The sequence below is a fragment of the Flavobacterium sp. N2038 genome, from assembly GCF_025947185.1.
GTDB lineage: Bacteria > Bacteroidota > Bacteroidia > Flavobacteriales > Flavobacteriaceae > Flavobacterium.
Genome location: NZ_CP110001.1, coordinates 2,479,870 through 2,537,540 on the forward strand (window position 1 = coordinate 2,479,870; position 57,671 = coordinate 2,537,540).

At 33.9% G+C, this 57,671-nt stretch carries 46 protein-coding genes (1 of these 46 running past the window's edge); 19 read left to right on the forward strand and 27 right to left on the reverse strand.

The window, feature by feature from the left end; translation table 11 throughout:
- Positions 1-10 precede the first annotated feature (10 nt).
- The 16 genes from OLM51_RS11155 to OLM51_RS11230 all read right to left on the reverse strand — a co-directional run bounded on the left by OLM51_RS11155 (position 11) and on the right by OLM51_RS11230 (position 17,233).
- Positions 11-391 (reverse strand): DoxX family protein, encoded by a 381-nt coding sequence (locus OLM51_RS11155; protein ID WP_264550696.1) that lies wholly within the window; start codon positions 389-391, stop codon positions 11-13.
- A gap of 374 nt (positions 392-765) precedes the next feature.
- On the reverse strand, positions 766-1,497 hold the full coding sequence (locus OLM51_RS11160) for a GNAT family N-acetyltransferase (RefSeq protein ID WP_264550697.1): 732 nt from the start codon (positions 1,495-1,497) through the stop codon (positions 766-768).
- 72 nt (positions 1,498-1,569) lie between these two features.
- Entirely contained in the window at positions 1,570-2,175 is a 606-nt protein-coding gene (locus OLM51_RS11165; protein ID WP_264550698.1) for a Crp/Fnr family transcriptional regulator, read from the reverse strand.
- A 146-nt stretch (positions 2,176-2,321) separates the two neighbouring features.
- On the reverse strand, positions 2,322-2,777 hold the full coding sequence (locus tag OLM51_RS11170) for a hypothetical protein (protein WP_264550699.1): 456 nt from the start codon (positions 2,775-2,777) through the stop codon (positions 2,322-2,324).
- Positions 2,778-3,006: 229 nt separating this feature from the next.
- Positions 3,007-4,362: a hypothetical protein gene (locus OLM51_RS11175; protein ID WP_264550700.1), complete on the reverse strand. Its 1,356-nt coding sequence runs from the start codon at positions 4,360-4,362 to the stop codon at positions 3,007-3,009.
- A gap of 229 nt (positions 4,363-4,591) precedes the next feature.
- Complete coding sequence (locus OLM51_RS11180; protein WP_264550701.1) at positions 4,592-5,443, reverse strand: alpha/beta hydrolase; 852 nt, start codon at positions 5,441-5,443, stop codon at positions 4,592-4,594.
- Between the two features lie 25 nt (positions 5,444-5,468).
- Positions 5,469-6,512 carry an LLM class flavin-dependent oxidoreductase gene (locus tag OLM51_RS11185; protein ID WP_264550702.1) on the reverse strand — a complete coding sequence of 348 codons (1,044 nt, stop codon included), beginning with the start codon at positions 6,510-6,512 and terminating at the stop codon, positions 5,469-5,471.
- Positions 6,513-6,564: 52 nt separating this feature from the next.
- Positions 6,565-6,873 (reverse strand): hypothetical protein, encoded by a 309-nt coding sequence (locus OLM51_RS11190; RefSeq protein ID WP_264550703.1) that lies wholly within the window; start codon positions 6,871-6,873, stop codon positions 6,565-6,567.
- A 540-nt stretch (positions 6,874-7,413) separates the two neighbouring features.
- On the reverse strand, positions 7,414-8,832 hold the full coding sequence (locus OLM51_RS11195) for a TolC family protein (RefSeq protein WP_264550704.1): 1,419 nt from the start codon (positions 8,830-8,832) through the stop codon (positions 7,414-7,416).
- Between the two features lie 126 nt (positions 8,833-8,958).
- On the reverse strand, positions 8,959-12,123 hold the full coding sequence (locus OLM51_RS11200; RefSeq protein ID WP_264550705.1) for an efflux RND transporter permease subunit: 3,165 nt from the start codon (positions 12,121-12,123) through the stop codon (positions 8,959-8,961).
- 10 nt (positions 12,124-12,133) lie between these two features.
- On the reverse strand, positions 12,134-13,351 hold the full coding sequence (locus OLM51_RS11205; protein WP_264550706.1) for an efflux RND transporter periplasmic adaptor subunit: 1,218 nt from the start codon (positions 13,349-13,351) through the stop codon (positions 12,134-12,136).
- A 245-nt stretch (positions 13,352-13,596) separates the two neighbouring features.
- On the reverse strand, positions 13,597-14,190 hold the full coding sequence (locus tag OLM51_RS11210) for a TetR/AcrR family transcriptional regulator (RefSeq protein ID WP_264550707.1): 594 nt from the start codon (positions 14,188-14,190) through the stop codon (positions 13,597-13,599).
- Positions 14,191-14,965: 775 nt separating this feature from the next.
- Positions 14,966-15,193 (reverse strand): DUF2683 family protein, encoded by a 228-nt coding sequence (locus tag OLM51_RS11215; protein WP_264550708.1) that lies wholly within the window; start codon positions 15,191-15,193, stop codon positions 14,966-14,968.
- Positions 15,194-15,390: 197 nt separating this feature from the next.
- Positions 15,391-15,735 carry a dimethylsulfonioproprionate lyase family protein gene (locus OLM51_RS11220; protein WP_264550709.1) on the reverse strand — a complete coding sequence of 115 codons (345 nt, stop codon included), beginning with the start codon at positions 15,733-15,735 and terminating at the stop codon, positions 15,391-15,393.
- Between the two features lie 16 nt (positions 15,736-15,751).
- The gene (locus OLM51_RS11225; RefSeq protein WP_264550710.1) at positions 15,752-16,177 is read right to left on the reverse strand and encodes a DoxX family protein; all 426 of its coding nucleotides are present in this window, start codon (positions 16,175-16,177) and stop codon (positions 15,752-15,754) included.
- 261 nt (positions 16,178-16,438) lie between these two features.
- Entirely contained in the window at positions 16,439-17,233 is a 795-nt protein-coding gene (locus tag OLM51_RS11230) for a helix-turn-helix domain-containing protein (RefSeq protein WP_264550711.1), read from the reverse strand.
- Between the two features lie 627 nt (positions 17,234-17,860).
- On the opposite strand from OLM51_RS11230, the gene OLM51_RS11235 reads away from it, so the two are divergent.
- The 4 genes from OLM51_RS11235 (at position 17,861) to OLM51_RS11250 (ending at position 20,409) form a co-directional block, all read left to right on the forward strand.
- Positions 17,861-18,094 (forward strand): hypothetical protein, encoded by a 234-nt coding sequence (locus OLM51_RS11235; protein WP_264550712.1) that lies wholly within the window; start codon positions 17,861-17,863, stop codon positions 18,092-18,094.
- Positions 18,095-18,252: 158 nt separating this feature from the next.
- A complete protein-coding gene (locus OLM51_RS11240; protein ID WP_264550713.1) occupies positions 18,253-19,017 on the forward strand; it encodes a hypothetical protein in 765 nt (254 codons plus the stop codon).
- Positions 19,018-19,028: 11 nt separating this feature from the next.
- The gene (locus tag OLM51_RS11245) at positions 19,029-19,589 is read left to right on the forward strand and encodes a hypothetical protein (protein WP_264550714.1); all 561 of its coding nucleotides are present in this window, start codon (positions 19,029-19,031) and stop codon (positions 19,587-19,589) included.
- Between the two features lie 328 nt (positions 19,590-19,917).
- Positions 19,918-20,409, forward strand: a complete 492-nt coding sequence (locus OLM51_RS11250; protein ID WP_264550715.1) for a DUF6985 domain-containing protein — start codon at positions 19,918-19,920, stop codon at positions 20,407-20,409.
- A gap of 159 nt (positions 20,410-20,568) precedes the next feature.
- On the opposite strand, the gene OLM51_RS11255 is transcribed toward OLM51_RS11250, so the two are convergent.
- The 4 genes from OLM51_RS11255 to OLM51_RS11270 form a co-directional block, all read right to left on the reverse strand.
- Complete coding sequence (locus tag OLM51_RS11255; protein WP_264550716.1) at positions 20,569-24,375, reverse strand: leucine-rich repeat domain-containing protein; 3,807 nt, start codon at positions 24,373-24,375, stop codon at positions 20,569-20,571.
- Positions 24,376-24,698: 323 nt separating this feature from the next.
- The gene (locus OLM51_RS11260) at positions 24,699-25,784 is read right to left on the reverse strand and encodes an efflux RND transporter periplasmic adaptor subunit (RefSeq protein WP_264554285.1); all 1,086 of its coding nucleotides are present in this window, start codon (positions 25,782-25,784) and stop codon (positions 24,699-24,701) included.
- Between the two features lie 208 nt (positions 25,785-25,992).
- The gene (locus OLM51_RS11265; RefSeq protein WP_264550717.1) at positions 25,993-29,283 is read right to left on the reverse strand and encodes an efflux RND transporter permease subunit; all 3,291 of its coding nucleotides are present in this window, start codon (positions 29,281-29,283) and stop codon (positions 25,993-25,995) included.
- Positions 29,284-29,295: 12 nt separating this feature from the next.
- The gene (locus tag OLM51_RS11270) at positions 29,296-30,681 is read right to left on the reverse strand and encodes a TolC family protein (RefSeq protein WP_264550718.1); all 1,386 of its coding nucleotides are present in this window, start codon (positions 30,679-30,681) and stop codon (positions 29,296-29,298) included.
- Positions 30,682-30,843: 162 nt separating this feature from the next.
- Between OLM51_RS11270 and OLM51_RS11275 the strand changes: the two genes are divergently transcribed.
- The 3 genes from OLM51_RS11275 to OLM51_RS11285 all read left to right on the forward strand — a co-directional run bounded on the left by OLM51_RS11275 (position 30,844) and on the right by OLM51_RS11285 (position 33,165).
- A complete protein-coding gene (locus OLM51_RS11275) occupies positions 30,844-31,881 on the forward strand; it encodes a sensor histidine kinase (RefSeq protein ID WP_264550719.1) in 1,038 nt (345 codons plus the stop codon).
- The gene (locus tag OLM51_RS11280) at positions 31,881-32,588 is read left to right on the forward strand and encodes a LytR/AlgR family response regulator transcription factor (RefSeq protein WP_264550720.1); all 708 of its coding nucleotides are present in this window, start codon (positions 31,881-31,883) and stop codon (positions 32,586-32,588) included. Before OLM51_RS11275 ends, OLM51_RS11280 begins: the two co-directional genes overlap by 1 nt.
- 172 nt (positions 32,589-32,760) lie before the next feature.
- Positions 32,761-33,165 carry a hypothetical protein gene (locus OLM51_RS11285; RefSeq protein ID WP_264550721.1) on the forward strand — a complete coding sequence of 135 codons (405 nt, stop codon included), beginning with the start codon at positions 32,761-32,763 and terminating at the stop codon, positions 33,163-33,165.
- Between the two features lie 171 nt (positions 33,166-33,336).
- On the opposite strand, the gene OLM51_RS11290 is transcribed toward OLM51_RS11285, so the two are convergent.
- From OLM51_RS11290 to OLM51_RS11315, 6 genes are all read right to left on the reverse strand, one after another.
- Entirely contained in the window at positions 33,337-34,101 is a 765-nt protein-coding gene (locus tag OLM51_RS11290) for an SDR family oxidoreductase (protein ID WP_264550722.1), read from the reverse strand.
- Between the two features lie 169 nt (positions 34,102-34,270).
- A complete protein-coding gene (locus OLM51_RS11295; RefSeq protein ID WP_264550723.1) occupies positions 34,271-34,993 on the reverse strand; it encodes an SDR family oxidoreductase in 723 nt (240 codons plus the stop codon).
- A 349-nt stretch (positions 34,994-35,342) separates the two neighbouring features.
- Positions 35,343-36,266 (reverse strand): helix-turn-helix domain-containing protein, encoded by a 924-nt coding sequence (locus OLM51_RS11300; RefSeq protein ID WP_264550724.1) that lies wholly within the window; start codon positions 36,264-36,266, stop codon positions 35,343-35,345.
- Positions 36,267-36,525: 259 nt separating this feature from the next.
- Complete coding sequence (locus tag OLM51_RS11305; RefSeq protein WP_264550725.1) at positions 36,526-37,086, reverse strand: 2'-5' RNA ligase family protein; 561 nt, start codon at positions 37,084-37,086, stop codon at positions 36,526-36,528.
- A gap of 24 nt (positions 37,087-37,110) precedes the next feature.
- The gene (locus OLM51_RS11310) at positions 37,111-37,425 is read right to left on the reverse strand and encodes a hypothetical protein (RefSeq protein ID WP_264550726.1); all 315 of its coding nucleotides are present in this window, start codon (positions 37,423-37,425) and stop codon (positions 37,111-37,113) included.
- 486 nt (positions 37,426-37,911) lie between these two features.
- Positions 37,912-38,775, reverse strand: a complete 864-nt coding sequence (locus tag OLM51_RS11315) for an alpha/beta hydrolase (protein WP_264550727.1) — start codon at positions 38,773-38,775, stop codon at positions 37,912-37,914.
- Positions 38,776-39,264: 489 nt separating this feature from the next.
- On the opposite strand from OLM51_RS11315, the gene OLM51_RS11320 reads away from it, so the two are divergent.
- From OLM51_RS11320 to OLM51_RS11355, 8 genes are all read left to right on the forward strand, one after another.
- Positions 39,265-40,734, forward strand: a complete 1,470-nt coding sequence (locus OLM51_RS11320) for an MFS transporter (protein ID WP_264554286.1) — start codon at positions 39,265-39,267, stop codon at positions 40,732-40,734.
- Positions 40,735-40,965: 231 nt separating this feature from the next.
- A complete protein-coding gene (kduI, locus tag OLM51_RS11325) occupies positions 40,966-41,805 on the forward strand; it encodes a 5-dehydro-4-deoxy-D-glucuronate isomerase (protein WP_264550728.1) in 840 nt (279 codons plus the stop codon).
- Positions 41,806-41,810: 5 nt separating this feature from the next.
- Positions 41,811-42,599: a gluconate 5-dehydrogenase gene (locus tag OLM51_RS11330; RefSeq protein WP_319799956.1), complete on the forward strand. Its 789-nt coding sequence runs from the start codon at positions 41,811-41,813 to the stop codon at positions 42,597-42,599.
- 23 nt (positions 42,600-42,622) lie between these two features.
- Entirely contained in the window at positions 42,623-44,029 is a 1,407-nt protein-coding gene (gene uxaC / locus OLM51_RS11335; RefSeq protein ID WP_264550730.1) for a glucuronate isomerase, read from the forward strand.
- Positions 44,030-44,132: 103 nt separating this feature from the next.
- Positions 44,133-45,155 (forward strand): sugar kinase, encoded by a 1,023-nt coding sequence (locus OLM51_RS11340; protein WP_264550731.1) that lies wholly within the window; start codon positions 44,133-44,135, stop codon positions 45,153-45,155.
- Between the two features lie 10 nt (positions 45,156-45,165).
- A complete protein-coding gene (locus tag OLM51_RS11345; protein WP_264550732.1) occupies positions 45,166-45,834 on the forward strand; it encodes a bifunctional 4-hydroxy-2-oxoglutarate aldolase/2-dehydro-3-deoxy-phosphogluconate aldolase in 669 nt (222 codons plus the stop codon).
- 222 nt (positions 45,835-46,056) lie between these two features.
- Positions 46,057-47,505: a tagaturonate reductase gene (locus OLM51_RS11350; protein ID WP_264550733.1), complete on the forward strand. Its 1,449-nt coding sequence runs from the start codon at positions 46,057-46,059 to the stop codon at positions 47,503-47,505.
- A gap of 20 nt (positions 47,506-47,525) precedes the next feature.
- Entirely contained in the window at positions 47,526-49,145 is a 1,620-nt protein-coding gene (locus tag OLM51_RS11355) for a UxaA family hydrolase (protein WP_264550734.1), read from the forward strand.
- 205 nt (positions 49,146-49,350) lie between these two features.
- Here OLM51_RS11355 and OLM51_RS11360 read toward each other — a convergent pair whose 3' ends face one another.
- Positions 49,351-50,379 carry a LacI family DNA-binding transcriptional regulator gene (locus OLM51_RS11360; protein WP_264550735.1) on the reverse strand — a complete coding sequence of 343 codons (1,029 nt, stop codon included), beginning with the start codon at positions 50,377-50,379 and terminating at the stop codon, positions 49,351-49,353.
- A gap of 286 nt (positions 50,380-50,665) precedes the next feature.
- Between OLM51_RS11360 and OLM51_RS11365 the strand changes: the two genes are divergently transcribed.
- The 4 genes from OLM51_RS11365 to OLM51_RS11380 all read left to right on the forward strand — a co-directional run.
- The gene (locus tag OLM51_RS11365; RefSeq protein ID WP_264550736.1) at positions 50,666-52,105 is read left to right on the forward strand and encodes a glycoside hydrolase family 28 protein; all 1,440 of its coding nucleotides are present in this window, start codon (positions 50,666-50,668) and stop codon (positions 52,103-52,105) included.
- A 41-nt stretch (positions 52,106-52,146) separates the two neighbouring features.
- A complete protein-coding gene (locus tag OLM51_RS11370; protein ID WP_264550737.1) occupies positions 52,147-55,299 on the forward strand; it encodes a SusC/RagA family TonB-linked outer membrane protein in 3,153 nt (1,050 codons plus the stop codon).
- Between the two features lie 10 nt (positions 55,300-55,309).
- Positions 55,310-57,001 carry a RagB/SusD family nutrient uptake outer membrane protein gene (locus OLM51_RS11375; RefSeq protein ID WP_264550738.1) on the forward strand — a complete coding sequence of 564 codons (1,692 nt, stop codon included), beginning with the start codon at positions 55,310-55,312 and terminating at the stop codon, positions 56,999-57,001.
- Positions 57,002-57,118: 117 nt separating this feature from the next.
- Positions 57,119-57,671 carry the 5' portion of an alpha/beta hydrolase gene (locus OLM51_RS11380; RefSeq protein ID WP_264550739.1) on the forward strand. Its footprint extends 383 nt past the window's final position, so the window shows 553 of its 936 coding nt (coding positions 1-553); it begins with the start codon at positions 57,119-57,121; its stop codon lies beyond the right edge, outside the window.

Genomic DNA, 57,671 nt, shown 5'->3' on the forward strand with positions numbered 1-57,671 from the left:
CTTATAATGTTTATAAGGCAATATTTTTATATCGCTCTACTTTATGATAATAGATATAAGAGAGGGCTAAAATCACCAAAAAGATTAAGGGAAAAAAGCTCTGAAAATTAACCCCGTCAATTGCGAAATGGCTAATTGAGGCAAATATAAAATCAAAACCAAATCCTGCATAAGCCCATTCTTTTACATTTTTTGGTATTTGCGGAATTACCAATACCAGAACTCCCAGTATTTTGAACACGACCAATGCGTTTCCAAAATATTCAGGATACCCCAAATGTCTGATTCCTTCTTTAGCAAGTTCTGTTTGCGAAGTTAAGGCTGGCATTACACCTTCAAATAAAAAAATAGTAATCGTAGTAATCCAAAAAATAATTTTTGCTTTTTTCATGTGGTATTTTTTAAAAAGTTATTAGTTAATGTATTACAAATATAATCATCTTATATTTCTGATAAAATACACATTTGCGACTATTTTAGGGGCATTTGCGACAAGATTTCTTTTTTAGGTTCAAAGGGGCAAAGTGACAAAGGGGCAGAGGATTTATGTTTAAGCCAAAGATTAAAAAGATTAAAAGATTTGTTTCTTGTAGATTTGGCAGATTGAACGGATTATTTATTACTTAGAAATCAAATCTGCTCAATCTGCCAAATCCGCGAGAAATAAAAAAAACTTGCGACTTCACGTCTTTGTGAGAGATTTGAGTGGTTGATTAATTGGAATTTGGACTCGGGCGATAGCGAACAGGCGCAGCAATTTAAAATTTATGCCAATTGGTAATTCGTAATAATAAACAAATCCTCAAAACCTAATCTGGCATAAATACCTTTTCCTAAATCTGATGCTTGTAGTTGAGCATATTGACAATTAGCATCAATAGCTTCGTTGATTGCAAATTTCATAATTTCTTCAGCCAAACCTCTTTTACGCATTTCGGGAATTATACCAACTCCGTGAATTCCCATCGTTTTTCCGGTTTGAAAAAGCGTTAGCGTTCCAACTGGTTTTTCTTCAAAATGAACCAAGTAAAACGTTGCATTTTCAAAATTGTGAACTAAAGTTTCTTTACTAATCACATAATTAAAAGAGAGCGGATAAATATCAGACCAGATTTTAGCATCTTCTTCATTTAAAACCCTTTTAAAACTAAGGCTGTTTTGAAGCGTAAATTTTTTATCCAGTTTTAAAGCCATTGCGGTTAATTTATTTCGAACAGAAAAGCCGTTTTTTTCGAAAGTTTCATTTGAATTACTTCCAAAAATATCCCAATACGGAACAACCAAGCCCGGATTTTTTGCAATAGTTTCCAGAATTTGAGGAAAGTTTTCTTCAGTAATATCTTTTCGAAACCATAGACGATTTGGCCAGCCTGAATTTTTGATTTGACTGAATTCTAAAAAATCAGTTGTATGATACGAAAGGAGAGGAGTAGCAACAGTTTTCCAGAGAGTTGTTAGATTGTCAATGTTGTCTTTGATAAGATTAATATGGTTCATTGTAACGACGAGTTTTAATTATACAGACAAAGGTAAATGCACGGTTTTAAGAAAGCCTTTACATATGTTGATTTACAAATCTTTTTCGAGACTTTTTCTAATTCGGCTTAATTGCGTTGGTGTAATGCCCAAATGCGACGCAATATGCAATAACGGAACCCGATCGGCAATACTTGGATGCTTCTCCAGTAGAGTTACATATCTTTCGGTAGCATTCTGCATCACTAAAGCGACTTCTCTTTGTTCTTTTTCGATAATCCAGTTTTTCTCTAAATGGGCGATATAAAAGTTTTTGAGATCTTCATTTTCATTAACCAGCGAAATATATTTTGTATAATTAAGGTTGATGATAACAGAGTCTTCTAATGCTTCAATAGTAAAGTTAGAAGGCGTTTGTAACATCAATGAAACTTTAGAACCAGCAAAATAATTTTCCATAAAAAGGTTTTTGTTATAGAAATTCCCTTGCGGGTCAGTTATAAAAGCCCTTAAAATTCCTTTTGCAATAAAATGCTGATTTTTAGCGATTGCCCCGTTTTGTAGCAATGTTTCTCCTTTTTTGAGTGTTTGGAACTCGGCAATGTTTTCAATCAGTTTCCATGATTTTTCAGAAATTGGATAGTAGCTTTCAATGGTTTGTTTTAATTTTTGCAAGTATTTATCAGGATCGAATACCATTTGGGAATAATTAGATACTATCAAAAGTATTTAATTAGGATGAAATTGCCATTAAAAAAACCGCTAAAAACTTAAAAGCTTTTAGCGGTTTTAGTATAAAGACAGCATACCTTATTTTAGTATACTATCTAATTTCATTTTAGAATTTAATCGGCATAATGATAAATGCTTCTTTTAATCGTATTATTTATTTTTTCCAGTGTTACTTCCGTTACTCCGCCTTCATAATTCATAGAAATAGCTACTTTATCTTTGGTGATTTGATAATCAATTGAGATTAATCCGTTTTTATTTATTTCAACAGATTTATTTTCATTTGGAATTGTACTTAAAAATGATTCCGATTCTTCGACTTCTTTATTTTTAATAATATTTTGATAGACTGTCTCAAGATCTGTATCTTTTAAAATGCATTCTCTTCCGGATCCCATTTCTACCTCAATGTCTTTACAATCTTCTTTTTTATCTGTCTTTTTTTCTTCTTTTACGGCAGCAATTGTATCTGCGGGTTTTGTTACCGACTTTAATTCTTCATTCGTATTGTTTTGTTTGCAGTTTGTAAATAGTAAAGCTAAAAGTGCAAGGCATGTAATTTTTTTCATTGAGTTTGATTTATTGATTAAGATGATTCAAAAGTAGCAAAACTCTTTTGTAGCAAAAAGAAGAAAGTGAGAATAAATTTACTCTTGTAGATTAAGTAGACAAAATCCTAATAGCAATCAGGAGCAGAAAAATAAAATCTGCAGAATCTGCAAAATCTAAAGAGATTAAAAAATAAAAAACGCTGTGAAACTAAAAGTCTCACAGCGTTTAAAAGTTTTTCAGAATGTATTATTCGTAACAGGTATAATCTATTTTAATAGTTTTAGCAGTACCGTCTTTGGTGAAATTGAAAGAATCGACCAAATTGTAGTCATCTAAAAGAAATGTTCCCCACAGTTTGTAATTATCATTTTGATCGTTGCGTTCTGCTTCGGAATAATATTTTTCGAAAGTTGTGTCGTTCATTTTCTCTATTTTCGATTTTCTGAATTGAAGAACTTCCTTATCCTGATAAGAGGTGTAGGTATGAATATACGGAAACTTATTATTTGCACCGCTGCAGTTATGTGACCACACAACATTGTTAATATAATACGAAATGCAATTGTTTTCGAATTTTTCTTCTACAAAAGTATTCATGTATGAAAACTTGTCATCTGCCATAAGGGTATATGATTTTTGTAATAATTGGCCATTTTCAATCCAAAAAACTTTGGTTTCATTGGCATCTCCAACATTCTCCGTTAATATCATTTTACTATCATCATAGTTAATAGAAATGGCTGTCTGATCTTCTTTTACGATTTTTGTAAGCAAGCCATCTTTGTAGATGAGTTCTTTTTTGCTTTTGTACTTTCCTTCACGGTCATAATAGGTTATGGTTGCAGGTTGTCCCTCGTTGTTAAAAGAAATACTTTTTAGAGGGATTCGGACTCCTTTATTTTTAAGAAAATAAGAATCCAGCGTTTTTAATTTTGCGGTACCCTGCTGAAAAACAGGTAAATTGTCTGCTTCAATATCAGGAAAAGGCAATGAGTAACCGCTTAGCAGTTCTTTCATAACTTCTTTGGATTTTGAAGTAATCTTGTTTTTGCCTTGTAAAGATTTTACTTCTTTTTTGTACTTTTTGGTATTAACAACATATGATGATTCTTTTTTAGATTTTAACTGCGCTGCTACAAATTCGGTAGCCATTTTTGTGCCTTCCTTAACTTGTACTTTATCGTCTATTTTTCCGCTCCAATAGGCAAAAGACTGAAAGGAACTCCCGTCTCCTGTAATATCCAGGGTTTGTTTATTTTCGAAGAACATATACGTGTATTTGGTAATGTTTATGATTTCAAGGTTTTCTTTTGGAAAATTACGTTTCAATTCTGCTTTTTCAGAATTATTATCATTGCCTGCATATACAGTATTTCCTTGAGAAGAATATTCGTTTACATCAACTAAAAAAACATACTTTTTTCCTTTTTGTATGTGTAAGGTGTCCGGTATTATTTTTTCAGGTTTTATTTCTATTGTTACTGCTTTTTCCTGAACTGCTGTGGTTTTAGCTTTAGATGCGGGCTTTTTTTTGCCTTTTTTTTGAGAGTATCCCTGAAATGATAGCGAGAGAATAAGAAGGAAGATTGGTAAGTTTTTCATTTTTAACAAGTTACGTGGTTTTTATTTGCAATTTCTTACAAATATAATTATTTCGGATGTTAAAAAATAATGATTTTCTTATAATTTAATCAATATTGGATGATAGTGAGAGTTTTGTCTTTTATGAAATTTGCATGATAAATACTTTTCGTCTTTACATTTTATCGAAAATCAAAAAACGCCATGAAACCCAATGGCTTCAAAGCGTTTTCATCTCAAAAAACAGTAATTATCGGATAGGTTTTAGAGCAGACAACCAATCTTTCAGGATAATTTTTGCTTGATTTATTTGCTCAAATTTTTGCCCAAACATATTTGTACCTTTTATATTCCAAGCATGGTTTCCTGATGGGAAAAGATGTAAAGAAGCCGGAATTTTATTTTCCTGAAGTGCCCTGTAATACAAAATACTGTTGATAGGAGATATCAAGGTATCATCATCAGAACAAAGGATTAAAGTTTGTGGAGTATGATTGCCGGTTAATAAATCGGGAGAGTATTTTTTAAGTTCTTCAGCAGAAGGGTTTGTGCCTAAAAGATTTTCCTTTGATAATTCATGCGTGTAATTTTGCATCGATATTAGGGGATAAAATAGTAAGTTAAATGCCGGATGTAAATAGGAATGTTTTTGCTCTATCTTGCTATTTGCAAACAATGCAGCCAGATGTCCGCCTGCAGAGAAACCACAGACACCAATATCATTTTTGTCAATGTTAAATTTTGCTGCATTTTGATGAAGATATTCGAATGTTTCTTTTAGATCATCCAATGGTATGTTTTTGTTTTGATTAGGTAACCTGTATTTGAGTACAATTCCGGCAATACCAAGTGAACATAACCATTCTGCAAAGTCATATCCTTGCGAATTAATAGCCAAACCTGCATATGCACCGCCTGGGCAAATTACAACAGCTTTTCTTGTATTGATATCTGATGCTGGGAGATAAACATATATTTCTGCGGTGTGCACATTTGTAATTTCTAATGGGGATAACGGATCGTATACTTCTTCACCTGTTAATCCATTTTCTGAAGGAGCATTACCATTCCATAGCTTATAATGTATTTTTGAAATTTTCATTTTATAATGTTTGAGTTTATTTTTATTAATGATTCTGTGTTGTTATAGCTTTACGTACTGCGGGAGCTACAATTTCTCCAAACAATTCAATACTTTTCATGATATGTTTATGCGAAGGAGCACCAACATCTAAATGAAGTATAAAACGTGTGATGCCATAAAGTTCTCTGGCATACAATATTTTATCTGTAATTTCTGAAGGATCACCTACAAACATTGCACCTGCAGGAGAGGTACCAAAATCGTACTGAAATTTTTGAAAATGATTTCTGCCCCGGCTGTCAGCAATTCGATTCATTTGTGAAGCATAGTGATTAAAGTAGTATTCCTTTATTTTTTTACTGTCATTTCCAATAATACCATGCGAAAACATTCCTATTTTGTATTTGTCCTGATCGTAATTGCATGCATTATAGATTGATTTGTATAATTTGTACAGCGGGGCAAAACTTGTAAGAGGGGTACCGGCAATTACAGCCATTATAAGTGGTATCCCATCTTGTGCAGCATTCATTACTGAATTTTGAGACCCCCCGGATGCAACCCATATATCTAAAGGTTTTTCTGCGCGTGGAAATATTTGTTGCGCCTCTAAAGCAGGACGGAATTTCCCTTTCCAGGTAATCAATTCTTCTTGATTAAGTTTAAAAAGAAGATCCAGTTTTTCAATAAAAAGTTCGTTATAATCTTGTAAATTATGACCAAAAAGCGGAAATGATTCTACAAAACTTCCTCTTCCGGCCATAAGTTCTGCTCTACCATCAGATAATGCCTGAAGTAAGGTAAAATCCTGAAAAAGTTTAACAGGATCTGAAGAACTTAGTACACTCACTGCACTTGTTAATTTGATTTTTTTCGTAATTGATGCAGCAAAAGCTAATGCAATTTCAGGACTGGAAACCGCATATTCTTCGCGATGATGTTCTCCTATTCCCAGAATGTCCAAACCAACTTCATCTGCCAGAATTATTTCTTCTTTGAGTTCCTTTAATCGAGATTCAGCTGATTGTATAGTTTTGTTTTCTAAATTGATGTGCATGTCTCCAAAGAGACTAATTCCTAATTCCATAAATGTTTAAATTATATTCAGAACGATCGTTCCTGAAAAAATGAAAAAAATATTATTTATTGTTAAGCCCGAAAATGGGTAAATAATCATAAGACAGATAAGTTTCCGTTTCAAAAGCTCCCCATGCTCTTGTTTCAATAACAAGATTTAGATCGCGAAGTTTATCTGTTTCGCATTCGAGTGTAATAAAATGGCCTTTGCCAACAAGCACTTGCCAATTAATTATCTTGTTTCCCTGAGAAGGAAAATGTTCCCAGAACTGATTTTCTTCTAGTATTGTTTTAATTTGATTGAGATTTTTCTCTTGTCGATGTTTGAGTAAATAAGTAATTCTGACAAGGGAATGATTTGAATTTTGCATAATAATATATTTATAACGGAACGATCGTTCCGTAATTTAAAACGAATTTACCACTTTTTGTTTATTTACATATACTATAAAAGTTAAAAAAATCTCAAAATAAGGAAATGTTGTGGCTGGGTAGCCTGCAACAATCTAAAGCAGAACTTTTATCTTTGAAATTGAAGTTATGGACCATTTGTATAATGATAATCTTCGGTTTTGCTCAGCACGATATAGAATGCAGAATAAAAAAAATCGCATAAATCCATGTTTTAGCAAATCAAATCAGTATCATCCGCGTACGATGATAAGTGTAAGGCGAAAAACATATTTAAAAGTTTTTTCACGCTCCCGATAGCTATCGGGATAAAAAGATTTAAGCAGATATGCGCAGATAATTTTTTGTCCCTTTTTTAAAATTAAATCTTCTAAAATCTGCATGAAACAAAATAGTTCGACTTAGTGCCTTTGTGGCAAATCAAACTAAAAAACGCCATGAAACCCAAAGGTCTCACAGCGTTTTCATCTCAAAAAATAAATAATTAACGGGTACGGGTATTATCTCCAGCCACCGCCAAGAGCGCGATACAACTCGGTGTTGGCTGTTAATTGTTGTCTTTTGATATCTGCAAGTTCAAGTTCACTTTGCAATAAATTTGCCTGTGCGGTTAAAACTTCAAGATATTCTGCCATTCCATTTTTGAAAAGCAAATTGGCATTTTTAATTGCTTGTTGCAGTGTTTTTACTTTTTCCTGTAGAAAATATTCCTGTTGTTGTAATTTCTCAGTCACTACCAAAGCATCAGAAACCTCGCTTACAGCAATTAAAACTGACTGTCTGAAATTTAAAACTGCTTTTTCTCTTTCGGCAACAGCGATATTATATTGTGTTCTTACTTTTTTATTGTTCAGTAAAGGTTGTGTTAAGCCTCCTGCTACGGTACCAAAAAGAGAAGCAGGAATATTAAACCACGTACTGGTTTCAAAAGAGTTCACGCCACCTTGTGCCGTAATTCTCAATGCCGGATACAAATCGGCTTTTGTGATTCCGACATTTGCATTGGCAATCTTTAATTCAAGTTCGGCACTTTTAACATCGGGTCTTCGGCTTACTAATGAAGACGGAATTCCTATTGTATTATCGTTTCTAATTGCGATTGCGTTTAAAAGTGTTGTTCTTTGTTTTGCAGTCGGGAAAGAACCAGTCAAAACGCTTAATGCATTTTCCTGAATGGCAATGTTTTGTTCCAACAACGGAATCAATTGCGCAGAGTTTAATTTCTGCGCTTCAGATTGCTGAATTGCCAATGAAGTTGCTTGTCCGGCGTCATATTTCAGTTTGATAATATTTGTTGTACTATCATTTAGCTGAAGGTTTTGTTTGGCGATATCCAATTGGGCATCCAGCATCAAAAGATTGTAGTATCCTCTTGAAACGTTGGCTACGATATTGGTTTGTAAAGCCTTTTTAACTTCGGCAGACTGAAGATATTCTGCGTAAGCGCCTTTTTTCTGATTTTTGATTTTCCCCCAAATATCAGCTTCCCATGAAAGTGTTGCTCCGGCTGAATAATCATCAATGTGTTTTTGACCCAAAGCCTGATTTAGATTCATTCCCGTAAAACTATTGTCTGACGGATTACTGCTGCTTGCATTAACAAATAGATTAACCTGTGGTACATTTCCCCATTTAGACTGAGTAAATCTGTACTGTGCAATTTCGATATTTTTGGCAGCAATCTGTAAATCATTATTGCGGGCAATGGCACTGTCTATTAACTGTACAACATCTTTTTCGGTATAGTAATTTTTCCATTCCAGATCGCCAATACTGGTTGTGTCTTTTGAAACAGCTGCATTCCTGAAATTTTCAGGAAATGCATCTTTTGGTGTTTCAATATCCTTTGATACCTTACAGGATATTAAGGTCGTGATCAAAATGGCGATCATCACGATTTTGGTTATATAATTTTTCATTGTCTTTTTATTAGATTTCTGTACAAGTATCTTTTCTGTTTTCAAGATCTTTCGAGATTCTGTATGATATATAGGCGATACCGAATATTACGGCTACCAAAACTGTCGTTATATAGTTTTCCATTTTTATTTTTCTTCGTTATGAATTACGGCAACTGGTTTTCCAGAAACTCGTTCTTGTAAATGCTGGAAGATGATGAATAAAACAGGAATGATAAACAATCCTAGAATTACTCCTGAAATCATACCTCCGGCGGCACCAATACTTATAGAGTGGTTACCTTGAGCAGATGGTCCTTTGGCACTCATCATGGGTACTAAACCAACAATAAAGGCAAGTGACGTCATGATAATTGGTCGTAAACGTAATTTTGCAGCATCGATTGAAGCTCTGATTAACGCTTGTCCCGATTTTCTTTTCTGCACGGCAAATTCGACGATCAGGATGGCATTTTTGGCAAGAAGTCCAATCAGCATGACCAGGGCAACTTGCACATAAATATTGTTTTCAATACCAGTTAAACCAATAGCTACGAATACTCCAAAAATACCTGCAGGGATTGATAAGATCACCGCCAAAGGAAGGATATAACTCTCATACTGTGCAGCAAGTAGGAAATAAACGAATATCAAACACAGTAAGAAAATTGTAGCCGATTGCCCTCCGGAAGAAATCTCCTCACGGGTTTGGCCCGAGAATTCAAACCCGTAACCTGCAGGTAATTGTTGTGCTGCTACTTCTTCAATTGCTTTAATGGCATCTCCGGAACTAAATCCTGGTTTCGGAATTGCATTAATAGAAATTGAGTTAAATAAATTATATCGTGAAGCGGTTTCAGAACCATAAATACGAGTTAGCTTAACTAAAGTATTTATGGGCACCATTTCGCCAGTTTTGTTTTTTACAAATACACGATCAATTGCTGTTGGATCTGCTCTGTCGGCAATATCAGCCTGAACAACCACACGGTAATATTTACCAAATCGGTTAAAGTCTGATGCCTGTGCACTACCAAAATACGCCTGCATGGTTTGTAAAATGTCTTTTACATTTACGCCTAACTGATTGGCTTTTTCGTCATTGATATCCAATTGTAATTGAGGATAATCGGCTTTGAAACTTGTAAAGGCAACCGCAATTTCCGGACGTTTCATTAATTCGCCAATGAAATTTTGAGATATACCACTAAACTTATCCAGTTTTCCTCCAGTTTTATCTTGTAAAACTAAATCTAAAGCCTCAACATTACTAAATCCGGGTACAGTTGGGAAACTGAAGACGAAGAAACTTCCGCCCGAAATAGTTCCCAGTTTACCACGAACCTGATTCATGATTTCGTCAATATTTTTAATATCGCCGCGTTCTTCGTTTGGTTTAAGCAATACGAAAACAACTGCAGATGATGGACTAGTAGAATTGGTCAATAAGTTAAAACCTGAAATAGCGGTTACAAATCGTGAAGCATCTAATGCTTTTAAAGTATTCTCTGCTTCAGTCATTACTTTTTGAGTTCCGTCTAATGATGTTCCGGATGGGGTGTTAACTGCGATAGCAATAAATCCCTGATCTTCTGTTGGAATAAATCCTGCAGGAGTTGTTTTAACCATTACAATAGTTGCAACTGTAATTAATGCTAACCCTCCTAAACTCAACCATTTTCTTCTGATTAAGAATTTCAATCCGCCAACATAACGATTGGTTAGCGATTCAAAACTGCTGTTAAAAGCGGTAAAGAATTTTTCTTTAAATCCTTTTTTCTCATGCGATCCATTTGTGCCGTGTGCTCCGTGATTATCTTTTAAGAATAATGCTGCAAGTGCCGGACTCAATGTTAAGGCATTAACGGCCGAAATTACAATTGCAATGGCCATCGTAAAGGCAAACTGACGATAGAAAACTCCTGTTGAGCCTTCCATAAAACCAACCGGCAGGAATACAGCAGCCATTACCAGCGTAATCGAGATAATAGCACCCGTGATTTCGTGCATTGCTTCATGTGTGGCGATTTTTGGAGACAAGCGTTTGTGTTCCATTTTCGCATGCACCGCTTCGACTACCACAATGGCATCATCGACCACAATACCAATCGCCAGAATTAATGCGAAAAGCGTTAAAAGGTTGATCGAAAATCCGAATAACTGCATGAAGAAGAACGTTCCTAAAATTGCTACAGGTACAGCAATAGCCGGGATTAATGTTGATCTAAAATCTTGCAGGAAGATAAATACCACAATAAATACCAATATAAAAGCTTCTAGTAAAGTATGCTCAACTTGTTCGATCGATTGATCCAGAGAAACTTTTGTACTATAGAAAATATTGTGTTTTATTCCTTTAGGGAAATCTTTAGAAGCCTTTTCCATCATTTTATTGATGGCAATCTGAATATCATTAGAATTTGAACCTGCTAACTGAATAACCCCAATTACAACTCCTTTTTTACCATTTAAACGGGTTAAACTGTTATAAGAATAGGCACCAAGCTCCACTCTCGCAACATCTTTAAGACGAAGGACAGAACCATCAGGATTAGAACGTATAGCAATATTTTGATAATCTTCTGGTTTGGTAAGTTTACCTTTGTATTTAATTACGTACTCAAAAACCTCTTTACTTCTTTCTCCAAATTTACCTGGAGCAGCTTCCAGGCTTTTGTCCTGAATGGCCGCCATAACTTCATTTGGAGTTACCTTGTAAGTAGACATTTGTGTTGGATTTAACCAAACACGCATAGAGTAATCTTTTACACCACCAAAAATACTGGCAGAACCCACACCCGGAATACGTTTAAGCTCGGGAATAATATTGATTTGAGCATAATTGGCAACAAAAGTCTGATCGTATTTTGATTCATCATCAGTATACATACCAATAGCCATGATGAAACTATTTTGTTGTTTAGCTGTAATAATACCTTGTTGCACAACCTCTGCCGGAAGCTGGCTTGTAGCCTGAGCAACCCTGTTTTGTACGTTTACTGCAGCCTGATCAGCATTTGTTCCTAATTTAAAGAAAACAGTAATAGCCAAACTACCATCGTTACTTGCTGTAGAACTCATGTAAGTCATGTTTTCTACACCATTTATAGATTCTTCGATAGAAGGTGCAACAGAACGTAAAACCGTTTCTGCATTTGCCCCCGGATATACTGCCGTTACCAAAACCGATGGTGGCGCAATATCAGGAAACTGTTGTAAAGGCAGTTTAGTTAAACCAAGTACACCCAGGATCACCAATAAAATGGAGATTACAGTTGCCAGTACTGGTCTTTGTATAAATATTTTGAACATTTTTGTAGAATTATTTTTTATTAGTTACTTCGGCAACGCTGGCTGATTTTTGAGGCTGGATTGCTTGTCCGTCCTGAAGTTTATCAATACCGCTTAATACGATTTGGTCACCTGTTTTTACACCTTCTTTTATTAAATAATTGGTACCGCTTTTACCCACAACTGTAATAGGCATTTTGGTTACTTTGTTGTCTTTACCTACCGTGAAAACAAATACTTTATCCTGCATTTCGACTGTAGCAGCCTGCGGAACTAAAATGGCATCATCGTGTTGTAATCCTAAACGAATTTTTCCTGTGTTTCCAGAACGCAATGTCCCGTTTGCGTTAGGAAAAGTGGCTCTAATCGTGATAGCTCCGGTTGTTTTATCAAACTGTCCGTCTACCATATCGATTTTTCCGGTTTGCGGATAAGCATTGTTATCAGCAAGAATTAAAGTTACTGGAGGTAATTTTTTGATTTTATCGCCAAGAGAACTTCCGGCGTATTGCGCTTTAAAGTTGATGAAATCAGTTTCGCCCAAAGAGAAATAAGCAAATACTTCATGAACATCTGATAAAGTTGTTAAAGCCTCAACATCAGAAGCAGAAACCAGACTTCCTTGTTTTTTAGGCAATCTTCCTATGTACCCGCTTACAGGAGCTGTAACATTTGTATATCCTAAATTAATTTTGGCAGAACCTACCATTGCTTTTGCTTGCTCAATATTGGCAGCAGCAATTTTTTGAGAAGCTTTAGCTGTTTTTAACTGATAATCAGAAACTACTTTGTTTTGAACTAAAGGAGTTAATTTATCAACTTCTAACTGTGCGTTGATTAAAGCAGCTTCGGCAGCATGAAGATTAGCCAAAGCATTATTTAACTGCTCGCGAAACGGACGTTCGTTTATTTTAAACAATGTTTGTCCTTTGCTTACATAAGCACCTTCGTCTACATAAACTCTTTCAAGATTTCCGCTTACTTGCGGACGAATTTCTACGTCTACAGTTCCTTGTATTGCAGCAGGATATTCAGCGTCTGTGGTGGTGTTTGCACTTGTTATTGCCAACACTGGTAAAACCGGTGGAGCAGGAGCAGCAGGCGCCTGATTTTTATCGGCACAGCTGCTTAATACTAATGCCAGAATAAAACTGGTTATAATTACATTTTTCATTTTCATTATGGTTTTAATTGGTTGAACATTCTCTCGGGTTAAATTTTGTGGTATTCTGGAATTCTCGGGATTCATATTTAATTAAATTAAATTATCTAACATTGTTAAGTCAAAGTGCGTAATTTTCCATTTAATAAGCCCTTTAAGATTTTATCTCAAAATCGGTATTAAATTATTTATCACTGTTAAGTAAGAGAGTAAAAAACTCGATATTACTTGATTAAATTTTCTAACAGTGTTAAGTTAAGGTTATAAAAAAAAGGATTTTATATTACCCAATTAAATTGTTTTACACTGTTAAGTAAAATTTGAAAAAAAAACTATTGTATTGATTTGATGATACCGCCAATGGCATCTTTCAAAATTTGATTGTTAATTGTTTCTAATATATCACTTTTGTTAATGATATTAATAGCGATTAAACCGTGAATTACAGAAAAGAACGTAAAATATTTCTGCTTGACGACTTCTTCAGTTGGATTACTGTTTTTCATGATTTCTGCAATAACAGCAACGAATAATCTGTAAGGCGCTTCCGAAGCAGAACATCGCTGAGAACAACAGCTCATTTGAACACCAAACATTACCTGATACATTTCGGTATCGGTAAAAGCAAAATCCCAATACGCCATCCACATGGCTTCTAATTGATCTTCCGGTTTTTCAAATTTGGCTCTTGCTTTCTCTAATTCTTTTGTCAGTTTAATGAAACCCTTTCCGGTTAATTCCTGTAGAATGGCATCTTTATTAGAGAAATATTCATAAATAATAGGGGCAGTATATTCGATTCTGTCGGCAATTTTACGCATACTCAAACCATTCCAGCCGTCTTCTTTTACGATATCATAAGCAGCGCCAAGAATATTATTTCTTGTCTCTTCTTTTTGTCTTAAAATTCGATCTTTACTAGCCATTTTATTCGAGTATTAAATTGTTTAACACTGTTAGGCAAATGTATGGCGGTTTTTCGAATTATAAAATATTTTTGCCATAATATTTTCTTATCGTACAATAAGCGCTTTAAAAATGTTTTGCGAAGCCTTTATTTTATTGAAGTTTTAATTGGAATAATTTTTTAAGGAGCAAGAAAATTTCGGTTTTTCAAGAACATTTGTCCTGCTCTTCACTATATCTTTTATGCCGAACCCCGGCATAAAAGGATACCGTTTCGATCAGGGCTAAGAGAGATGGTGTATTTTTTCATTAGATTTTCCATCTAGTTTGTCATGTCATTTCGAGAAACGAGAAATCTTCGTAAGTAGCTCGACAAAGATTATCGATTTAAATTGCGGAGTTTCTTGTGAAGATTTCTCGTTTCTCGAAATGACAAACAGAACACAAAAAGCGCACAGTTTTGTCAGGCTAAGCAAAGTCGAAGCCTCCATTGATAATGGACAATCCTTATTTTACGGGATATTTTTCTGGATTTTGTGAAGTATGAAAAACAGCATTTAAAAATACCGTTTTTGATAATTCATCAACAATGAAAAATGCGACGTATGGAAATTTTTTAAATGGAAGATAGCGATAATTACTATCGTGAAATTGATAGAAAGGATTTAACTGTAAGGCTTTGTAAACCTTTTATAATCATTAAGAAAATCCAGGGCAACTTTTCTGCTAACTTTTAAAATATAATATTCTATAGCTTCCTCAATATTTTTTAATGCAATTGGAGAAACTATAATCTTATAAGTCATATTTCTTTTTTAAATCAGTATAGACATAGTCAGCATCAGTATAAAGGTTTTTATCTGAAATAATTTGATCATTTAATATATTCTGTTGTTCTTCAGATAACTCATATGGTTTTACATTAGCTATCTCAAATTTAATCTTTAGTGCTTTCATAAAAGCTTTTACAGCTTCTATTTGAGAAGCGTCTTCTGTATATGCTGTGATGTTAATTGCTTGCATGATATTAATGTACTAAAGTTGATTAACAAAGTTAAGACAAAAGTCTAATCTACATGTTAATCTCTATAAATTATTTATTTCTTCGTTAGTGCAAATTGCAATTTTTCATAAAATTACAAAAAAACATTTGGCTAAAGCCTCAACAAATAATCACAAATAAACCTCCGGCTAAAGCAGGAGGCTACTGATTATTTTGTTTACTTCAAAATGACAACCTCCTCCGGAATCATAAACAAAAGCGTACAGCCAGTTCTGGAAAACACAGAATGCGTACTTCCCGGAGGCATGTACAAATAATCACCTGCTTTAAGTTCGTCTTTTCCGGAGCGCACTTCACCTTCGAGAACGTAGATTTCTTCGCCCGCGGGATGCACGTGATTTGGGTACGAAGCGCCAGGTTCAAATTTTAAAAGAAAAGTAGGAGGGCGGTTTGTGGTTGTATCAAAGCGTAATACTTTAGCATAAATTCCGTCTGTTTTTACACCTTCTTCTTTAAGAGGTTTCCACTCTAATTCATTGCTTTTTGTGATTTTAGTTTCCATATGTATTCAAATTTAATTAGTTAATTTTCAAAAGATATTCGTCTAAACTCCATCGGTATTTGTCGGAGGTGGCTAAAAGAAAAGCGCCCGTAGAAAAAACAAATACAGAATAATCAAGAGGATCTTTAATTCCGAAGGAATAAGTCATGGCCAACGCAAATAGAAAAGTTAAGATTGAAGCGCCTATAGCAGTTTTTCTTGTTTGATATCCGATTAAGAGGAAAACAGCAAATAAGGCCTCCAGAAAAGTGCTGGCTATTGCAATTGACGGAATGAAACTTTTAGGCAAAAAAGAATTTACTTTTTCGGCATAAGACAAAAAATTTTCCCAGCCAGAAGATTGTTTTCCCAGCAAACCTAACCGACTAGAAACGGCAGATAAAAACCCAATTGCCATTGCGATTCGTAAAAGCAAAATGGCATAATCCTGATATCTTTTCATAAACTATTTTATTAGTAATTATTCAGATACAAAGATCAGGCAGTGGCTCTTTTTAAAGAATAGAGAATCCTAGGAAAAGCATGTAATTAAATTTTATGTACAGTGCAATTGCAAATAGAAACAAAGTCAAAATGTTTTTATTTAATCTCGCAATCCCGATAACTATCGGGAGCAGAGTCGCAAAGCATTTTTTTTAAGCTTTTATCTAAACTTTGCGACTCTGTGACTTTGTGAGCAATTTTCATAACGAAAGAAAAACACTTATAATTGAACAACTTTCTCTTTATAAGATTTAGGAGAAATATTCGTGTGTTTTTTAAAGAAGTTCGAGAAATAAAAAGGGTCATTAAAACCTAAAGCATAAGCGGTTTCTTTTACCGACAATTTCTCGTAAGTAAACAAACGTTTAGCCTCAGAAATAATCAATCCAAAGATGATGTTTTGCGCAGTTTTGTTGCAATGCAGTTTGGATAGTTCGTTTAGTTTGGCTTCAGTCGTGCCGATTAAATTGGCAATTTCATTTACAGAAAGATTTTTGTCGAAATTCCCGCGAATGGCTTCCAGAAAATGAAGAAACAAAGCATCTGGTTTGTAGATTTCTTCTCCCAGTTTTATTTTAGAGCGATTGATTTCTATTAAAATCAATTGGATTCTGGAATGAATAGAGATCAGATATTGATACGGTTTTTGCGCAATTTCCTGCTGAATAAGTGCTAAAGCATCAACAACCAGTTTATCATCATCTACTTTTATTACTTCATTCATTGCAAAATGACAGAACAAACTATTATGAAAAATGAGTTCGATATCATTATCGTTTTTGCAGAAAAAATCATAAGTAAATTCAAGAACAAATCCTGTTGCTTCGTTACTATTTTTTATAAAATGAATTTGACCGGAAGTTATCGTTAAGACCGAATTTTTTGTGATGATATATTCGTTCTCGTCCACCGAAAGCGTTATTTCGCCCGATGTACAAAAAAGCAGCACATATTTTAATACGCGCCTCGAATGCTTTAAATCTTCTGCCTGTTCAAACGTCTTTATATCAATCATTTGTTTTTGAATTTTAGCCGCTAAGTTCGTTAAGATTTCGCAAATTTTTTATTTATTTTAAAGAATTTGTTTCTGACTTGGTCTATCTTAATTTATATTTTGAATAAGCCATTGGATATTATTAATGACGTATAAAATTTGTTTCGATCCTACGGATCTTTTTTGATATGGATTCTATGTATTGACTGGATTAATCCCGATAGCTATCGGGACAGCCCTACAATATTGATCGAGCCAATGGCTCTTTCCTGTATTTCCCGCCTAGTTTGTCATTTCGAGGAACGAGAAATCTTCGTAAGTAGCTCGACAAAGATTGGCGATTTGGATTGCGTCCCGAGGCTTTGGGATAGTGCGATTTCTCACTTCGGTCGAAATGACAAAAGCACAATAAATATCTGCTGAATTATAGATTTCTTATATTTGATAAAAGGAATATATTAATTGAAAGAAAAATCTTTCTTTTTGAGAAGTTTTCTTATATTTGAAGTTCCTATAATTACGACTTTAGATTTGAACAAGACTTGCCCTTGTGTTATGTGTACGGTATCGGAAACGACCGTAAACGCTGTCGTAGGCGTTAGGAACACTAAGATGCAAGGGTTTTTATATTCCTAATACTACGACATTATGAGTACAAACACCCTTTCCAAAGAAGCCGAAACCAGATTGGTAAATTTCTTCAACAACAGGATAGATCCTGAAGATATGGCTAAAACACTAAGACAAGTAAACACTACGCTTGCTCTGGGTACAATGACTAAAACTGAAAATCTCCAAAACGAAATCTTCAATTTAGGAGATAGTTTTTATTGGCTCAATGAATTGGCTGAGATTTTGAATCCTTATTTGAGTAGGGATTAAAGTTTTTAAATGAAAAACCTCGATTTTTTAAGTCGAGGTTTTTTTTTGATTTTCATTGTAAAAAATGCCTTATTCTAATATTTTAATAACGTATTGAGGTCATTAAAGAGTAACCTGACTGGTAATTTTCTAAAAAAAACGTGTCAAAGGTCAAATTTATGGGATCAGCCTTGTTACTCATTTTAGGAGAGGGAAGAGACTTACTTTGGGTAGGCACCAAATACCGCAGATATACATCATCTGATAGAACGCCAATAAGTGATACCGAGGGCAGACTTATTGCTTTATGCTTTGTATCGCAAGAAAACGATGATGTCTTTTTACCAAAGAATGACAAAGAAAAAATGGAACATCGCATGGGTTTAAAATGGTTTTTTAGGATATTATTTCTAGTTCCGATAATGGTTTATTGTCAGGGAAAAGAATTTAAAAATAAGGGATTTAGCGCTGATGTTTCAGCGCTAATCCTATTTCCATATGATTTCAGAATACCTTCAGAACATGATGAAATATCCGAAACTAGTACAAAATCTAAGATAGTAGGAACAAGCATACACTTTAACTATTATATTTCAAATCATTTTGCCTTTACAGCAAGTAGTGGTTATGAATTTATCAACCAGCCAAAAATAGAGTACATACCAATTACTGGCGGAATTAAATGGATTCTAAATGATACAAAAGAGAGTTTATTAACTTCCTTTGATTTGGGTGGGCAGTTAGGATCTGTTGAACAATTCGGTGTTTTAATGAGAATTGGTGTTGGGTATCGATTTGTAATTTTCAAGAGAATATTAGGCGACTTTGAATTATGTTACTCTCATCAAAATTTATATAAAACATTTACCAATTCAGACCATTTAAAGAAAGACTATCATAATATTGAAAGTGCAGGATTTAAAATAGGTATTGAAATATATTAATAACGTAAACAATGAAATTATCAAAAATAACAATACTCTTATTTGTAATAACATTTGGAACAAAGAGTATATCGCAAAACAAAGATGCACTGGAAAAATCAATTTTTGGAGTAGAGACGGGTTTTTTAGGTTTTTGGGTCAATAATGAAACAAGACTAATTTCTAACCTATCATTAAAAAGTGAATTAGGTCTTGATGCAGGTTTTTTTGGAGGAGCATCTGATGCCAAGATTGGGACTGTACTTGTTCCGGTATTTGCGGTAGAGCCAAGATACTATTACAATATTGAAAAAAGAGCACGTAATAGTAAAACAATATCAAACAACAACGCTAATTTTATAGCATTAAATTTAAAATATCAACCTGATTTATTTATCATTTCAAATGAAGATGTTGATGCAGTAAGTAATATTTCTATTATTCCCAAATGGAGTATTCGCAGAAACCTAGGGAGTCATTTTCATTATGAAACTGGTTTTGGGATTGGTTACAGATATTTTCTGGAAAAAATAAATAATGAAAAGGGAGAAGTTGCCGTTGATTTACACTTAAGAATAGGGTATAATTTCTAAATTTATTATAATTAAAATACGATTGTAAAGGTTTATTTAAAGGCGATCTCGAAATAAAAATTGGAGTCGGGTTATGATTAAAACCAAAAATCTCCAAAACGAAATCTTCAACTTAGGAGATAGTTTTTATTGGCTCAATGAATTGGCAGAGATTTTGAATCCTTATTTGAGTGAGGAGTAAAGTTTTTAAATGAAAAACCTCGATTTTTTAAGTCGAGGTTTTTTATATTGCATTTTTGTTCAAGAGCGAGACGCTTGCATTAGCAGAAGAAGACTGAAGAACTCAAAAAGAGTAAAGCAATAAATTTAACTTTTAAAATATAAACACATGACAATACACCCATATTGGGGAAATATAGAAGAAGATTGGGCAGGTTACTCTTCTGATATTTATTTTTCATATCCGTTTTTTGAAAATTCTAAAACAGAGGTTTTTTTAGGCGATGAATACGATGAAGATGGCGAAGAAATTGAAACGCCTCCAACCGAAAAACAATTGACCGCATTTGCAGCAACGTATAAAAGCTTTATTGATAATATTGAAAATCATTTAGCAGATTTACAACTAAAAGCATTTGACCGATACAATAGAATTTATGCAAAATATTATGAAAACAGTGAGCAATCAGGCGAGCCGCCGTTAGACATTGACACTACTGAAAAGCACAACGCTTACATTAAAGACATAATGTATGTACGGATTTTGGACGACAAAACCATTAAAGTAACTATTCGCTACAAATTAGATACTGAACACGGCATTGAATTTAAGTTTGTAGAGGGGCAAATAGAAGATGTTGGAGGTATTTCTGAGACTTAAATAAAACAATTAATAATCCCTGCTTTCATATGAAAGGATTCACTTGGCTAAATGAATTGACGGAGATTTTGAATACTTATTTGGGTGAGGAATAGGGTTTATAAAATGAAAAACCTCGACTTTTTTAGGATCGAGGTTTTTTAATGAAAATTGAATGTTTTATTTACCGCTTTTATTAACTGTTTTATTCACAATACGTTCAAATATATTTTTAACACTTTTGGGTAATTCTTTATCCTGATACCAATCATCATTAATTGGTTGCTCATTTGATTCAATCATGAAACGGATACATTCAACAACAGTATACCAAGCCATATTTTTATTGTCAAAATCACAAACAGGTTTTGCTGTATAAGGTAAGGCAGTAAAATCCCCTAAATTGTTAACTTGAGTACCCCAACTACAAAAATCTAAAATTATAGGTACAATTTTAAAGTCAATATCATTTTTCTTTCTTTCAAAAGCTTTTGCAATTTCATATTTGTGAATATATTCTGTGCGCATTAAATTTGAGCTCACCATAAAACATACAATATCTGATTGTTCAAAATGTTGTGTTATATCTTTGTCCCATTCGCCACCGGCTAGAAGTTCAGTACAATACCAAGTAGCGATAATATTATCTCTTTTTAATGATGATAAATGATCTTGAAATTCATTTACTAAAGTAAGATCATCTTTTGAATAAGATATAAATATTTTTTTCATTTTCTTTAAAGGTTTGTTCGTAAAGTTTTGAAATTTATAGATTGGTAACTCTTTAGGTTTGGCATACGATAAAGTGCGTAATAATGTATCGTCATTTATATCATTCTTTTTAAGATTTTTTGTTGATTCAGTGTTAAATGACAAAATTTTAAATTCATCTGTTATTGAATTAAGAGTAGTGACTTTTACAAATCTTTGGTTATCTAAAGATAAAAATAAATCCTCTGGAACTTTATTAATGATTTCTATAAAATTAGCTGTTATTGAGTCACGTTCTATCGAATCTTTTTTATTTGGATCGTCCTTAGTGTCTGCAATTTTAATTTGATCTTCAAGATATTCTGCGAAAGTTAATAATGGAATATCATAATAAATTGCAATTAAGCAAGTAAAAATATATCTTTCCACAACAAGTAATCTTGAATTTTCTAGGTTTTTATTGTTTAAAAAAACTGATATTTCTAAATTATTAAAATCCAGTTTAATTAAAACCTTAATTGCATTGTTTAATGTAAAAATCAATTGATCTCTCCAAAAATTTTTGCTATCGGGATTGTTGCCAAAATGACATATAAGTTGATTAACTATTCCAAATGGAATAAATTTTTCAAATTTTAACACAAATGCAGGATTATCTAATCCAAAAGTCAAAATATCATAATTGTTTTTTACTCTTATGTCATTTGCTAAAGGTAAGAAACTAGGAATAATATAATTTTTACTTTCTTTATTGTGAAAAATCACTTTTTGCAGTTGAAGGAGCTGTATTATTTTTTTATCATTACCTGCTATTGTAAAAAATTTATCTTCGCTTACGTTTCCTCTACTTTCAATTAAATCTTGTGTGGTCAAAATTTGTTCATGAATATATTTTGTCAACAAAGATGGATTTAACCATGCAACATCATTTAATTCATTAAAGTCTTTATAATATAAAATTAGACCTTGGCGATGCAATTGATCTAGATCTTCCATTAGAAAATTTAAGATGTCTCTCGAAGTTTCGTTTGCTTTAGGTTTTCGATTGTATTTTTTTAAAAGATCTTTTATATCAATGCATTTTTCGGATGAATAATTGAATATAAAATTTAAAAATTTCCCATACCATAATGGTTGTGATATATTGAAACGATCTTCTTCTTTCTTTTTTTCAATCTCATATTTGAGATTTGATTCGAGAAAGTCTAAATTGATTTTATTTATTTTATCCTTTTCAATAGCATTTTGGTCTAACGCAACGAAAAATTCATTTGAGATCTTGATTCCTTTTATATTATTTTTTTCTGTTACACGAAGGTCTTTGTCAGCATGGGTTTGTACTGTTAAAATTATGTCGTCATTCAAAAGTGTATCATCGTAATTATTAAAATTATCGGCGTAATGATATTTTAACTGGTTGAGCCAGTATTCTTTAGTGAAATCTCTTGTTAGAATATTTTTTGCGTTATCTATTCTAATTTTATTTTTATCATTTTTATAATTCCATAATAATATATTTATAGAATCGTTCGTCAGGAATGCCTTGTATATTCCATGGTAGTAATCTTGACCACCAAAATCAAAATAAATTATTTCTGGTAACTTTTTGTTTGTTTTGGGAAAATTCTCAATTCTAATAATATGAGTGCTATCAGTTGCAGGAGTTATTTTTCTATTTTTATTTGTATCTGTTAAATAATTTAGTAAAGTTGATTTTCCCGCTCCATGATTTCCTAATAGTAATACTTTTATTGGAAGTTTATAAATTTTATTTTGGTTATTATGTTTTTTACTAAAGTAATTTTCAATTGTAGAGGAATGATTGTCATACTTTGAAAGTTTCCAGTTTTGGACAGTCACAATAGGATTATTATCAATGATAATTTTTTTAATAGAGTTTAAAAGAATTTCTAAATCATTTATATCTTTTAATTTATTAGAATGTAAATCTAACATTTCAATTGATTTAATTTTTTTTAGAAATGCAACATTGCTTAAATAATTATTACTAAGATTTAGTGATTTTAATTGATTTAAATTTTCTAAATTAACAATGCTACTTATTTTATTGTTATTTGCGTATATATGTTTAAGATTGGTTAAGTTTTTAATAACATTTATAGAAGTAATTTTATTATTACTAATATTTATTACTTCGAGGTCTGATAACTTTGCAATATTTTTAATGTCTTTAATTCTCCAATTTTTAAGATTTTCATTATTTTCCCAATCACCACCTACTATTAGTTTTTTTAATTTTTTTAATTTAGATATTTGAGGTGGAATTTCATAAAGATTATTTTTTATGGAAAAATATTTAGGGGATTTAGAAATTTTTATCCAATCTTTGTCATTATATTCTGCCCATTCATTACTTAAAATTAATTCCTCAATATGTACACATGTAAATAGCCTCGGAATTAATGTAAGATCCGTAATCCCGCAAAAACTTAGATCTAGGGACTTAGTTTTACTCTTTAAACATTCTTTTATAAGAATATTTGCTTTTTCATGATTAGTTTTAAACCATCTTATTATAGAAGATTCACCTTTTAAATATTCTTCAGTTGGCGGATATACTAATGGATTTTCATAGAAATTATAATTACGAGTAAAATCCCCTTTTGTAATCAAAGTATACAAAAAACTTAAATCAAAAATAAAATTGTTTGTAAATATAAATTCATATAAATATTTCATTTTTTTTAAACATGAAACATCTTGAATTTCATTATTAGCAAAAGAAATCCGTTCTAATTTCTTAAGGTTTGATATGCAACTGATGTCTACTATACAATTATTGTTAGCTGATAAAGCTTTAATATTTTTTAAATTTTTTACAACAGAAATATCAGTAAGACTGTTTAAATTAATATTTAAAATTTTAATTTTTTCAAGCTCTTTTAAAGCTGTAATTTCTGAAATGTAGTTTTTATTTAAATGTAAAATTTCAATATTTTTTAATTGAGATAAAGGATATAAGTTATCAATATGGTTTTCATTTAAACTTAAAAACTTTAAATTTTTTAAATTTCTTAATGGACTTAAATCATTGATATTATTTGAGTCTAAATAAAGAGATTCTAATGAAGTTAATTTCTCAAGAGGTTTTATATCTGATATTTGCAAGTAAGAAAGATTTAAAGCAATAATATTATTGTCTTTATCAAGATTAACAGATCTATTTAGTTGTAAAAAATCTTTATTGTAATTAGCTAAATATAATTCAGTTTGAAGATGTTCTTCTAATTCTAATATTTCTTTGGTTTTATTCATTTATTTTGATATTAGAGAATTTGTATTATTTTTTTACGCTTGAAATATAAGGGTTATTTTACAATAATTATTACGGAAAAACGTAAGACTATGTTTTAATAAACAAAAAAAACAGCCCTCCAAATAGAGAGCTGTCCTAAGGCCAATTTTTAAATTTGCATTCCTAAGAATGCGTACAGTTTTTGGTAATTACTAAATTGAAGACTAAACGCAGGTTATACGAATTATGCTTTTTATTTTGTAACAGCACATTCGAGTATAATACCGATATAGTATGAAAACAGTCTAATTTTTATTAGACTGTATTGAATACATAATCGGTATTATTCGTTTATGACATCGCCTTCCTTAGTTTCTTCGCTGGCAATTTTTACCAGTTTATCGTTTGGAGTCAAATCACCGAAAATTTCAATTTTATCTTCGATTTCTCTTCCTTTTTTAATGTCAATTCTTGTCGCTTTATGGTTTACTACTTTTACCACATATATTCCTTCTGCAGAACTTACTACTGCCGATTTTGGCACTACAAAGGTGCTGTCTTTCGCGTTAAGTGGTAATAAAACTTCGGCAACCATTCCGGGTAATAAATTTCCTTTGGTGTTATGAACGTCCATTTCAACTCTTTCAGAACGTAATTTTAAATCTAAAGCGCCAGACATTCTGGTAATTTTAGCGCTGAAAGTTTCGGGCAATGATTTTACATTAAAACTCATTTCGTCTCCCGGGTGCAAATATCCTGTGTACAATTCCGGTACAGAAACCGCTAAACGTAATTTGCTTTGCTCCTGAATCGTTAATAAAGGCAAATCTGAACCTTTTCCTGCCGGACCAACAAATGTGCCTAAATTGACATTTCTAGCGGCTACAACGCCATCAAATGGAGCACGAATTTCTAAATACCCTCTCATGATCGAAACCTCTTTGTGTGCTGCAATTGCTGCCTGGTATTGTGCGTAATCAGAATTCTTTTTACCGCTTGCCATTTCTAAGTCATTTTTAGAAATCGTTCCTTCCACTTTGCTGGTTTCGTACAAACGGTTGTAAGTACTTTTGCTTGTTGCATAAATCGCTTCCATAGATTTCAATCTCGATTCGGCTGCAGCCAATTGCGAACTGATTTCCGGTGCTTCTAAAACAATCAAAAGCTGTCCTTTTTTTACTTTCGTACCAATATCAACTTTCAATAGTTTTACAAAACTGCTCACTTTTGCATACAAATCAACTTGTTGGAAACCGGTTAATTCGGCTGGCAAACGCAATTCTGTTGTTAGTTTTTCTTTCGCTAAAGCGAAAGTTTCTACTTTAGGTTCGATTTCTGCCTTTGCAGTTTCTTCTTTTTTCTTTTCACAGCTTAATACAACTAAAGCTGTAAAAAGTATCGCTGTAGATTTTATAATGTTACTTTTCATAAATGTTGAATTTATTTTGCATTGGTCATTTATGTTATCGCCTTTTAATTTATCTGTATTTGTTTTCAATAAATTATTTTTTGTTGGCGATTTCATTTTTTGGTTTTATATATGTTTTACAAGTATGCGGAAAGTATAAAAGTGTATCCAAGTGTTATCGCAACGATTTGACTTTCGACTTTCGACTTTCGACTTTTGACTTTCGACTTTAAGACTTTATAACTTTAGACTTACTTATTGATGAGATATAATGGATACTTTCTTCGTCTTCAGGATCTAAAGAAACAGATTGTGTTGATGTTTTTTCTTGTGCCCACGCAAATATCTGCGGAAGGATCAATAATACGGCAAAAGTTGAAAATAACAATCCACCAATAACTGCTCTTCCTAACGGAGAAACCTGATCGCCCCCTTCGCCGTGTCCAATTGCCATTGGTAGCATTCCCGCAATCATCGCAACCGAAGTCATGATAATCGGACGAAGACGCAGTGCAGCAGCTTCTCTCGCAGATTCTAAGGCATTACCGTTTATTTTTCGAAGCTGTTCGGCATTCGTAACCAATAAAACAGCGTTGGCAATCGAAACCCCGACCGACATGATGATTCCCATGTACGATTGTAAGTTTAGCGTTGAGCCTGTAAGCGTCAGCATTAATAATGCTCCTAGAACTACCGCAGGAACGGTTGTTAAAATGACTAACGAAACTTTGAACGATTGGAAATTAGCGGCCAACATTAAGAAGATTACAAAAACGGCAACCAATAATCCTGTTTGTAAACTACTTAATGTTTCTGTCAGTACAGTACTTAGTCCGATTGGCGTAATAAACAATCCACGAGGTAATTCGCCCAAAGAACTAATTGTTTTGCTTACATCTTTTGAAGCCGTACCTAAATCGGTTTGGTAGATGTTTGCTGTAACGGTAATGTATGGCATGGCCCCTAAATTGTCATTTTCTCCACTTACAAATCCGGGTGTAATTTTGGCAACGTCACTTAAAACGGGACGAAGCGAGTTTTTCAATACCGGAATTTCTCCAATATCGGTTTTGCTTTTCATTTTGTTTAAAGGAACCTGAACCTGAACAGCATAGGATAATCCTGCTTTTTCATCGATCCAGTTATTTTTTTCGGTATAACGTGAAGATGAGGTCGATGCCACAAGCGAACGCGAGATATCGTTCATATCAACTCCTAATTCGGCAGCACGGGTTCTGTCAATATCAATATTCATTGCTGGATAGTGAATAGGCTGACCAATCTGTACGTCTCTGAAATAGGAAATCGCTTTTAGTTTATCGACAATTTGAGTCGCATATAATTCATTTTTCTTTTTGTCTTTTCCGGCTACTCTAATTTCAATAGGAGTAGGAGAACCCTGGCTTAAAACCTTATCCGTTAATTCGATTGGCTCAAAAGAAAGTTTAGTATCTGGCAGTACTTTTTTAAGTCTCGCTCTAAATTCATCTTTAAAATCATCCATGTCTTCGTGATAGTCTTTCAGACTCACTTGAAAAACCGCTTCGTGAGAACCCGCCATGAATAAATAAATCGGGTTGATTGAGAACAGGGAAGGGTGCTGACCCACATATACAGAAGAAATTCCGATATGCTCTTTTCCGACCATTTTTTCCAGTTCTTTTAAAACAATTCTGGCTTGCTCTTCTGTTCGCTCCAAACGAGTTCCGTCAATAGCGCGCATTCTCAGCTGAAACTGACTTGAATTGGTTCTTGGGAAAACGTCTTTTCCGATAAAATTGATCAATAGAATGGCTAAAAGAGTTGCTCCAACCAAATAGGTCACGGTCGTTATTTTTTTGTGTACAAACAAACGATCTAAAGTTCGCATGAAACGATTTCTGAATTTTTCGAAACCACTTACTTTTCCATCATTATTGAAATCTTCTCTTTCGACCATTTCCTTTTTCTGACCAATTAAATCTTGTTCAGATTCAGGCGTTAATCCGCAGGCATTAAATTCTGCTTCGTCGTCTGTAATATTAGGTTCATGTTCGTGTTTAATGTGATCTTTCATCATCCAGTTGGCCATTACAGGCACAAAAGTCTGAGACAATAAAAACGAAATCACCATAGAAAAACCAATTGCCAAAGCCAAAGGCAAGAACAACGCTCCCGGAATACCCACCATGGTAAATGCCGGAGCAAATACGGCCAGAATACAAAGCAAGATCAATAATTTAGGCAAAGCAATTTCCTGACAAGCGTCCCAAATGGCGAGTGCCTTGGGTTTTCCCATGTCGAGATGCTGGTGAATATTTTCGATCGTTACCGTACTTTCATCCACCAAAATACCAATTGCTAATGCCAATCCTGATAAAGACATTAAGTTGATCGTTTGTCCAAATAATTTCAGGAATAAAACTCCCGAAATAATCGAAATAGGAATCGTCATAATTACGATTAAGGCCGCACGACGGTCACCTAAGAATAACAATACCATTAATCCTGTCAGAACCGCACCAATAATTCCTTCTGTAATCAAACTTTTAACCGAATTGATTACATAAACCGACTGGTCAAATTCATACGTAATGTTTACATCTTCAGGAAGCGTACTCTGAATTTTAGGCAACTCTGCTTTTAATTTCTGAACCACATCCCAGGTCGAAGCGTCTCCCGCTTTTGCAATACTGATGTAAACCGAACGTTTTCCGTTTACCAATGCATAACCCTGCGTAATATCGGCACCGTCTTTTACAGAAGCTACATCGCCCAATTTTAAGTTCTGAACACCGCCTTTGAATAACGGAATCTGCTCAAAATCTTTAATTTCTTTAATGGTATTGTTGGTTGGCGTAATATAGTTTTTGTCACCCATACGAACGTTTCCGGAAGGAGCCGTCTGGTTGTTCAGACGAATTGCTTCAACAATCTGATCTGGTGTCATATTATGAGAACGCAATAAATCCGGATCTACATTTACCTCAATTGTTCTTGGACTTCCTCCAAAAGGAGCCGGAGATAATAAACCGGGAATAGAAGTAAACGAAGCACGCACATAAACGTTGGCTAAATCCTGCAATTCGTTGTTTGATCTTATTTTACTGCTTAAAACCAATTGCCCGATTGGAAGCGAAGAAGCATCAAAACGGATGATAAACGGAGGTTGTGTTCCCGGAGGAAAAGCCGCCTGTATTCTGTTGGAAAGCGCACTCAGCTCGGCAGCAGCCTGAGCCATGTTGGTTCCTTCATAATAGGTTAATTTCATAATCATTAACCCCTGAATATTTTTGGTTTCTACCGATTTGATACCGTTCGAGAAAGGTAAAACGTTTACGTAGTTTTTGGCAAAATAAGCTTCCATCTGATCTGGCGTGTAACCTCCAAACGGATGCGCAATATAGATCACCGGCAAATTCATTTTTGGCAGAATATCTACCTTAATGTCTTTGATGGCACCAATTCCGAAGAAAAATAGACCCGCAACCAATACTAATATGGAGATGGGTTTGCGGAGTGCAAAACGTATTAAATTCATTAGGATTTATAATTAAAATTCATTTATAAATAAGTCAAAATTTCCTGTTGCTGCGACTTTCAATAAGTACGACTGCCACACATTGTTATTGACAATATCTCGATCGATTTCGGCACGATTTAGCGTAAACATGGTTTGAGTTAGATCGGTTAAATCAGTTAAACCATTTTTGTATAAAGTCGATTTTTGTATGTAAGCTCTTTTTGCAGCATCCACCTGAATTGGTGCTTCGGCATAATTTTCTAAAGTAATTTTGATTTTATCTTCGGCAAATGTTAGCTGAGATTTCAATTCTCTGCTCGCCTGATTGTATTCTTCCTGTAAAGCCTGAGAAACAAATTTCTGTGCACTGACTTGTTTGCTTGATCGGAATGGAGTAGTTAAATTCCAGGTAATTCCAACTCCAATTAAGTAATTGGCGCGATCCGGATTTACACCATCCCAATAGTTTCTTGTAAAAGCCGTTTGATCGGTTACATAAGAAGAATCAAATCCTGAAGCTCTGGTTTGCAATACACCAAAAGCACTCATGGTTGGGTAATAAAATCTTTTGTACAATTTAACCTGTTGATTGCTGTAATCGATTTTGGTTTTATAGAATTGTAATAAAGGATGCAAACTGTCGGTAGAAGCTGTACTTTTTACCATTTCTTTGGGAATCTGAGTTACAAAAAGTGTATCAGCAACAAAATCCTGTGGTGCAACGCCCATTAAATCGACTAATTTGTTGTTTTGTTCTTTAACGAAGTTTCGGGCAAGATTTAAAGCAATTTTAGCTTTAGAGACTTCAGCAGTTGCTAATGTTGAATCTACTCCGGCTAATAACCCATTTTTAACTCGGGCAACGGCCGTTTTTTTGAAAACTTCGGCACGACTTAAATTCTTTTGTTGAGAAATCAGTAATCTTTGGCTAGCTAATAAATTGAGGTAAGCCGCTGAAATTTTAATTTCCTGTTGGAATTTTTCCTGATCGAGATCTTTTTCTTTTGTCTGAACATCTATTTTAGCCAGATTAATTTTTTCCTGTGTTTTTCCGAAAGTGAAAAAATCCCAGTTCATGTTGACCAGATACAAAGCTCCAAAAGCAGCGTTCCAGTTTTGTTCCGGCAATGCTGGTCCGGCAGAAGCAGATCCTAAACCATTAAAACCATACAAAGCACCATTTTGGCCGTTGATAGTTCCGTAATCCTGCTGCGCAGATAAATTAAGGTTTGGCAGGTAATCACGACGAGATTGTTTTAAACTCTCTTTTGATGCGCTGCTGTAATTGTTTTTTGCCCGTATAGAACCGTAATTTTCAAGCCCGGTTTTTATTGCATCTTTTAAAGACAGGGTTTGAGAATGACTGGCTGAGGCAAAAATCAAGAAAAATAATAAAGTAATTTTTTTGAAATACATAAACTCAAAGTGTGAAATTGTGACACAAATTTATTTCTCTTGTGCTGATAAAAGGGATCTTAAGTGATGTACTGCACTAATAAATGACCAATTGAATTTGTCATTTATTAGAAATAATAATTAAAATTTTGTGCGAACTTTGTAAACTATTTAAAATGAAAAATGAGCATAAAATTTGATAATATACTGGACAACAAATGGTGGCAGGAAATTGCTGTCGTCGCGTTTTCCTTTACCATTTATACTTTAAAAAACGATTGGATGTTGTTTAGTTCTGTGACATCAATCTTAATGGGCATATTTTTCTACTGCATTCTTTACATGCATGCACAGTTTAATCGTTTTTTTCTTCTTCCGATATTATTTAAAACCCGTCGTCCGATAACTTATATCTTGCTTACCGTTTTTGGGGTTTTGGTTTTCTCTATAGTCTTATACGAGATAACCAAGCTGGATATGTTTGGTAATTGCCGTTTATATCAAAATTCGCATCAGCGAAGTTATGTGTATCAGCTGGCCAGTGTTTTAGGAACTTTAGTTTGTATTCTGAGTCCCATTATTGTTTTTAAATTCTACAGAATTCACAGAAGACGCACAGATGAAACCTTGCTTTTCAACCAAATGCAGTTGAATTCATTAAAAGGACAATTAAATCCGCATTTTTTGTTCAATACTTTCAATACGTTATACGGGATCAGTTTAGAATTTCCGGAAAGAACGCCTGATTTAATTATGAAAGTTTCGCAGTTAATGCGTTATCAATTAGAGAGTAATAATAAACAATGTGTATCTTTAGAAGATGAGCTGGAGTTTATAAACAGTTATGTACAGCTTGAAAAAGAGCGTGTAGGATATCGTTGCGAAATTACATTTGATTCTAAGGTTGACAATCAAAACGCTTATAAAATTTCGCCAATGCTTTTAATCGCATTTATCGAAAATGCTTTTAAACACGGAACCTGCGCTATTGAAAAATGTTTTGTTAGAATTTTTATTACGGTAGAAGACGGTAATCTTCATTTGCATGTTGTGAATTCTATTCCGACGAAAAAAACAGATGTAGTTTCGACTAAAATTGGCTTAAAAAATACAATTGAAAGACTGAATCTAATTTATGGTAAAAACTATACATTGGATATTCAGGACGAAAAAAATACTTATATCATTGACCTAAAATTGCAACTGAAAAAGTTTGTGTAATGAAAGATCCCAAAAAATGTATAATTGTCGATGATGAACCTGCTGCACATTATGTGTTGGCAAATTATATCAAGCAGAATCCGCAGTTAGAATTGGTTTTTCAGGGCTACAATGGTATAGAAGCAATGGGGTATCTGCGTGAGAATAAGGTTGATTTAATGTTTTTGGATATCAACATGCCGGAAATTTCAGGAATGGAATTGCTAAAAATTATTCCAAACCATCCTAAAACTATTTTAACAACGGCCTATTCTGAATTTGCGCTCGAAAGTTATGATTATGGCGTAATTGATTATTTACTAAAGCCAATTTATTTTCCAAGATTTCTTAAAGCAATTGATCGCTTCTTTTCGACAGAAAGCAGTAAAATTAAGGAGGAGGAAGCTATTATAAATACGGTAAGTGTAAAAGTTGACGGTTATTTTATTGATCTCGAACTGGATCAGCTTTTATTTGCCCAAAGCTTCGGAAACTATGTTAAGCTGCATACTTTAAAACGAACCTATCTGGCATCAATTACCACAACGGAGTTTGAAAAATGTCTGCCGGAAAAGAATTTTATGCGAATTCATAAATCGTATATAGTCGCTTTGGATAAAATAGAATCTACTGAAAAAGACTTTGTTGTTATTAAAAATGAAAAATTACCAATTGGGATTACTTATAAAAGAGAGTTAACAGACCGGATAAAGAAATTTGATGTTTAGAATTAATTTTTATAACAAAAAAAGATTTGAAAAATATTTGTACTTAATTTTAAAGTAGTAATTTTAATACATTATCTAAGTTTAATGAATTAAATGTAGAATCATGAAAAATGTATTTTTGATTATAACTTTTTTATGTAGCAGTTTTTTGTTTGCGCAAGAAGGCACTAATATGAAAAAAGTAGTTACACCACCCGAGAAGGTGAAATTTGCTTTTGAAAAAGAATATCCGGGAAAAGTATCTGTTTGGTCGGAGGAATATGTTGGAGATGATAATGATGAAATTAGATATGAAGCTAAATTTAAAACAGACAGCAATGCTGAGGCTGTAGCTGTTTATGATAATTTGGGTGTTTTGAAAGCTTATGAGTTGCAAATTCCGTTAAGCCAGTTGCCGCAAAAAGCACAGAATTATTTAAAGAAAAACTATGCTGCAAATGCCATTAAAGAAATTGCTGTTGTTGTAGATGATAAAAGTAAAACGACTTATGAAGTTGGAGTGCAAAAGAACGCTAAATTCTACGATGTTGTTTTCGATAAAAATGGTGGTTTTGATGTCAGTATCGAAAAAAACTAAAATTAAGAATACTTACTAACTCAATATATTTTTAAACAGGGAAACCCGACAGATTTTTATGCTGTCGGGTTTATTTTTTTTACTTGTAAAGATTTTTTAAAATATACCTGGTTTAATTTAACAAACCCAACAGGTTTCAAAAACCTGTTGGGTTTATTTTTTAATGCAATATTATAGATTCATTCCTCCTGAAACTTCAATGCGTTGTGCGTTTATCCAGCGCGCCTCTTCTGTACATAAAAAAGCGACGACACCTCCAATATCATCCGGTAAACCAACTCTTCCTAAAGCCGTTAAGGAGGCAATATGCTGATTTAGTTGTTCATTGTCTCTCACGGCGCCATGACCAAAGTCAGTTTCGATGGCCCCCGGAGCCACAATATTTACTTTGATTTTTCTTCCGCCTAATTCTTTTGCCTGATATTTTGTTAGAGTTTCCATTGCTCCTTTCATAGAAGCATAAGCCGCATATCCCGGAAATGAAAAACGAGCCAAACCTGTTGAAATATTTACAATTCCGCCACCATCATTCATAACGTTCAATGACTTTTGTGTCAAAAAGAATGGCCCTTTAAACTGAATATTACTTAATTCGTCAAAATCAGCTTCTGTAGTTTCGATAAAAGGTTTGTGGATTCCGATTCCGGCATTATTAATCAGGAAATCAAATTTATCAGTATTAAAAGTATTCTTTAAAGTTGTTTTAACTTCTCCTAAAAATGCCTCAAAAGTATCCGACTTAGCTACATTCAATTGAAGGGAAGCTGCTCTCTGACCTAAGCTTTCGATTTCTTTTACAACCAAATCTGCTTCTTCTTTTTTGCTGTTGTACGTTATTATCACATCGATTCCTTTTTTTGCAATTGCGATTGCCATGTTTTTTCCTAAGCCTCTGCTACCTCCGGTTACCAAAGCTATTTTTGTATTTACTGCCATTTTATGTATTGTTTATTGTTTATTGTTGTTGTTGTTGTTGTTGTTGTTGTTGTTGTTGTTGTTGTTGTTGTTGTTGTTGTTGTCAGTCTGAGCGGAGTCGAAGACCTTTTATGACACGAATATCCTTCGACTACGCTCAGGAGGACAAAGTATTGTGTTTAAATTAAAATTACGCATGCATTGCATTAAAATGATTTCTTAATTCTTCTGCGCTTGCATTTAATCTTGTTTCGCTTGTGCCGAAAGTCAGTTCCTGTCTGCCTTCTTTTAATTGTTCGAAAATAGATTCGATAAAACTGCTTACGCTTGGATGTGCGTCGTGAAGACCAATTCCGCCTAAATCGGTGTTTAATGCCGGCGGAATAATTTCAACTACTTCAATATTTTTAGCTTTTAATAAGTGACGAAGTGAAAGTGTAAACGATCTGAAAAATGCTTTTGTAGCCGAATAAACCGGAACTTTTGCAAAAGGGGAAAATGCTAATCCGGAAGTTACATTCATTACTGTTTTGAGGGACGATAACTGAATAAATAAGGAAGTTAAATGCAAAGGCGCTTCAATATTGGTACTGATTTCAGCTTTCATGCTTTCGTAAAAATCAGCATCAGTAACCGAAACCCATTTTTGAATTCCCGCATTATTGATTAAAACATTTAAATCAGGATGATTTACTGCAATCCATTCGTAAAGTGCAATGCGTTCTTCTTCTTGAGACAGATCGCATACTTTTGTTATAACCGTTGGAAATTTTGCTTTTACGTCGTTTAAAACGGATGCTCTTCTGCCGCAAATAATGACGGTATTGTTTTCCTGAATAAATCGTTCGGCAAGTCCAAGTCCGATACCGCTTGCACCGCCAGTTATTAAAATTTTGTTGTCTGATAAATTCATCTTTTCGTTCTTTTAATTTGATGAGACAAAGGTAGGAGCGAAGCAGACTTGGGGAATTGTAAATATCAAATGGATGTTTGCGAAATTCAAATCAGGTGTAAAATTCCAATTTTATAAATTCCAAATTCCAAATCCCAAAACGTTGCAGTAAAACTTTGTCCAAATTCCAAATTCCAATTCTCATTTTCTGCCTTCCTGAGCGGAGTCGAAGGACACGCATAGTAAAACGTACTGTATGGATTTAGCAGGAGATGCTTCGACTTCGCTCAGCATGACAAAAGTTATATAACGTTCCGTAAAACCTGAAACTTTAAACTTTAAACCTGAAACTTTAAACCTGAAACAAGACCTAACTCCTAAAAGCAATCGGCGTATAAGAGGTTTGTTTTTTAAAGAAATTAGAAAAGTGCGCCAATTCTTCAAAACCAAGCGAATAAGCGATTTCAGAGATATTCCAGTCTGTTTGTTTTAAAAGTATTTTGGCTTCGTTGGTCAAACGGCTGGTGATGAGTTCGGTGGTTGTTTTTCCGGTGTTTTCTTTTAAAACTTTGTTTAAATGATTGACATGGACGGATAATCTTTCAGCAAAATCCTTTGCCGTTCTTAATTCAAGTTTCTGATTTGGAGATTCAATAGGAAATTGTCTTTCTAATAATTCAGCAAACAATGAAGAAACTCTTGCGGCAGAATTATGTTTCGAATAAAGTGCTGTTATAGGTTGTAATTTTTGTCCAAAGTGAATTAACTCTGCAACATAATTTCGAATTAAATCGTATTTATAAATATAATCAGAATTGATTTCTTTTTGTATTTTATTGAAAATCAATTCAACTTCGTAAACTTCCTCGTCGGTAAGTTGAAAAATAGGATAACCGTCTGAAGCAAAAATAGGAAGTCCGTCTAAATCAATTCCGCTTTTATTTTTGGATAAAAACTCGCTTGTAAAAACACAAAACTGTCCTGATTGATTGGTGTCTTGTGGGAGATAATTGTAGGGAATTTTGGGAGTTGCAAATAACAATCCCTGTTTTTCGATTTCGATTATTTTATCGGCATATTCTGCTCTGTTTTTACCTTTAATCAGGCTTATTTTATAGTAAGCTCTTCTGTCATAGGGCATCGCCGATTTTCCCTGCATGCGTTCCAGAAGTTCTTTAATATCAAAAACATTAAAGTGACCAATTTCTTTTTGAATGTCATTTGGTAATAATGAACTGGGTTCAATAGCTGAACCTTCGGTAATCTCTTTGTAAAACGAATTGAGGGATTTCATATGGTAATGAATTGCGAAATTCAAATATACGAAAAAATGTTATGCGGTTTTTTGCCACAAAGGCACTAAGGCGCAAAGGTTTTTATATTGTTGCGGAATTGATTGAGAATGTGTATTCATTTTTATTATAGCCCGTGGTTTCAACCACAGGGGCTCTGAATTCGATTTGTATTGCGTTCCAATGGTTGAAGCCATTAGTTATGTTAAGATAAGGAAGAAATGAGAACTTCGTGCCTTGGTGTCTTTGCGGCAATCTCAATTAAAACAAACTTCCTTGAACAAACTCAGGTTCTGGATTGCTTCCAAAAGGAAAAGCATCAATTACAAAAAACTGTTTTACTACTGGATCAAATTCTCTTAAAACAATTTCATTGCATTCAAATTGTAGCTTAATTGTTGTAAAAAGTTCGGTAGCAATTTTAAGATTTTCAGGTGTTAATCTTCGCCCAATTGACAGGTGAGGGTTGTCGCTTTTTTTAAGATTTAAAAACTTTAAAGCTTCATGAATCTTTTTCATAATTGGAACAAGATTATTTTTAGAATCTTCATTTACTCCAATAAAAAAAGCACCAGCATTCGGAAAAGAATCAAAGTGATTTAAAGACACTTCGAAAGGCGTAAAAGTATCCGAAATTTTAGAAAACTTTTGTTTGATTGAATCAAGTTGAGATTCATCAATTTTAAATTCACAAATTGTAATATGTGCTTCAGAATTGCAGCTGTTATACCATTTGATTTTGCTTCTTAAAATGTCTTTTAGTTTTTTAACTGGCTCAACTAGTGTTTTAGAATAAAATACAACTGAATACGTTTTTTCCATTTTTAGAGACTTTGAAGCACAAATTTAAAGCTTTCCTTTCAAATGCAATCTGTGTAGGATTTCAGATTTTAATAAACCGCTTCCGCCGCCAAAGTGTTCAATAACTTCTACCCCGGGTTGTTGTTCTAAGCAAAAAGCAGTAAATTCTTTTTCGATATGATCTTCGATTCCGGAGCTCAAAAGAACAATATCTATTTTATGATTTTGAAAGTGTTCCTGCGCTTCTTTTTCGTTGCTAAAAGCAATTGCATTCCAGTTTTCATCAGCATTTACCAATCGAAGTAAAATAGTTAAGATTGCTTCGTTTTTTCCCAGTAATAAAAATTCAAGAGTTTTCATGGTTTTTCGATTTATAAAGCAAATTTATTGGTATAAAGTGTATTTTAAACTTAATCCAGGATAAGAAATGAATTAAAGAGTATTAAAATTTTCATAAAACTCAATATTATTTATGTTAGTGATTTAAGCGAAATAAATCTCATATTTCAGTGGGTCAGTATTTTATAATTTTAACGAATTGTTTTGAACTTTAAAAAAATGTAAAGATTTTGTTAGAATGAGGAAAACCGTAATGTTTTCTGTAAACAGGCTTGTAAATTTGCCCTGTAAAAGTCGGGATTTTAGATATTTTTTTACCTTTTTACTATCGTTAGACTTTTACAAAACTGTTTTTGGAGAAACAATTTATTTAATTAAAATTTGACGCATTCATTTGATCGTGGGTACCTTTGTATAAATTTGCAAGAATACAATAAAGTCTAATTTTACGGGGTTTTTAGATTTGGTTTAAGAAGACTAAATTTAAAGACCCTTTTTTTGTCCTAATTATAAATTATGACTTTTCAGCCATTCCTGACAGTCAATTGTCCAGTTTTTACTCGTGTCTTTTACGCCTAAACCAAAACCGTGACCGCCATTTTGATATAAATGTAACTCGCATGCAACTTCATGTTTTTTGAGTGCCAGATAATAGTTAATACTGTTCTCCGGAATAACAGCTGCATCATCTGTTGCATGGACTATAAAAGTTGGTGGAGTCTGAGCCGTAACATTCTTTTCGCCAGAGAATGAATCTTTTAATTTTTGCGAAGGGTTTTTTCCGAGTAAACTGGTCTGAGATCCTTTATGTGTTATTTCATTTTGCATTGAAATAACGGGATAAATTAAAATTGAAAAATCGGGACGGGCACTTGTATTTGACGTTGTTTCATATGTTTTATCATTAAAATGTGTTGCCAGTGTTGAGGCTAAATGCCCTCCGGCAGAAAACCCGATAGTTCCAATTTTATGGGTGTCTATATTCCATTTTGTTGCATTTTCTCTTACGTAACGTACAGCTTCCTGAGCGTCCTGAAGTGGTCCAATAGTTTTGTCTTTCATTATTGCATCATTTGGCAAACGGTATTTTAAAACAAATGCGACTATACCAAGATTATTAAGCCATTTTGCAACTTTAGTTCCTTCTTTTTCTATGGCAAGATGTGAGTATCCTCCTCCAGGAAAAATAATTACAGCGGTCTGATTTGGTTTAGAAACAGTTGGAAGAAAAACACTCAAAGTTGGTATGGTTACAAAATTGGTACTTTGAAGCACTCCGTCGTTAATGGTTTCTTTCTCTTTATATGTTGAGGATTGTATCTCGTCAGGGATTTTACTCCATAGCGGAATTATCTGGTTTTGCGCATTCATAGTATTAACAAGTGAAATAAATAAAAATGTGGTAAAACACATCTTCGTTGCTATGATTGATTTTGAGTTTTTCAATGGGAGTGTTTTAGTTTGATTTTTGAGTAAATGAAAAGCATTTTATTTGGCAATATCGTTTTTAAATAAATGAAATGAAAGAAAAAAATCAGCCTTTTAGGTCAATGAATTTAAGGTGTTGATTTAAGTACAATTTTACCCCTGAAACGGACGATTTTAGCATATTGTCTTTTAACAAATATATTGTTTAATCTGTAATTTTGTGTTATATTTTTTAAACGATGTGTTTATTAGATCGAATATAATAATTTTTTGCACAATTTATTTGGTTTATAAAGATTTAAAACTATATTTGTGCAATCGATTACATTATTTGATTTTGTTTTATTTAAATCATTAGTTTTTAATGTTTTTAAATTTAGTTCAATAATGAAATCTAATAATCAAAAGACAAAAACTAAGAATATCCAAACCATGAATCAATCAGAAGCCGTTATTGCAAATCAAGCCGTAAAATCTACAGGAAAATATCGTTGGAGTATCTGCGCGCTGCTCTTTTTTGCTACTACAATTAATTATCTTGACAGACAAGTTCTTTCGTTAACATGGAGTGATTTTATTGCACCGGAATTTCACTGGACCAATAATGACTATGGAAACATAACTGCTTTGTTTTCTATTTTTTATGCTGTATCACTTTTGTTTGCTGGTAGATTTGTAGATTGGTTAGATACTAAAAAAGGCTTTCTTTGGGCCATTGGTATTTGGTCTGTAGGTGCTTGTCTGCATGCATTTTGCGGAATTGCCACTTCAGGAATTATTACTGGTAACTGGTTTGTAGGATTTCATGGTTCAAAAGAAATAATCAGCGCCGTGAGCGATACTGCAATGGTCATCAATGTAAGTGTAGCTTTATTTATTTTTGCCCGTTTTGTTTTGGCAGTTGGGGAGGCAGGTAATTTTCCTGCTGCAATTAAAACAACTGCGGAATATTTCCCTAAAAAAGACAGGGCATTTGCAACTAGTATTTTTAATGCCGGTGCAACAGTAGGAGCTTTAGCAGCGCCAATTACAATTCCTTTTATAGCAAAATCTTTTGGTTGGGAAATGTCTTTTATTATCATTGGAGCTTTAGGATTTATCTGGATGGGATTCTGGATGTTTATGTATGATAAGCCTGAAAAACATGCAAGAGTAACGGCAGATGAACTAGCCTATATTCAGCAGGATGATATTGCCGACAGTAAATTAGAAGGTTATGTTCCCGAAACCAGTTCAAAAGTGTCTTTGATGGAATGTTTTAAATACAAGCAAACCTGGGCTTTTGCATTTGGAAAGTTTATGACAGACGGGGTTTGGTGGTTCTTTTTATTCTGGACTCCGGCTTATTTAAGTTCAGTTTATAATATGGATTCTACACAAGCCGCTCTGCCATTGTTTGTACTTTATATGATTACATTATTGTCGATTATTGGAGGCTGGTTGCCAACCTATTTTGTTGAAAAGAAAGGAATGAATCCTTATGAAGGAAGAATGAGAGCCATGCTGATTTTTGCGTTTTTCCCTTTATTAGCATTGATTGCTCAGCCTTTAGGATATATAAGTTACTGGATTCCGGTGATCATTATCGGGATTGCAGGTGCGGCACATCAATCCTGGTCTGCAAATATTTTTACTACTGTAGGAGATATGTTTCCTAAAAAAGCAATTGCAACAATTACTGGTATTGGAGGTTTGGCGGGAGGAGTTGGATCAACTTTAATTAATAAGGGATCCGGAGTTTTGTTTGATCATGCAAAGGAAACAAACATGAGTTTTATGGGCTTTAAAGGAATTGAAGCGGGTTATTTTATCATATTTTCAATTTGTGCAGTTTGTTATTTAACGGGCTGGATTGTTATGAAATCACTTGTTCCTAAATACCGTCCGATTACAGATCTTTAAAAATCTTACCTACTAAGATCCAAAAAGCAGTATTAATTTAGTTTAATGCTGTAATACGAAAATATCGTTAGACTACTTATTAGGTCTAATCATGCATATACCGGTTTCAATAATGAAAAAGGGCGGACTTTCAGGAAAGAATGGCTTAAAAGTGAAATAAATTACTTTAGATTATGCTTTTTAAATATAAAAATATAATTTTGTGCAATCGATTACATTAAATTAAAAATTATGACAAAATATAGTTCAAGATACGCATCAAGTCCCGAAGCAGTTAAAAAATATGATACACAGCAATTGAGAGAAGAATTCTTAATTGATGATTTAATGCAGGAAGATGAAGTGGTTTTGGTTTATTCTCATTACGACAGATATATTGCCGGATCTGCAGTTCCTGTAAAAGGGGATTTGGCTTTAGAAACAATTGATCCGCTGAAAGCACCTTATTTTTTAGAGCGCAGAGAGTTAGGAATTATCAATGTTGGCGGGAGTGGTTCTGTTGTAGTCGAAGGAAAAACTTTTGAATTAGGATTTAAAGATGCTTTGTATATCGGAAGCGGAAATAAAGAAGTAATTTTTAAAAGCGATGACAGTAAAAATCCGGCTAAATATTATCTTAATTCTGCGCCGGCTCATACAACTCACCCAACGGTAAAAGTTAGTTTGGCAGAAGCAAATAAACTACAGTTAGGGACAATGGAAACTGCCAATCATCGCACCGTAAATCAAATGATTATTGGGAGTGTAGTAACTACTTGTCAATTACAAATGGGAATGACCGAATTAAGACCAGGAAGTGTTTGGAATACAATGCCAGCGCATGTTCACGATCGCAGAATGGAAGTTTATTTTTATTTAGACATTCCGGAGAATCAGGCTGTTTGTCACTTTATGGGACAGCCACAGGAAACCAGACACATCTGGATGAATAATCATCAGGCAGTAATTTCTCCACCGTGGTCAATTCACTCTGGTTCAGGAACTAGTAATTATACTTTTATCTGGGGAATGGCTGGTGAGAATCTGGATTATGGCGATATGGATGTTTGCAAAATTACGGACTTAAGATAATAATGATGACAAATTTATTTGATATAAAAGGAAAAATTGCCCTTATAACAGGAAGTACACACGGACTTGGAATGGCAATGGCAAAAGGATTGGGTCAGGCAGGAGCGACGATAGTTGTAAATGGTAATTCTTCTCAGCAAAAAATAGATGATGCCGTAAATGAGCTTAAAAGCGAAGGAATTAATGCAGTTGGGTATAAGTTTAATGTAACGGAAGAAAAAGAAGTTATTGAGGCTGTTCAGAAAATTCAAAATGAAGTTGGGCCAATTGATATTTTAATTAACAACGCCGGCATTATTAAAAGAATTCCACTGCTAGAAATGGAAGTGGCAGATTTTAGAGAAGTAATTGATATTGATCTGGTTAGTCCGTTTATCGTTTCTAAACATGTTGCCAAAGGAATGATTGAAAGAAATCAGGGTAAAATTATTAATATCTGCTCTATGATGAGTGAGTTGGGCCGCAGTACTGTAAGCGCTTATGCAGCTGCCAAAGGCGGTTTGAAAATGCTGACCAAAAACATGGCAACAGAATGGGCAAAACATAATATCCAGATTAACGGAATTGGTCCGGGCTATTTTGCAACCGAACAAACAAAACCAATCAGAGTTGACGGACATCCTTTTAATGATTTTATTATCAGCAGAACGCCGGCAGCAAAATGGGGAGATCCAGGTGATTTGGCAGGAGCAGCTATATTTTTATCGTCTAAAGCTAGTGATTTTGTTAATGGGCATATTTTATATGTTGATGGCGGAATTCTTGCCACTATCGGTAAACCATCAAACGAATAACGATTCAATTTTATAAAAAAGACATGAGTTCAAATAACAATTTTATAAACGATAATTTTCTGCTTGAAAATAAATATGCTGAAGAGTTATATCATAATTATTCTAAAAATCAGCCTATCATAGATTACCACAATCATTTAAATCCTCAGTTTATTGCTGAAGATAAAATTTTTGATAACATAACAAATGTCTGGATTAATGGAGATCACTACAAATGGCGTGCAATGCGTACTTTGGGAATTAATGAGCAATTTGTAACAGGAAAAGGTTCAGATAAAGATAAATTTTTAAACTGGGCAAAAACAGTTCCGTATACCATGCGTAATCCATTGTATCACTGGACGCATTTAGAATTGGCGCGTTATTTTGATATTTATGATCTTTTGAATGAAAAAACAGCTGAGAAAATTTATATTGAAACTTCTGAGAAAATAAATTCTCAGGCATACAGTACACAAAACCTTCTTAAAAAAGTAAATGCTGAACTAGTTTGTACTACCGAAGATCCAATTGATAGTTTAGAATTTCATCAAAAACTGTCTCAGAATCCTATTGGAACTAAAATGAGTACAGCTTTCAGACCTGATAAAGCTATCCTTATTTCTAATGAAGGGTATAATGCCTATCTGGATACATTAGGGGATGTTTCCGGAATTGCAATTCAGACCTATTCTGATTTAAGAAGCGCATTAAAAAAGAGAATCGAATTTTTCTCTGCAAACGGTTGTAAATTAAGTGACCACGGATTAGATCAGATTTATTTTGAGGATTTTACAGAAAGTGAGGTAGCTGCAATTTTCAAAAAGAAAAGAGAAAACAGAGTTATTACACCAGAAGAAGCATTGAAATTCCAAAGTGCGATTTTATTATTCTTATCAGAGACTTATCATGAGTTTGGCTGGGTACAACAATTTCACTTAGGGGCGCTTCGTAATAACAATGCCCGCATGCATAGAATTTTGGGTCCGGATACAGGATGGGATTCTATTGGAGATTATCCTCAGGCGCAAAAGTTATCTTCTTTTCTAAATGCTTTAGACAGTAAAGACAAATTGACTAAAACAATTATTTACAATCTGAATCCTGCGGATAATGAAGTGATGGCGACAATGATTGGAAATTTCAACGACGGAAGTGTTCGCGGAAAAGTACAATTTGGATCTGGATGGTGGTTTTTAGATCAGAAAGATGGAATGACAAAACAATTAAATGCGCTTTCAAATATGGGCCTAATTAGCTGTTTTGTGGGAATGCTGACAGATTCACGCAGCTTTTTATCTTTTCCGAGACATGAATATTTCAGACGTATTTTATGTAATCTTTTAGGGGATGAAATTAAACGCGGAGAACTGCCAAATGATATGGAATGGATAGGAAAATTAGTTTCTGATATTTCATACCATAACGCAAAAGAATATTTTAAGTTTTAAGTAAAAATTTAACCGCAAAGTTCGCAAGGAATTAAGGCAGGGTTCGCAAAGTTTTTTTTAAATCCTTTTGATCCTTGGAATCTGTGGCAAAAAAATATAAGTAATGAGTAGAGTAGTTGCATTTGGAGAAATCATGCTTCGTCTTTCGACAGAGAGACATTTACGTTTTTCGCAAGCAAAAGCATTTGGAGCTTCGTACGGAGGAGGGGAGTTTAATGTTTGTGTATCTCTGGCAAATTATGGTATAGATGCTGAGTTTGTTACCAGATTACCCGAAAATGAAATTGGATTATCGGCATTAAAGGAAATGCGAAAAATGAACGTTGAGTCCAAAAATATTCTTTATGGAGGAGAGCGTTTAGGAATCTATTTTCTGGAAACTGGTGCCGGAACCCGAGGAAGCAATGTTGTTTACGATCGTGCTCACAGCGCAATGTCAACTATTGAAAAAGGTCAGATTGACTGGGAAAAAGTCTTGAATGGCGCTGAATGGTTTCACTGGAGCGGCATTACACCGGCAATTTCTCAAAGTGCGGCAGAGGCCTGTTTAGAAGCTATCCAAACGGCTCATAGATTAGGAATTAAAATTTCATGCGATTTAAATTACAGATCAAAACTATGGCAATATGGTAAAACACCAAGTGAAGTAATGCCAGAAATGCTACAGTACAGCAATGTTATTTTAGGAGATATTGATACAGCTTATTTTATGCTGGGAATTCCTAAAGTAAATCCAAATTATCAGGATGAAAAATCACTTCCCGTTTTATATACTAAACTGTTTGATTTGATTCCGAATCTGCAAATAGCGGCAACCACACTTCGTTATTCTGTTAGTGCCTCACATCAGAGAATTGGAGGGATTTTATTTGACGGAAAAGCAATTCATAGTGCAGCAGTTAAAGAAGTTACTCCGGTCGTAGACCGTGTAGGAAGTGGAGACGCTTTTATGGGGGGATTAATTTACGGTTTGCTGGAATATCAGAATAATAACCAAAGAGCATTAGATTTTGCAGTTGCAGCATGTTGTTTAAAACATACGATTGCAGGGGATTACAATCTGGTTACATTAAAAGAAGTTGAAAATATGATTGATGGTGATGGTTCTGCATTAGTATCAAGATAAAAGAATAAAAATGGCAAAATATTCAAGGATTGAAGTTGCTTCGACAATGAAAGAGAACGGTATGGTTCCGTTGTTCTTTCATTCTGACATCGAATTAAGTAAAAAAGTTTTAAAAGCGTGTTACGACGGTGGCTCCAGATTGATGGAGTTTACCAGCAGAGGTGATTTTGCACATGAAGTTTTTGGAGCTCTAAACAAATATGCTTTGGCAGAATTGCCAGGAATGATGTTAGGAGTTGGTTCTATTACAGATGCTGCTTCAGCTTCGTTATATATGAGTTTAGGGGCAAATTTTATTGTAACTCCTGTTTTTAGAGAAGACATTGCAATTGCCTGTAACAGACGTAAAGTACTGTGGTCTCCAGGCTGCGGAACACTTACAGAAATTGCCAGAGCCGAAGAATTAGGCTGTGAAATTGTAAAATTATTTCCGGGTGATATTTATGGACCGGAATTTATAAAAGCAATAAAAGGACCTTGCCCGTGGACGAGTATAATGCCTACAGGAGGTGTTTTACCAACTGTTGAAAGTTTAACTTCCTGGTTTAATGCAGGTGCATTTTGTGTAGGGATCGGGTCACAATTAATTTCGAAAGATATACTTGATAATAAAGACTTTGATGGTTTACAAAAAAAGGTTAGCCAGGTTTTGGATATCATAAAAAATATTAAAAAATAAATAAGGAATAATCATACCAATTCCTTATTTGGATTGCGTTTTTTTTAGAGTTTTAGATGTTGTAATTGGGCATTACGCTTGCATAAATAAATCTTGTCACTCCTCACAGCAGGTTTTATTTTACTCTTTCAGGTGTAATGCTTCTTTTACAATGTAAAATCCCAAAAACAATAGATAAGGTATTTAAATGTGGTTATTTATAACACTTTACAGAGATTTATAATGGAAAAAATAAATAGATCAAATACAGCATTTTCACAGAAACTTCCGGTAAAAATTGTACAATTTGGAGAAGGTAATTTTTTAAGAGCTTTTGTAGAATATGCTTTTCAAAAATTAAATAATGAAGCTGATTTTAATGCTGGAATAGCAGTTGTACAGCCTATAGACAAAGGTTTGGTAAAGATGATTAATGATCAGGATGGCCTTTATACCTTATTCATGAAAGGAGTTAAAAAAGGCGAAGAGATTCAGGAAAAAGAGTTGATTACCAATATTGTAAAGGCAGTAGATCCTTATGCTTCTTTTCAGGAATTTTTGGCTTTGGCAAAAGAAGAAGAACTGGCTTTTATTATATCAAATACAACAGAAGCAGGTATCGAGTATATTCAGTCTGATTTGCCTACGATGCAGCCTCCGGTTTCTTTTCCGGCAAAATTAACGGTACTTTTGCATGAAAGATTTAAATATTTTAATGGCGATAAATCTAAGGCTCTAACAATTATTCCTTGTGAGTTAATTAATTATAACTCTGATACTTTAAAGGAAATTGTTTTGAAATATTGTGCAGATTGGAATCTGGAACCAGCATTTAAAACGTGGTTAACAGAGGACTGTTCTTTTCATAATACTTTAGTAGACAGAATTGTTCCGGGATATCCAAAAGATCAGATAGAAGAATACAATAGTCAGCTTACTTATAAAGATGATTTAATCGTAAGTGCCGAAAGTTTCTTTTTATGGGTGATTGAAGGTGATGAGAAATTAAAAACAAAACTTCCTTTTGAAAAAACAGATTTAGATGTAAAAATTGTGGCAGATATGCAGCCATATCGTACCCGTAAAGTTAGAATTCTAAATGGTGCACACACTGCAATGGTGCCGTTTTCATTGCTTTATGGAAATGAAACTGTAAAAGAAACTGTTGATAATGCATTCACAGGAGAATTCGTGAATAAAGCAGTTTTTGATGAAATCAATGAGACGTTAAACATGGACAGAGCAGAACTGGCTAGTTTTTCTGAAGAAATATTAGACCGTTTTAGAAATCCGTTTATCAAACACTTATTGTCTTCTATTGCCTTAAACTCAATTTCTAAATTCAAAGTGCGTGTATTGCCTAGTTTAACTGGTTACATTGATGTACATCATAAATTACCGGTGCATTTAACTTTTGCATTTGCCAGTCTAATCCGTTTCTATAAAGGAACTTGGAGAGGAGAAAGTTTACCGGTTAATGACAGTGAAGATATTACATCTTTCTTCAACGGACTCTGGACATCAGATGATTACAATAAAATAGCGCGACTTACTTTGCAAAATAAAAGTTTCTGGGATGAGGATTTAACTGCAATTCCTTCTCTGACAGATGCGATTGCAAAAGCATTGGAAGAAATTGATGCAAACGGCGTAGAGCAAGGTTTCGTCAATTTTAAAAAATATTTAAATTAAAGAATTTACATACTATAGTTATGGCAACGCAAAAAAAGTTAATAAAAGTCAACCCAGTAGATAACGTAATTGTTGCTTTAACCGATTTGGTACAAAACGAACAAATTATGTTTGAAGGAGCCACTGTCTCACCAACAACTGATGTTAAAGCAAAACATAAAATCACTGAAAAAGATTTTGCAATCGGTGATGATATTATAATGTACGGCGTTTTGGTTGGAAAAGCTGTTAAACCTATAAAAAAAGGAGAAGTAATTACCACCGAAAATGTAAAACATCAAAGTGAAAAAGTTTTTGGTAAAAACGGAAATTTAGGTTGGACTCCACCAAATGTAGATCGTTGGAAAGACAAGACTTTCAACGGATACCACCGTACTGATGGACAAGTTGGAACTAAAAACGTTTGGTTGTTTTTTCCATTGGTTTTTTGCGAAAACAAAAATATCGAAAAACTGAAAGATATTTTTGAAAACGAATTAATGCCTAAAAAAGAGGTTTCTTATAAAAATTTGTTACGCTCTTTAATTGAAGAAAAAAGCGTAGAAGAAGTTTCGGATAAAAATTTAAATGAAAACCTTTTAGATAATGTCGAAGTAAAATTTATCAATCATCAAGGTGGTTGTGGAGGGATTCGACAAGATTCAGAATTGTTGGCAAAACTGCTTGCAGGATATGTGAACAATCCAAATGTTGCAGGTGCAACGGTTTTAAGTTTAGGTTGTCAAAATTTGCAAGTTGATATTTTTAAAAAGGCATTGAAAGAAATGAGTCCGAATAGTGATAAAGAAATTTTGATCTATGAGCAACAACAAATTGGAACTACTGATCAAATGTTTCAAATGGTGATTAAAGATTCTTATGAAGCCATTAAAAGAGCCAACAAAATTGAACGCAAACCTGCTCCTCTTTCAAAGCTAAGTATTGGTTTGGAATGTGGAGGATCCGACGGATTCTCAGGAATTTCTGCAAATCCAGCATTAGGAGTTGTTTCAGATATTTTTGCAGCTTTGGGAGGGAAAACAATTTTGGCAGAGTTTCCAGAATTATGTGGCGTTGAGCAAGAATTGATGAATAGATGTGTGGACGAAGAAAAAGCAGATAAGTTTTTAACTTTAATGAAAGCTTTTGAAAAATCAGTTGTAGATGCAGGTTCAGGGTTTGATATGAATCCATCTCCGGGAAACATCAAAGACGGATTAATTACAGATGCAATGAAATCTGCCGGAGCAGCTAAAAAAGGTGGAACTTCACCTGTTGTAGATGTTTTAGATTACGGAGAATATATTTCAAAACCAGGATTAAATCTTTTAAATACGCCAGGAAATGACGCAGAATGTACCACAGGATTGGTTGGATCGGGCGCAACAGTTGTTTTATTTACCACAGGTTTAGGAAATCCAATGGGAAATCCGATTGCACCCGTTGTAAAAATTTCTTCGAACACGGCATTAATTAATAGAATGTCTGATATTATCGATGTAAATGCCGGAACGGTGATTACTGGTGAAAAAACCATTACCGAGGTCGGAGCAGAAATAGTAGATTACATTATAGAATTGGCGAGCGGAAACGTGGAAACAAAAGCAGACCAGTTGAAACAAGATGTATTTATTCCATGGAAAAGAGGAGTTTCACTTTAGTTTTTTAGGCACAAAGTTGCAAAGATACAAAGTGACAAAGATTTATATGTAGAGACGCACAGCAGTGCGTCTTTTTTTTTTACCATATAAGTTATATAAGCAAATTTAAGTTTGTTTAAAATTCAGCAAAAAGGCAACTCTTAGAGTTGCCTTTTTATTGTTTATCTAAAATGAACTTATATAACTTATATGGTTCAAAAAAAAATTAAATGCTAGTTCTTGAGGAAGACTTACGAATGTGTAATTCCGGTGCAAGAACTACCTTTTTTTCAATTTTTATCGTGTGGGTTTTGTCTACTTGTTCTAAGAAAACCCGGGCAGACATTTTTCCCATTTCCAGAGAGGACTGATCTACAGAAGTTATGGATAATTCCATGAATTTGGTAAAAGGTTCGTTACTGAAACCGGCTACACAAAAATCTTTAGGAATACTTATGTTTCTTTCTTTAAGTTCCTGTATAGCACCTAATGCAGCAAAATCACTCGAAGAGAATATGGCATCAGGTGGAGTAGGAAGCTGTAGCAATTTCTCTACTGCTATTTTACCGGCATCCACACTACTTTTGGTCTGAATAACATATTCTTCATTAAACGTCATTCCGTTATCCAATAAAGCTTGTTTGTAGCCTAAAAACCTGTTTTTGAAAATTTCAAAAGATTGATCTCCCGAAAAATGGGCGATGGCACGACAACCTTCATCAATAAGATGTTTAGTAGCAATGTAGCCTCCCTTAAAGTCGTTTATAGTTACAGAACTTACACCATCTATATGTTTGCTTCTGTCAAAAAAGATCAGAGGCACATTTTTTTCTAATACATAACGAAAGGCCGGATCATTCTCGCTGGTTACATCAGTGACAGACATAATAATTCCGTCTACCTGAGCATCAATTAGAGTATAAAGATTCTCATTTTCTCTTTTAGCACTTTCGTGTGTCTGACAGATAATAACCTGATAACCGTGTGGTTGAAGTTCTTCTTCAATACCTCTAATGACCGACGCGAAAAAGTTACTGTCAATACGAGGTACAATAACACCTATATTATTGCTTCGTCCGCTTTTTAATGCCAGCGCCAGTTTATTTTGCTTGTAATTCATAGATGCAGCGGTTTTGATAACCAGGTCGCGGGTGCTTTCTTTTATTTTCGGATTGTTATTTAACGCTCTGGAAACAGTAGCAGCAGTGATATTCAATTTCTTGGCAATATCATAAATGGTTATTTTTTCGCTCATTCTAAAAGGTTTTCAGATTAAATTCTAGACAAAAATACATTTTTTTTATATAATTCAATATTTATTGTTATCGATTACCGTAATTAATAATTAAAACGTTTTCGGTTTTATTATGATAATAAATTATGTCTTTTTTTATATTAAGTGTAAATATAATTTAAAATAAAAATTAAATATATAAATTATTTCTAAATTAATTTGCTGTGTTGAAACAATTTTTATACTTTCGTGTAATCGATTACATAAAATTAATGTTTTGCTAATTTAAATGTTAACCATAACCTAAATGATTGTAAATAAGTTTATAGAGTTAAAATCAATTGCTTCTTTGATAGTGTTTTCAATGATGGCATTGTCATGCGGAAAACAAGTTTCTGGTGTTTCTGAGGCTAATCCATGGAAAAAAATGGAATTGATTGTAAAAAGCATCCCTGAAACCTACTTTTTAGATAAAACCTATAACATAAATGATTTTGGAGCTATTGCTGATGGAAAGACTATAAATACGCTGGCTTTTGAGAAAGCAATTCAAAAATGTGCAGCAAATGGCGGGGGAAAAGTAGTGGTTCCAAACGGGAAATATTTAACAGGTCCGATTCATTTAGAAAGCAATGTCAATTTGCATTTAGAAGATCAGGCTGAAATTCTTTTTAGTACCAATTCAAAAGATTATCCTCTTATACATACTTCTTTTGAAGGAACAGAATTAATGAATTATTCACCACTTATTTATGCAAGGAATAAAACAAATGTAGCGATAACCGGAAAAGGAACTTTAAACGGACAGGCCAACAATGCAAACTGGTGGTCGTGGTGCGGAAACAAAAGATTTGGTTGGGAAAAAGGACAACCTTCTCAGCTTGATCCGCTAAATCGTGACAATTTGGTAGAAATGGCCGAAAAAGGAATCCCGGTTGCAGAACGTATTTTTGGAGAAGGGCATTACTTACGTCCAAATTTTATTGAATTTTTTGAATGCAATACAGTATTGGTTAAGGATATTACAGTTGTTAATGCACCATTTTGGATTCTTCACCCTTTAAAATCGAATAATGTAATTATTGACGGAGTTACGGTCAACAGTCACGGACCAAATAATGACGGCTGTGATCCTGAATATTCTCAAAATGTAATTATCAGAAACTGCACTTTTAATACGGGAGACGATTGTATTGCTATTAAATCAGGCAGAGACGGAGATGGAAGACGTGTTGGAATTCCGAGTAAAAATATCATCGTTCAAAACTGCAAAATGATTGATGGCCACGGTGGGGTTGTTATGGGAAGTGAAATTACTGCGGGTGTAAATAATGTTTATGTAGAAAACTGTGTAATGGACAGTCCGGAGCTGGATCGCGCCATCAGAATCAAAACGAACTCAAAACGCGGAGGAACAACTGAAGATATTTTTGTTAGAAACATTGAAGTTGGTACCGTAAAAGAATGTGTACTGAGAGTGACCATGTTTTATGATCTGTACGGAAACCAAGTTGGAAATTTTGTTCCGACAATCAGGAATATAAGTCTTGAAAATATTAAAGTAAAAAACGGAGGGAAGTTTGGTATTCTCGCCGACGGTTATAAAGAATCTCCAATAGAAAATATAACATTTAAAAATGTTACGATTGCAAAAGTAGATTCAGTCTACTCACTTAAAAACGTTAAAAATGTAAATTTTATAAATACCTATATAAATGGAAAGAAAATAGAATCACTTGCAAATTAAAAACTAATTAAATTAACATTTAACCAAACCAAAAACCAATTATGAACATTGAACAATTATCAAAGAAAAAAATAAAATACAATCTTGTATTTTTATTTTTCCTGAATTTCTTTTTGATGAATGCCGTGAGCGCACAATCGACCATTGTTGAAGGGAAAATTACAGATGCTAAAGGATTATCCCTGCCAGGGGTAAATGTGCAGGAAAAAGGAACTAAAAATGGTACTTCTACAGATTTTGAGGGAAGTTTTAAAATTAATGTTACCAATAATAAAGCTACATTAATAATTAGCTATTTAGGTTTTCAAACGCAGGAGGTTAGTGTTGCGGGAAAATCTAAAGTAAATGTGAGTCTTTCAGAACAATCGAATGCACTTACAGAGGTAGTTGTTGTAGGATATGGTTCAGTAAAGAAAACAGATTTAACAGGAGCGGTAAATACTTTATCAGCAGCTAAAATTACAGAACGAAATGTGACAAACCCAATGGAAGCAATCCAGGGGGGAATTGCCGGGGTACAGGTTACTTCAAATTCAGGTCGTATTGGTGATGGTTTTAGTGTGATTATTAGAGGTGCAAACTCGATTAACAAAGACGGTTCTAAACCACTTTTTGTAGTTGATGGAGTTCCAACGGATAATATCGACTTTTTGAACCCGCAGGATATCGCGAGAATGGACGTCCTTAAAGATGCTTCATCAGCCGCTATTTATGGTTCAAGAGGAGGAAGCGGTGTAATCATCGTAACAACAAAAAGTGGAGCAAACGCTAAAGCCGGAGTAGTTGTGTCTTTTGATACTTCTTATGGAAATAAACAAGCTGTGAGATTACCAAAATTAATGAGTCCGGAAAAATGGTGGTATTACCATCAATCTGCTTTCCTGGCTACCACTATTTCAGCTACAAATCCAACTTATATGGATATTGATGCTACAGAATTAAATACGGCTGTTGGACAAGCGGGTACAAATCCGGTTTTATTTCAAAGAGTAGCAAATAATAAAAGTTTCGATTGGCAGGATGCTGTTCTTAAAGGCGGTATGATGTCAAATAACTATCTAAATGTTAGTGGTCGTGCAGATAATGGGCTTTCTTATAATTTAGGTTTAGGAGCACAAAAAGAAACCGGAGTGATTGATAATGAAGGAATTCATAAATACAATTTCAAAGCAGGTTTAAATCATAAAGTAAATGATAAGATTTCATTTGGAGCAAACCTTACGATCTCTAAAACCGAAGAGCAATTGGGTAGCGCAACTGCAATGCAGGAGGCTTTTAGACAAAACCCATATACATCTCCATGGGCAATTGATGCTGCAGGTAATGAAATAGTTGGAACGTATGCGCAACAACCGGGTACATTGAGATATCCAAACGGAAATCTTGCGATTAATAAAACAGGTTCTTACAATCCGCTTTTAGAAATTAAAAACTCTAGTGACGAGATTAACAAATGGATCACAATTGGAAATATTTTTGCAGAATATAAAGCAACGAGCTGGTTGTCATTTAAATCTACATTTTCTGTTGGTAAATTAGATGCAAGAGAAGGAAGATCTTCCGGAGCTCAAACCGATTTTGGTCTTAAAAACAAAAGTTTACCTTCTGGTGACGTAACCAATACATCGAACTTTAATTATACTTGGGATAACCAGTTTAATATCAATTATACATTAAAAGAAAATCATGTATTTAGTTTCTTAGGACTTCAGAGTTTTTATTCCAATACAACAGAAACTTACTTTCAGTCTTCAAGAGAAAACCCATTCGAAACAAGCTTTTATAATTTAGGCTCAGGGGCACAGGCAACCTACAATTTAACACCTTCAGGGGTTGTGTTTATTCCATATTCTAAAAACACATTAGAATCTTATGCCGCGCGTCTTAACTATGCTTACAAAGGGCGTTATTTATTAACAGCTTCTGTGAGATATGATGGTTCTTCTGTTTTGGCAGAAGGAAATAAATGGACAGCATTTCCATCTGTAGCTTTAGGATGGAATATTCATCAGGAAGGATTCATGAAAAATGCTTCTTTTGTCACTAATTTAAAATTGAGAGGAAGTGTTGGTTATACAGGAAATGATAATGTAAGCCCTTACTCAAGTTTAAGTGTTTTAAAAGTTCCGACCTATTATGATTTTAATAATACAGTGGCAAACGGATATACATCTGCAAGTTTAGGAAACACGGAATTAGGCTGGGAAAAAACCAGAGAGGTGAATTTAGGTTTAGACTTTGGATTTGCTAAAAACAGAATTTCAGGTAGTGTCGATGTATACGACAGATTATCTAAAGATTTATTATTCCAGCAAGCATTACCATTAGAAATCGGGGTACCTACTATAACTTCAAACGTTGGTTCTGTTAGCAATAAAGGAATCGAGGTTGCTTTGGTAACTAAAAATGTTCAGACCAAAAATGTATCATGGGAAACTAGTTTTACATTCACTAAAAATGTAAACGAATTAGTTTCTATCTACGGACAAGATCAGGTTGATGATGTTGGAAACAATTTATTTATTGGAGAAAATATTCACTCTTACTACAACTATGTTTTTGATGGAGTCTGGCAGGAAAGCGAAGCTGCAAAAGCGTTGACTTATGGTCAAAAACCAGGTGAGGCAAGAGTAAAAGATTTAAACAACGACGGAAAAATTGATGCTAATAATGATCGTGCTATTTTAGGAAATTACGATCCGAAATGGTCAGGAAGTTTTTCAACAACTTTAAAAGTTAAACAATTTGATTTGTCGCTGTCTTTGATTACAAATCAGGGAATGACAGTATTTAGTGGTTTCCATGACAATTTTGCCGACGTTACAGACAGAGGTCGTCAAAAATTAGATTTAGGAGATTGGTATATTCCTGCTAACGGAGCGGGTATTGCACAACAATATTCAAACACAAATCCGTTACCACGTGGTGCAGGTGTTTATTATGATACAAACAATGTTGCTTTCTATAAAGATGCATCATTCGTAAAAGTGCAAAATATAGCAGTAGGCTATAGCCTTGATAATGATTTGCTTAATAAACTGAAACTTAAAAGCATGCGTTTTTATGTGAATGTATTAAATCCGTTTGTATTTACTGATTATGAAGGATACGATCCAGAGTGGGCAACTGCAGCTTTAGCAGTTAACCGTGTATCTACAATGACGGTTCAAATGGGATTAAGTTTAAAATTTTAAATTAAAGAAAATGAAAAAAGTTATCATACTTATAGGAATTCTAACCCTTAGTTTAAATTCCTGTTCAAATTATATAGAAGAAGACAACCGTTCTTATGGTTCAGCAGAACAGTACTTTATTACGGGGCCGGGATTTGAATCCTTAATGAATACAAATTACGCTACATTAAAAGATATTTATGGTGGAGACCCGTGGTTGTTTGAAGCGGGTACAGATATGTATTCTGAAGGAAGAAATCAGGAACCGGAAGGATTAAGTAAATACTTGACATTATCTTCATCTTCTGCAGGTGTAGATCAATTGTACAGAACTTGTTACACTGCAATTCAGCAAGCCAACAAAGGATTGTATTATTCAACAATAACAGAAAAAACGAGCACACTGGATACCAGAATTGGAGAACTAAAGTTTCTAAGAGCAAATGCTTATTTCTTATTGGTTCAAACCTATGGAGGAGTTCCAATTGTATTAGACAATATTAATACAGCGGTGACTTCTTTTAACAGAAATACAGCAGAAGAAGTTTATACACAAATTTTAAAAGACCTTAACGAATCTCTTCCGGCAGTAAGTACAGCAGCCTATAGCGGTAGAGTAAATAAAAGAGCCGTGCAGCATTTATTGGCAAAAGTTTATTTAACAAGAGGATACGAAACTTTTGGAACTCCGGCAGATTTTACAACAGCAGCTTCGATTGCAGATCAGGCTATTAATGGTCAGGCGTTAAACGTAACTTTTGATAATGTGGTAAAACCAGGAAACGAAATGAATCTTGAGACTATATTTTCGGTACAGTTTTCAATTGCTTCAAACGCAACCGGTACAACATCTTTGGGTAGTTCACAAAACTACTGGTTTAGCTCTTATTTGGGTGCAGCAGCATCAGGAAATCCTTATCCAAACAGAAGTTATACACTTTGTCCAACCGTTTATGCCCTATCTTTATTTGAAAAAGGAGACAAACGCTGGGAAGGTAGTTTTATGAATGAAATCTACAGCAGATACTATGATTATTATGATGTAGCTGATAAGGCAGCATTGAAAATTACAGATTTCTACGAACCAAGCTGGTTTACAGCAGCAGACAGAACAGCCTGGAATACGGCCAATGCATCAAGAAAAGCAAATGCAGCCACTTTTAGATACCATAACTGGGGAACTTATTCTTCAGCAGCAGCATCTGGAGGAGATTACAATCTGATTCCGGTTCGTAAGTTTGATGATCCAAAAGCACCATATAGTGGGGCGACAAGTGCAAATTACAATACAACTCCAATTACTCCTGCAACAAATAGAAGCAGTACACGTGATTTTATTATCTCACGTCTTGGAGAAACGTATTTAATTGCAGCAGAAGCTTATTTTAAAGCAGGTGAATCTACAACAGCTTTAGCTCGTTTAAATGAAGTAAGAAGAAGAGCCGGAGGCGGAGTAGCAGGAACAATTCCTGTTCTTACCTCAATTAGCATCAACACCATATTAGATGAAAGAGGAAGAGAATTATTAGGAGAATATCACCGTTGGTTTGATTTGAAACGTACTGGAACATTAGTAGAAAGAACAGTTTTATATAACCCAAAAATTACTAATGCAAGTGTATTTAACGGACAAAATGGAAACCTTAAAATTTTAAGACCAATTCCTCAGTCAGCATTAGATTTAAACAGAAATAAAGATTTTCCTCAAAATCCTGCTTATTAATTGTGGTAATTAGTGTTAGTAATTTGATAATTTTTTGAGGAATTGTTTTTTTGAAGCAGTTAAAAAGGAGTTTGATCCCGTATCAGACTCCTTTCTTAACTAAAATAGAGACTCTGAATGAAGCTATTTGTGTTATTTTTATTGTTATTTTTAAAAGGTATTACAGCACAATGCCAATATAGTATTGATACTTCATACACAGAAAAAAGCACTTACAATAAACTCATAAAGCAATATCCTTTTATTACAGTAGTAAAGGAAAAAAAGAATAAAAATGTTGATCAGATAAACGATGTTGTTTATGATCAAAAAGAAAACAGAGCATTACATTTAGATGCTTATTTTTATAAAAAGAAAAAAGAAAATCCTGCCGTAATTATGATTCATGGTGGCGGATGGAGATCAGGAAATAAAAACCAAATGCAAATTTTAGCACAGGAAATTGCCTCAAAAGGGTATTCGTGTTTTGCAGTTGAATACAGATTATCACTAGAAGCAAAATATCCCGAAGGGATTTATGATATTAAAAACGCAATTAAATTTATAAAAGATAATGCTGCTAAGTTTCACGTTGATTCAGACAAAATAGCTGTTTTAGGATGTTCATCAGGAGGTCAGATGGCTGCTTTGATTGGTACAACAAATGAAAATGCAGCTTTTGAAGATTCAG

Excerpts from the sequence above, each read along its gene's own strand:
- OLM51_RS11155 (WP_264550696.1), bottom strand. The coding sequence starts at position 391 with ATGAAAAAAGCAAAAATTATTTTTTGGATTACTACGATTACTATTTTT.
- OLM51_RS11160 (WP_264550697.1), bottom strand. The coding sequence starts at position 1,497 with ATGAACCATATTAATCTTATCAAAGACAACATTGACAATCTAACAACT.
- OLM51_RS11165 (WP_264550698.1), bottom strand. The coding sequence starts at position 2,175 with ATGGTATTCGATCCTGATAAATACTTGCAAAAATTAAAACAAACCATT.
- OLM51_RS11170 (WP_264550699.1), bottom strand. The coding sequence starts at position 2,777 with ATGAAAAAAATTACATGCCTTGCACTTTTAGCTTTACTATTTACAAAC.
- OLM51_RS11175 (WP_264550700.1), bottom strand. The coding sequence starts at position 4,362 with ATGAAAAACTTACCAATCTTCCTTCTTATTCTCTCGCTATCATTTCAG.
- OLM51_RS11180 (WP_264550701.1), bottom strand. The coding sequence starts at position 5,443 with ATGAAAATTTCAAAAATACATTATAAGCTATGGAATGGTAATGCTCCT.
- OLM51_RS11185 (WP_264550702.1), bottom strand. The coding sequence starts at position 6,512 with ATGGAATTAGGAATTAGTCTCTTTGGAGACATGCACATCAATTTAGAA.
- OLM51_RS11190 (WP_264550703.1), bottom strand. The coding sequence starts at position 6,873 with ATGCAAAATTCAAATCATTCCCTTGTCAGAATTACTTATTTACTCAAA.
- OLM51_RS11195 (WP_264550704.1), bottom strand. The coding sequence starts at position 8,832 with ATGAAAAATTATATAACCAAAATCGTGATGATCGCCATTTTGATCACG.
- OLM51_RS11200 (WP_264550705.1), bottom strand. The coding sequence starts at position 12,123 with ATGTTCAAAATATTTATACAAAGACCAGTACTGGCAACTGTAATCTCC.
- OLM51_RS11205 (WP_264550706.1), bottom strand. The coding sequence starts at position 13,351 with ATGAATCCCGAGAATTCCAGAATACCACAAAATTTAACCCGAGAGAAT.
- OLM51_RS11210 (WP_264550707.1), bottom strand. The coding sequence starts at position 14,190 with ATGGCTAGTAAAGATCGAATTTTAAGACAAAAAGAAGAGACAAGAAAT.
- OLM51_RS11215 (WP_264550708.1), bottom strand. The coding sequence starts at position 15,193 with ATGCAAGCAATTAACATCACAGCATATACAGAAGACGCTTCTCAAATA.
- OLM51_RS11220 (WP_264550709.1), bottom strand. The coding sequence starts at position 15,735 with ATGGAAACTAAAATCACAAAAAGCAATGAATTAGAGTGGAAACCTCTT.
- OLM51_RS11225 (WP_264550710.1), bottom strand. The coding sequence starts at position 16,177 with ATGAAAAGATATCAGGATTATGCCATTTTGCTTTTACGAATCGCAATG.
- OLM51_RS11230 (WP_264550711.1), bottom strand. The coding sequence starts at position 17,233 with ATGATTGATATAAAGACGTTTGAACAGGCAGAAGATTTAAAGCATTCG.
- OLM51_RS11235 (WP_264550712.1), top strand. The coding sequence starts at position 17,861 with ATGAGTACAAACACCCTTTCCAAAGAAGCCGAAACCAGATTGGTAAAT.
- OLM51_RS11240 (WP_264550713.1), top strand. The coding sequence starts at position 18,253 with ATGGGATCAGCCTTGTTACTCATTTTAGGAGAGGGAAGAGACTTACTT.
- OLM51_RS11245 (WP_264550714.1), top strand. The coding sequence starts at position 19,029 with ATGAAATTATCAAAAATAACAATACTCTTATTTGTAATAACATTTGGA.
- OLM51_RS11250 (WP_264550715.1), top strand. The coding sequence starts at position 19,918 with ATGACAATACACCCATATTGGGGAAATATAGAAGAAGATTGGGCAGGT.
- OLM51_RS11255 (WP_264550716.1), bottom strand. The coding sequence starts at position 24,375 with ATGAATAAAACCAAAGAAATATTAGAATTAGAAGAACATCTTCAAACT.
- OLM51_RS11260 (WP_264554285.1), bottom strand. The coding sequence starts at position 25,784 with ATGAAAAGTAACATTATAAAATCTACAGCGATACTTTTTACAGCTTTA.
- OLM51_RS11265 (WP_264550717.1), bottom strand. The coding sequence starts at position 29,283 with ATGAATTTAATACGTTTTGCACTCCGCAAACCCATCTCCATATTAGTA.
- OLM51_RS11270 (WP_264550718.1), bottom strand. The coding sequence starts at position 30,681 with ATGTATTTCAAAAAAATTACTTTATTATTTTTCTTGATTTTTGCCTCA.
- OLM51_RS11275 (WP_264550719.1), top strand. The coding sequence starts at position 30,844 with ATGAGCATAAAATTTGATAATATACTGGACAACAAATGGTGGCAGGAA.
- OLM51_RS11280 (WP_264550720.1), top strand. The coding sequence starts at position 31,881 with ATGAAAGATCCCAAAAAATGTATAATTGTCGATGATGAACCTGCTGCA.
- OLM51_RS11285 (WP_264550721.1), top strand. The coding sequence starts at position 32,761 with ATGAAAAAAGTAGTTACACCACCCGAGAAGGTGAAATTTGCTTTTGAA.
- OLM51_RS11290 (WP_264550722.1), bottom strand. The coding sequence starts at position 34,101 with ATGGCAGTAAATACAAAAATAGCTTTGGTAACCGGAGGTAGCAGAGGC.
- OLM51_RS11295 (WP_264550723.1), bottom strand. The coding sequence starts at position 34,993 with ATGAATTTATCAGACAACAAAATTTTAATAACTGGCGGTGCAAGCGGT.
- OLM51_RS11300 (WP_264550724.1), bottom strand. The coding sequence starts at position 36,266 with ATGAAATCCCTCAATTCGTTTTACAAAGAGATTACCGAAGGTTCAGCT.
- OLM51_RS11305 (WP_264550725.1), bottom strand. The coding sequence starts at position 37,086 with ATGGAAAAAACGTATTCAGTTGTATTTTATTCTAAAACACTAGTTGAG.
- OLM51_RS11310 (WP_264550726.1), bottom strand. The coding sequence starts at position 37,425 with ATGAAAACTCTTGAATTTTTATTACTGGGAAAAAACGAAGCAATCTTA.
- OLM51_RS11315 (WP_264550727.1), bottom strand. The coding sequence starts at position 38,775 with ATGAATGCGCAAAACCAGATAATTCCGCTATGGAGTAAAATCCCTGAC.
- OLM51_RS11320 (WP_264554286.1), top strand. The coding sequence starts at position 39,265 with ATGAATCAATCAGAAGCCGTTATTGCAAATCAAGCCGTAAAATCTACA.
- kduI (WP_264550728.1), top strand. The coding sequence starts at position 40,966 with ATGACAAAATATAGTTCAAGATACGCATCAAGTCCCGAAGCAGTTAAA.
- OLM51_RS11330 (WP_319799956.1), top strand. The coding sequence starts at position 41,811 with ATGACAAATTTATTTGATATAAAAGGAAAAATTGCCCTTATAACAGGA.
- uxaC (WP_264550730.1), top strand. The coding sequence starts at position 42,623 with ATGAGTTCAAATAACAATTTTATAAACGATAATTTTCTGCTTGAAAAT.
- OLM51_RS11340 (WP_264550731.1), top strand. The coding sequence starts at position 44,133 with ATGAGTAGAGTAGTTGCATTTGGAGAAATCATGCTTCGTCTTTCGACA.
- OLM51_RS11345 (WP_264550732.1), top strand. The coding sequence starts at position 45,166 with ATGGCAAAATATTCAAGGATTGAAGTTGCTTCGACAATGAAAGAGAAC.
- OLM51_RS11350 (WP_264550733.1), top strand. The coding sequence starts at position 46,057 with ATGGAAAAAATAAATAGATCAAATACAGCATTTTCACAGAAACTTCCG.
- OLM51_RS11355 (WP_264550734.1), top strand. The coding sequence starts at position 47,526 with ATGGCAACGCAAAAAAAGTTAATAAAAGTCAACCCAGTAGATAACGTA.
- OLM51_RS11360 (WP_264550735.1), bottom strand. The coding sequence starts at position 50,379 with ATGAGCGAAAAAATAACCATTTATGATATTGCCAAGAAATTGAATATC.
- OLM51_RS11365 (WP_264550736.1), top strand. The coding sequence starts at position 50,666 with ATGATTGTAAATAAGTTTATAGAGTTAAAATCAATTGCTTCTTTGATA.
- OLM51_RS11370 (WP_264550737.1), top strand. The coding sequence starts at position 52,147 with ATGAACATTGAACAATTATCAAAGAAAAAAATAAAATACAATCTTGTA.
- OLM51_RS11375 (WP_264550738.1), top strand. The coding sequence starts at position 55,310 with ATGAAAAAAGTTATCATACTTATAGGAATTCTAACCCTTAGTTTAAAT.